This window comes from Bradyrhizobium sp. 25ACV (assembly GCF_054863005.1).
Genome location: NZ_JAVAYO010000015.1, coordinates 110948 through 164710, shown reverse-complemented (window position 1 = coordinate 164710; position 53763 = coordinate 110948). Strand labels below are relative to the sequence as shown.

Annotated in this window: 55 protein-coding genes, 2 pseudogenes and 1 riboswitch (1 of these 58 running past the window's edge); of the genes and pseudogenes, 25 read left to right on the top strand and 32 right to left on the bottom strand. The window is 64.8% G+C overall.

What is annotated here, in order from left to right; genetic code table 11:
- From flhB to RAD04_RS29695, 5 genes are all read left to right on the top strand, one after another.
- On the top strand, positions 1 to 150 hold the final stretch of the coding sequence (gene flhB / locus RAD04_RS29715; protein ID WP_461626643.1) for a flagellar biosynthesis protein FlhB. It extends 930 nt beyond the left edge of the window; only the last 150 of its 1080 coding nucleotides appear in the window; the start codon falls outside the window, past its left edge; the stop codon is at positions 148 to 150.
- A gap of 155 nt (positions 151 to 305) precedes the next feature.
- The gene (gene cckA / locus RAD04_RS29710; RefSeq protein WP_461620484.1) at positions 306 to 2885 is read left to right on the top strand and encodes a cell cycle histidine kinase CckA; all 2580 of its coding nucleotides are present in this window, start codon (positions 306 to 308) and stop codon (positions 2883 to 2885) included.
- A gap of 317 nt (positions 2886 to 3202) precedes the next feature.
- Positions 3203 to 4210 carry a Tim44 domain-containing protein gene (locus tag RAD04_RS29705; RefSeq protein WP_461626642.1) on the top strand — a complete coding sequence of 336 codons (1008 nt, stop codon included), beginning with the start codon at positions 3203 to 3205 and terminating at the stop codon, positions 4208 to 4210.
- A gap of 145 nt (positions 4211 to 4355) precedes the next feature.
- Positions 4356 to 5039 carry a lectin gene (locus RAD04_RS29700; RefSeq protein WP_461626641.1) on the top strand — a complete coding sequence of 228 codons (684 nt, stop codon included), beginning with the start codon at positions 4356 to 4358 and terminating at the stop codon, positions 5037 to 5039.
- 182 nt (positions 5040 to 5221) lie between these two features.
- Positions 5222 to 5929 carry a glutathione S-transferase gene (locus tag RAD04_RS29695; RefSeq protein WP_461626640.1) on the top strand — a complete coding sequence of 236 codons (708 nt, stop codon included), beginning with the start codon at positions 5222 to 5224 and terminating at the stop codon, positions 5927 to 5929.
- Positions 5930 to 6257: 328 nt separating this feature from the next.
- Here RAD04_RS29695 and RAD04_RS29690 read toward each other — a convergent pair whose 3' ends face one another.
- The 4 genes from RAD04_RS29690 to RAD04_RS29675 form a co-directional block, all read right to left on the bottom strand.
- Positions 6258 to 6932: a methyltransferase family protein gene (locus RAD04_RS29690; RefSeq protein ID WP_461626639.1), complete on the bottom strand. Its 675-nt coding sequence runs from the start codon at positions 6930 to 6932 to the stop codon at positions 6258 to 6260.
- 82 nt (positions 6933 to 7014) lie between these two features.
- Complete coding sequence (locus RAD04_RS29685) at positions 7015 to 8136, bottom strand: helix-turn-helix transcriptional regulator (RefSeq protein ID WP_461626638.1); 1122 nt, start codon at positions 8134 to 8136, stop codon at positions 7015 to 7017.
- A gap of 359 nt (positions 8137 to 8495) precedes the next feature.
- Complete coding sequence (locus RAD04_RS29680) at positions 8496 to 8669, bottom strand: hypothetical protein (protein ID WP_461626637.1); 174 nt, start codon at positions 8667 to 8669, stop codon at positions 8496 to 8498.
- A 339-nt stretch (positions 8670 to 9008) separates the two neighbouring features.
- A complete protein-coding gene (locus RAD04_RS29675) occupies positions 9009 to 9482 on the bottom strand; it encodes a hypothetical protein (RefSeq protein WP_461626636.1) in 474 nt (157 codons plus the stop codon).
- Positions 9483 to 9696: 214 nt separating this feature from the next.
- On the opposite strand from RAD04_RS29675, the gene RAD04_RS29670 reads away from it, so the two are divergent.
- Positions 9697 to 11352, top strand: coding sequence for a fumarate hydratase (locus RAD04_RS29670; protein WP_461626635.1), 1656 nt, complete (start codon positions 9697 to 9699; stop codon positions 11350 to 11352).
- Between the two features lie 57 nt (positions 11353 to 11409).
- On the opposite strand, the gene RAD04_RS29665 is transcribed toward RAD04_RS29670, so the two are convergent.
- From RAD04_RS29665 to RAD04_RS29635, 7 genes and pseudogenes are all read right to left on the bottom strand, one after another.
- Positions 11410 to 12384, bottom strand: a complete 975-nt coding sequence (locus RAD04_RS29665) for a DUF3616 domain-containing protein (RefSeq protein ID WP_461626634.1) — start codon at positions 12382 to 12384, stop codon at positions 11410 to 11412.
- A 158-nt stretch (positions 12385 to 12542) separates the two neighbouring features.
- Entirely contained in the window at positions 12543 to 13463 is a 921-nt protein-coding gene (locus RAD04_RS29660; protein WP_461626633.1) for an SH3 domain-containing protein, read from the bottom strand.
- A gap of 14 nt (positions 13464 to 13477) precedes the next feature.
- The gene (locus RAD04_RS29655; RefSeq protein WP_091965460.1) at positions 13478 to 13774 is read right to left on the bottom strand and encodes a hypothetical protein; all 297 of its coding nucleotides are present in this window, start codon (positions 13772 to 13774) and stop codon (positions 13478 to 13480) included.
- A 190-nt stretch (positions 13775 to 13964) separates the two neighbouring features.
- Positions 13965 to 14519 (bottom strand): inner membrane-spanning protein YciB, encoded by a 555-nt coding sequence (locus RAD04_RS29650; protein ID WP_461626632.1) that lies wholly within the window; start codon positions 14517 to 14519, stop codon positions 13965 to 13967.
- A gap of 12 nt (positions 14520 to 14531) precedes the next feature.
- Positions 14532 to 15108 (bottom strand): annotated as a pseudogene (locus RAD04_RS29645) (hypothetical protein).
- A 76-nt stretch (positions 15109 to 15184) separates the two neighbouring features.
- The gene (locus RAD04_RS29640) at positions 15185 to 15457 is read right to left on the bottom strand and encodes a hypothetical protein (RefSeq protein WP_461626631.1); all 273 of its coding nucleotides are present in this window, start codon (positions 15455 to 15457) and stop codon (positions 15185 to 15187) included.
- A gap of 81 nt (positions 15458 to 15538) precedes the next feature.
- A complete protein-coding gene (locus RAD04_RS29635; RefSeq protein WP_461626630.1) occupies positions 15539 to 16936 on the bottom strand; it encodes a carotenoid oxygenase family protein in 1398 nt (465 codons plus the stop codon).
- 106 nt (positions 16937 to 17042) lie between these two features.
- Between RAD04_RS29635 and RAD04_RS29630 the strand changes: the two genes are divergently transcribed.
- Positions 17043 to 17771 carry a TetR/AcrR family transcriptional regulator gene (locus tag RAD04_RS29630; protein WP_461626629.1) on the top strand — a complete coding sequence of 243 codons (729 nt, stop codon included), beginning with the start codon at positions 17043 to 17045 and terminating at the stop codon, positions 17769 to 17771.
- 22 nt (positions 17772 to 17793) lie between these two features.
- On the opposite strand, the gene RAD04_RS29625 is transcribed toward RAD04_RS29630, so the two are convergent.
- Complete coding sequence (locus RAD04_RS29625) at positions 17794 to 18399, bottom strand: hypothetical protein (RefSeq protein ID WP_461626667.1); 606 nt, start codon at positions 18397 to 18399, stop codon at positions 17794 to 17796.
- A 162-nt stretch (positions 18400 to 18561) separates the two neighbouring features.
- Here RAD04_RS29625 and RAD04_RS29620 point away from each other — a divergent pair, with 162 nt between their 5' ends.
- The gene (locus RAD04_RS29620) at positions 18562 to 19125 is read left to right on the top strand and encodes an SET domain-containing protein (protein ID WP_461626628.1); all 564 of its coding nucleotides are present in this window, start codon (positions 18562 to 18564) and stop codon (positions 19123 to 19125) included.
- A gap of 44 nt (positions 19126 to 19169) precedes the next feature.
- On the opposite strand, the gene RAD04_RS29615 is transcribed toward RAD04_RS29620, so the two are convergent.
- Both RAD04_RS29615 and RAD04_RS29610 read right to left on the bottom strand, forming a co-directional pair.
- Positions 19170 to 19568, bottom strand: a complete 399-nt coding sequence (locus tag RAD04_RS29615; RefSeq protein WP_461626627.1) for a hypothetical protein — start codon at positions 19566 to 19568, stop codon at positions 19170 to 19172.
- Positions 19569 to 19606: 38 nt separating this feature from the next.
- Positions 19607 to 19837: a hypothetical protein gene (locus RAD04_RS29610; RefSeq protein WP_461626626.1), complete on the bottom strand. Its 231-nt coding sequence runs from the start codon at positions 19835 to 19837 to the stop codon at positions 19607 to 19609.
- A gap of 101 nt (positions 19838 to 19938) precedes the next feature.
- On the opposite strand from RAD04_RS29610, the gene RAD04_RS29605 reads away from it, so the two are divergent.
- Positions 19939 to 20760: a helix-turn-helix domain-containing protein gene (locus RAD04_RS29605; protein WP_461620468.1), complete on the top strand. Its 822-nt coding sequence runs from the start codon at positions 19939 to 19941 to the stop codon at positions 20758 to 20760.
- Positions 20761 to 20800: 40 nt separating this feature from the next.
- Positions 20801 to 21625, top strand: a complete 825-nt coding sequence (locus RAD04_RS29600; protein WP_461626625.1) for a helix-turn-helix domain-containing protein — start codon at positions 20801 to 20803, stop codon at positions 21623 to 21625.
- On the opposite strand, the gene RAD04_RS29595 is transcribed toward RAD04_RS29600, so the two are convergent.
- Positions 21613 to 22413 carry a thioesterase family protein gene (locus RAD04_RS29595; RefSeq protein ID WP_461626624.1) on the bottom strand — a complete coding sequence of 267 codons (801 nt, stop codon included), beginning with the start codon at positions 22411 to 22413 and terminating at the stop codon, positions 21613 to 21615. The two genes, RAD04_RS29600 and RAD04_RS29595, sit on opposite strands and share 13 nt — an antisense overlap.
- A gap of 170 nt (positions 22414 to 22583) precedes the next feature.
- On the opposite strand from RAD04_RS29595, the gene RAD04_RS29590 reads away from it, so the two are divergent.
- Positions 22584 to 23249, top strand: a complete 666-nt coding sequence (locus tag RAD04_RS29590) for a DsbA family oxidoreductase (RefSeq protein WP_461626623.1) — start codon at positions 22584 to 22586, stop codon at positions 23247 to 23249.
- Positions 23250 to 23256: 7 nt separating this feature from the next.
- Here the strand turns inward: RAD04_RS29590 and RAD04_RS29585 are convergent, their stop codons facing one another.
- The 3 genes and pseudogenes from RAD04_RS29585 to RAD04_RS29575 all read right to left on the bottom strand — a co-directional run.
- A complete protein-coding gene (locus tag RAD04_RS29585) occupies positions 23257 to 24417 on the bottom strand; it encodes a GNAT family N-acetyltransferase (protein WP_461626622.1) in 1161 nt (386 codons plus the stop codon).
- Positions 24418 to 24567: 150 nt separating this feature from the next.
- A complete protein-coding gene (gene ccoG / locus RAD04_RS29580) occupies positions 24568 to 26007 on the bottom strand; it encodes a cytochrome c oxidase accessory protein CcoG (protein ID WP_461626621.1) in 1440 nt (479 codons plus the stop codon).
- A gap of 31 nt (positions 26008 to 26038) precedes the next feature.
- Positions 26039 to 26167, bottom strand: a pseudogene (locus RAD04_RS29575) (transcriptional regulator); the annotation flags it as partial.
- A 6-nt stretch (positions 26168 to 26173) separates the two neighbouring features.
- On the opposite strand from RAD04_RS29575, the gene RAD04_RS29570 reads away from it, so the two are divergent.
- Together RAD04_RS29570 and RAD04_RS29565 are read left to right on the top strand one after the other, a co-directional pair.
- Positions 26174 to 26602, top strand: coding sequence for a YeeE/YedE family protein (locus tag RAD04_RS29570; protein ID WP_461626620.1), 429 nt, complete (start codon positions 26174 to 26176; stop codon positions 26600 to 26602).
- Positions 26603 to 26607: 5 nt separating this feature from the next.
- A complete protein-coding gene (locus RAD04_RS29565) occupies positions 26608 to 27075 on the top strand; it encodes a DUF6691 family protein (RefSeq protein ID WP_461620460.1) in 468 nt (155 codons plus the stop codon).
- A 211-nt stretch (positions 27076 to 27286) separates the two neighbouring features.
- On the opposite strand, the gene RAD04_RS29560 is transcribed toward RAD04_RS29565, so the two are convergent.
- Both RAD04_RS29560 and RAD04_RS29555 read right to left on the bottom strand, forming a co-directional pair.
- Positions 27287 to 27613: a hypothetical protein gene (locus RAD04_RS29560; RefSeq protein ID WP_091965516.1), complete on the bottom strand. Its 327-nt coding sequence runs from the start codon at positions 27611 to 27613 to the stop codon at positions 27287 to 27289.
- 113 nt (positions 27614 to 27726) lie between these two features.
- Positions 27727 to 28131, bottom strand: a complete 405-nt coding sequence (locus tag RAD04_RS29555) for a hypothetical protein (protein ID WP_461626619.1) — start codon at positions 28129 to 28131, stop codon at positions 27727 to 27729.
- Between the two features lie 175 nt (positions 28132 to 28306).
- Here RAD04_RS29555 and RAD04_RS29550 point away from each other — a divergent pair, with 175 nt between their 5' ends.
- The gene (locus RAD04_RS29550) at positions 28307 to 28531 is read left to right on the top strand and encodes a hypothetical protein (protein ID WP_028142807.1); all 225 of its coding nucleotides are present in this window, start codon (positions 28307 to 28309) and stop codon (positions 28529 to 28531) included.
- Between the two features lie 13 nt (positions 28532 to 28544).
- Positions 28545 to 30584 carry a pyrroloquinoline quinone-dependent dehydrogenase gene (locus RAD04_RS29545; RefSeq protein ID WP_461626618.1) on the top strand — a complete coding sequence of 680 codons (2040 nt, stop codon included), beginning with the start codon at positions 28545 to 28547 and terminating at the stop codon, positions 30582 to 30584.
- A gap of 44 nt (positions 30585 to 30628) precedes the next feature.
- Here the strand turns inward: RAD04_RS29545 and RAD04_RS29540 are convergent, their stop codons facing one another.
- Positions 30629 to 30871, bottom strand: a complete 243-nt coding sequence (locus RAD04_RS29540; protein WP_177237215.1) for a PilZ domain-containing protein — start codon at positions 30869 to 30871, stop codon at positions 30629 to 30631.
- 182 nt (positions 30872 to 31053) lie between these two features.
- Between RAD04_RS29540 and RAD04_RS29535 the strand changes: the two genes are divergently transcribed.
- Positions 31054 to 31347: an HdeA family protein gene (locus RAD04_RS29535; protein WP_201759807.1), complete on the top strand. Its 294-nt coding sequence runs from the start codon at positions 31054 to 31056 to the stop codon at positions 31345 to 31347.
- A 133-nt stretch (positions 31348 to 31480) separates the two neighbouring features.
- Here the strand turns inward: RAD04_RS29535 and RAD04_RS29530 are convergent, their stop codons facing one another.
- A complete protein-coding gene (locus RAD04_RS29530; protein WP_461626617.1) occupies positions 31481 to 31945 on the bottom strand; it encodes a PaaI family thioesterase in 465 nt (154 codons plus the stop codon).
- Positions 31946 to 32321: 376 nt separating this feature from the next.
- On the opposite strand from RAD04_RS29530, the gene RAD04_RS29525 reads away from it, so the two are divergent.
- Positions 32322 to 32618 carry a hypothetical protein gene (locus RAD04_RS29525; RefSeq protein ID WP_091965475.1) on the top strand — a complete coding sequence of 99 codons (297 nt, stop codon included), beginning with the start codon at positions 32322 to 32324 and terminating at the stop codon, positions 32616 to 32618.
- 128 nt (positions 32619 to 32746) lie between these two features.
- Complete coding sequence (locus tag RAD04_RS29520) at positions 32747 to 33001, top strand: hypothetical protein (RefSeq protein ID WP_461626616.1); 255 nt, start codon at positions 32747 to 32749, stop codon at positions 32999 to 33001.
- A 9-nt stretch (positions 33002 to 33010) separates the two neighbouring features.
- Here RAD04_RS29520 and RAD04_RS29515 read toward each other — a convergent pair whose 3' ends face one another.
- Both RAD04_RS29515 and RAD04_RS29510 read right to left on the bottom strand, forming a co-directional pair.
- The gene (locus RAD04_RS29515) at positions 33011 to 33244 is read right to left on the bottom strand and encodes a DUF6894 family protein (RefSeq protein ID WP_028142812.1); all 234 of its coding nucleotides are present in this window, start codon (positions 33242 to 33244) and stop codon (positions 33011 to 33013) included.
- Positions 33245 to 33411: 167 nt separating this feature from the next.
- Entirely contained in the window at positions 33412 to 33609 is a 198-nt protein-coding gene (locus RAD04_RS29510) for a hypothetical protein (protein ID WP_461626615.1), read from the bottom strand.
- A 354-nt stretch (positions 33610 to 33963) separates the two neighbouring features.
- Here RAD04_RS29510 and RAD04_RS29505 point away from each other — a divergent pair, with 354 nt between their 5' ends.
- Positions 33964 to 34221, top strand: a complete 258-nt coding sequence (locus tag RAD04_RS29505) for a DUF2798 domain-containing protein (protein WP_461626614.1) — start codon at positions 33964 to 33966, stop codon at positions 34219 to 34221.
- A 671-nt stretch (positions 34222 to 34892) separates the two neighbouring features.
- Here the strand turns inward: RAD04_RS29505 and RAD04_RS29500 are convergent.
- Complete coding sequence (locus tag RAD04_RS29500; RefSeq protein WP_461626613.1) at positions 34893 to 35060, bottom strand: hypothetical protein; 168 nt, start codon at positions 35058 to 35060, stop codon at positions 34893 to 34895.
- A 155-nt stretch (positions 35061 to 35215) separates the two neighbouring features.
- A complete protein-coding gene (locus RAD04_RS29495; protein WP_461626612.1) occupies positions 35216 to 35416 on the bottom strand; it encodes a hypothetical protein in 201 nt (66 codons plus the stop codon).
- 299 nt (positions 35417 to 35715) lie between these two features.
- On the opposite strand from RAD04_RS29495, the gene recA reads away from it, so the two are divergent.
- Both recA and RAD04_RS29485 read left to right on the top strand, forming a co-directional pair.
- Positions 35716 to 36804, top strand: coding sequence for a recombinase RecA (gene recA / locus RAD04_RS29490; protein WP_461626611.1), 1089 nt, complete (start codon positions 35716 to 35718; stop codon positions 36802 to 36804).
- A gap of 113 nt (positions 36805 to 36917) precedes the next feature.
- Positions 36918 to 37904 carry a hypothetical protein gene (locus RAD04_RS29485; protein WP_461626610.1) on the top strand — a complete coding sequence of 329 codons (987 nt, stop codon included), beginning with the start codon at positions 36918 to 36920 and terminating at the stop codon, positions 37902 to 37904.
- 149 nt (positions 37905 to 38053) lie between these two features.
- Here the strand turns inward: RAD04_RS29485 and gcvP are convergent, their stop codons facing one another.
- Genes gcvP through gcvT form a run of 3 tightly spaced genes read right to left on the bottom strand, consistent with a single transcriptional unit; the run spans position 38054 to position 42466 of the window.
- Positions 38054 to 40921, bottom strand: a complete 2868-nt coding sequence (gene gcvP, locus RAD04_RS29480; protein WP_461626609.1) for an aminomethyl-transferring glycine dehydrogenase — start codon at positions 40919 to 40921, stop codon at positions 38054 to 38056.
- Between the two features lie 17 nt (positions 40922 to 40938).
- The gene (gene gcvH / locus RAD04_RS29475; protein WP_461626608.1) at positions 40939 to 41307 is read right to left on the bottom strand and encodes a glycine cleavage system protein GcvH; all 369 of its coding nucleotides are present in this window, start codon (positions 41305 to 41307) and stop codon (positions 40939 to 40941) included.
- Positions 41308 to 41317: 10 nt separating this feature from the next.
- Positions 41318 to 42466: a glycine cleavage system aminomethyltransferase GcvT gene (gene gcvT, locus RAD04_RS29470; protein ID WP_461626666.1), complete on the bottom strand. Its 1149-nt coding sequence runs from the start codon at positions 42464 to 42466 to the stop codon at positions 41318 to 41320.
- A 144-nt stretch (positions 42467 to 42610) separates the two neighbouring features.
- Positions 42611 to 42701, bottom strand: a riboswitch (glycine riboswitch).
- A gap of 235 nt (positions 42702 to 42936) precedes the next feature.
- Here gcvT and alaS point away from each other — a divergent pair.
- Complete coding sequence (alaS, locus tag RAD04_RS29465; protein ID WP_461626607.1) at positions 42937 to 45615, top strand: alanine--tRNA ligase; 2679 nt, start codon at positions 42937 to 42939, stop codon at positions 45613 to 45615.
- A 4-nt stretch (positions 45616 to 45619) separates the two neighbouring features.
- Positions 45620 to 46846 (top strand): cyclic nucleotide-gated ion channel, encoded by a 1227-nt coding sequence (locus tag RAD04_RS29460; RefSeq protein WP_461626606.1) that lies wholly within the window; start codon positions 45620 to 45622, stop codon positions 46844 to 46846.
- Positions 46847 to 46850: 4 nt separating this feature from the next.
- On the opposite strand, the gene RAD04_RS29455 is transcribed toward RAD04_RS29460, so the two are convergent.
- Together RAD04_RS29455 and RAD04_RS29450 are read right to left on the bottom strand one after the other, a co-directional pair.
- Complete coding sequence (locus RAD04_RS29455) at positions 46851 to 47351, bottom strand: DUF3455 domain-containing protein (protein ID WP_461626605.1); 501 nt, start codon at positions 47349 to 47351, stop codon at positions 46851 to 46853.
- Positions 47352 to 47447: 96 nt separating this feature from the next.
- Complete coding sequence (locus tag RAD04_RS29450) at positions 47448 to 48662, bottom strand: NADP-dependent isocitrate dehydrogenase (RefSeq protein WP_461626604.1); 1215 nt, start codon at positions 48660 to 48662, stop codon at positions 47448 to 47450.
- A gap of 336 nt (positions 48663 to 48998) precedes the next feature.
- Here RAD04_RS29450 and RAD04_RS29445 point away from each other — a divergent pair, with 336 nt between their 5' ends.
- Positions 48999 to 50198 (top strand): TrmJ/YjtD family RNA methyltransferase, encoded by a 1200-nt coding sequence (locus RAD04_RS29445; RefSeq protein ID WP_461626603.1) that lies wholly within the window; start codon positions 48999 to 49001, stop codon positions 50196 to 50198.
- 143 nt (positions 50199 to 50341) lie between these two features.
- On the opposite strand, the gene RAD04_RS29440 is transcribed toward RAD04_RS29445, so the two are convergent.
- Entirely contained in the window at positions 50342 to 52045 is a 1704-nt protein-coding gene (locus RAD04_RS29440; protein WP_461626602.1) for an amidohydrolase, read from the bottom strand.
- A 258-nt stretch (positions 52046 to 52303) separates the two neighbouring features.
- Here RAD04_RS29440 and RAD04_RS29435 point away from each other — a divergent pair, with 258 nt between their 5' ends.
- Complete coding sequence (locus RAD04_RS29435) at positions 52304 to 53743, top strand: DUF1254 domain-containing protein (RefSeq protein WP_461626601.1); 1440 nt, start codon at positions 52304 to 52306, stop codon at positions 53741 to 53743.
- Positions 53744 to 53763: the final 20 nt, after the last annotated feature.

The following is a 53763-nucleotide window of genomic DNA, read 5'->3' as shown; positions in this document are numbered from 1 at the left end:
CCGATCGTGGAGAACGTGCCGCTCGCCCGCGCGCTCTACGCCACCGTCGAGATCGACCAGGAAATCCCGACCGAGCACTACCATGCGGTCGCCGAAGTCATCGGCTACGTCATGCGGCTGAAGCGCGGATTCAGCGCCGGGCGAGGATAAAACACCCGAAAAGTACCGGAAATGGCCGTAATCTGGGAATCAGCGTACCTTTCGCCCCTGCTGCCCTTGCGCCTGCGGGTCCGATTCAGGCAGGGAGGACCCCACGCGCCCCGTAGCGCGTTGATTCTCTGCCGACAGGCTGCGCCAGCTCGAGAATGACCGCCGAGACCGACCACGACCTCACCCGCGAGCCCGTTGCGACGCACGAGCCGTCGCCGCGCTCGGGTAGCATTGCGCTAGTGCTGCTGGTGGCCGCCGGCCTCGTCGCCGTCGCTGTCGGGCTGATGACGCTCGGGCGCGCGCAGGCGCAGCCCTATATCCTCGGCATCCTGGCCGTGCTGGCCATGGTCGGCCTGTTCAACCTGTTCGCCTTCGCCGCCGGCATCATCCGCTTCGCCGACCGCAGTCTCGATGATCCGGTCGTGGGCCGCATCGCCGATCACGGGTTCGATGGCCTCGCCGTGACCGATCCGCGCGGCCACGTGGTCTATTCCAACGCCGCCTATCTGACGCTGACCGGCGCGACCGGTCCGCAGGACGTGCGCCCGGTCGAGCGTGTCTTCATCGGCAACCCCGACGTCTCCGAAGCCGTGTTCCGCCTGCTCAAGGCCGCGCGCGAAGGCAAGCGGCAGCAGGAAGAGGTCCGCATCTCCGGCCAGGACGGCAGCCAGGGCCGCTGGCTGCGCATGCGGGTGCGCCCGCTCGGCACCGGCAAGCGCGAGGCGAAATACGCGGTGTGGTCGATCGCCGACATCACCCGCGACCGCGAGCGCCAGGAGGACGTGTTCCAGGAGCTCCAGCACGCGATCGAATATCTCGACCACGCGCCATGCGGCTTCTTCTCGGTCAATCCCGCCGGCGAACTCGCTTATGTCAACGCGACGCTGGCGAACTGGCTCGACTACGACCTGGCCGAGATCGGCTCGGGCGGCCTGAAGCTGACCGACATCGTCTCCGGCGACGGCGCCTCGCTGCTCACCGCGATCGTGGCGGTGCCGGGCGAGGTGAAGACCGAGGTCTTCGACATCGACCTGCGGATGCGCACCGGCAAGACCATGCCGGTGCGGCTCTATCACAAGCTCGCCTTCGGCGCCGACGGCGCGCCGGGGCCGTCGCGCACGCTCGTCATCAGCCGCGCCCGCGACGAGCGCAGCGATCCCGACCGCGCCGCCGAAGTGCGCTTCATGCGCTTCTTCGACCATACGCCGATGGCGATCGCGACCGTCGATCGCGGCGGCAACGTGGTGCGCGCCAATGCGCGCTATGCCAAGCTCGGCCAGGCGCTCGGGCTCGACAGCGCCTCCAAGTCGATCTTCCGCGCGGTCAATTCGCGCGACCGTCATCTGCTTATCGCGGCCATCAACCAGGCCGCCGACGGCCAGGCCGACATCGCCCCGGTCGAGGTGGCGCTGGAAGGGACCAAGGAGCGCTGGGGCCAGTTCTTCGTCACGCCGGTCGATGCCGCCGAGAACGAGGCGGAAGCCGCCATCGTGCACATGCTCGAGACCACCGAGCGGCGCGCGCTGGAGAACCAGATCAACCAGTCGCAGAAGATGGAAACGGTCGGCCAGCTCGCCGGCGGCATCGCCCACGACTTCAACAACGTGCTCTCCGCCATCATGATGGCGAACGACTTCCTGCTGAACGCGCACAAGCCGACCGACCCGTCGTTCCAGGACATCATGCAGATCAAGCAGAACGCCACGCGGGCCGCGACACTGGTGCGGCAGCTGCTGGCGTTCTCGCGGCGGCAGACGCTGCGGCCGCAGGTGCTCGATCTCGGCGACGCGCTGTCCGATCTCGCCATGCTGCTGCGCCGCCTGATCGGCGAGAAGGTCAAGCACGAGACCATCCACGGCCGCGATCTCTGGCCGGTCAAGGTCGACGTCTCCCAGTTCGAGCAGGTGATCGTCAATCTCGCGGTGAACGCGCGCGATGCCATGCCCGACGGCGGCAAGCTGATCATCCGCACCGCCAACGTCACCGCGGATGAAGCGGCAAAGCTCGCCTACAAGGGCATGCCGGCCGCGGATTATGTCCGGATCGAGGTCGCCGACACCGGCACCGGCATTCCCGCCGACATCCGCGACAAGATTTTCGAGCCGTTCTTCTCGACCAAGGAAGTCGGCAAAGGCACTGGCCTTGGCCTTTCCACGGTCTACGGCATCGTCAAGCAGACCGGCGGCTTCATCTACGTCGATTCCGAGCCGGGCCAGGGCACCTCGTTCCACATCTTCCTGCCGCGTCACCATGCCGAGCCCGAAGCGCAGGTCGAGCAGCCCGCGGCTGTGGTGAGCGCGACCAGCGGCGCCGGAAAGGACGCCGCGGCGGCCGAGGCCAAGCCGCGCACCGATCTCACGGGGCAGGGCACCATCCTGCTGGTCGAGGACGAAGAGGGCCTGCGCGCGCTGAACGCACGCGGCCTGCGCTCGCGCGGCTACACTGTGGTCGAGGCCGAGAACGGCGTCGAGGCTATGGAAGTGCTGGAGGAGCAGAGCGGCGCGATCGATCTCGTCGTCTCAGACGTCGTCATGCCTGAGATGGACGGCCCGACGCTTTTGAAGGCGATGCGGGAGCAAAATCCTGACATCAAGTTCATCTTCGTCTCCGGCTATGCCGAGGACGCCTTCGAAAAGAGCCTGCCCGAAGGCCAGCAGTTCGACTTCCTGCCGAAGCCGTTCACGCTCAGCCAGCTCGTGGCGGCGGTCAAGGAGACGATGGCGAAGCAGGGATGAGGGTAGGCGGCGCACGCTGTTCGCCCCTCCGTCATTGCGAGGAGCCCGCGACAAATTGCGTAGCAATTTTGCGCAGGTGCGACGAAGCAATCCAGAGTCCTTCCGCGGAGGCAGTCTGGATTCGCAATGACGAGGAAAAACCGGAATTTACCCTCTAACGCCGCCGGCATCCTGCGACCACGGTTCCCCGGCGCGCCCGGCCAAGCCCCCGCCAAATATGGGCTTTTGCCACATCCCCGCGACTGAGGGCCGCAGCCATAGGTTCCGAAACCGGCTTCACTTTTCGGGAAGTCTGCCCATCTTAGGCGCACGTCCCCATGCCGGGGATTTGGGAAACGCACATGAATTTCTCGCTACGCTCCCGCAGTCTCTTCAAGACGATCGCTGTCGTGCTGGCGCTTGCGCTGCCGACTGCGCTGGCGATCTCGTCTGCCGACGCGCGTGTCGGCGGCGGCGGCTCGTCCGGTTCGCGCGGCTCGCGCACCTATTCGGCCCCGCCCTCGACCACGACGGCGCCGGGCTCGGCCTCGCAGTTCAACCGCACCTACACCCAGCCGGGTGCCGGCATGAATTCGGCAGCTAGCGCGCCGGCGCGCGGCGGCCTGTTCGGCCGCGCCGGTGGCTTCATGGGCGGCCTTGCGGCCGGCTTCCTCGGCGCCGGCCTGCTCGGCATGCTGTTCGGCGGCGGCCTGTTCGGCGGCCTCGGCGGCCTGTCCTCGATCCTGGGCCTGATCATCCAGATTGCGCTCGTGGTGCTGGTGGTGCGGCTGGCGATGTCCTGGTGGCAGCGCCGTCACACGCCGCAGGCGGCCTATGCCAATGCCGATGCGGGCGCAGGTTCCGGACCGCAGCCGAACCAGCGCGGCGGCCTTGGTGGTGGTCTTGGCGGCTTCGGCTTCGGCGCGAACGCCAATAACGCGCCGCTCGAGATCAAGCCGGACGATTACGAGGCGTTCGAGCGCCTGCTCGGCGATGTCCAGACCGCCTGGTCGAACGAGGACGTGGCCAAGCTGCACACGCTCGCGACGCCGGAGATGGTCTCCTATTTCGAGCAGGACCTCGCCCAGAACCGCGCGCGCAACGTCGTCAACAAGGTGACCGGCGTCAAGCTGCTGCAGGGCGACCTCGCGGAAGCCTGGCGCGAAGGCGAGACCGACTACGCCACGGTGGCTCTGCGCTTCGCGCTCACCGACAAGACGCTGGATCGCAACAGCGGCACGGTCGTCGCCGGCAGCGAGCAGCCGGGCGAAGTCACCGAAGTCTGGACCTTTGCCCGACGGCCCGGCAGCGGCTGGGAATTGTCGGCGATCCAGCAGACCAACTGATCGCAAAGCGATGGAGAACAAAGGGCGTCGTGCTCCGGCACGGCGCCCTTTTCTTTTGCGCCTCCTTTCACCGCGGCATCGGAATAAGTGGGGGCGCATCGGGTTGAAATCAGGCGGCCAACGACAAACACAACGGGAGGACAAGATGATCCGTATCAAGAGATCCGTGACGATTTCAGCGCTCGCTGCGGCCTCGCTTGCATTGCTTGCGGCACCAGCCGTGCAGGCGCAGTCGGCCGACATGACGTTCTTCGTGACGTCCAATGGCCCGGGCAAGGGCGCCGATCTCGGCGGCCTGGAGGGAGCCGATGCGCAGTGCGCGAGGCTCGCCCAGACCGCCGGCGTCGGTGCGAAGACCTGGCGCGCCTATCTCTCGACGCAGGCCGCCGATGGCAAGCCGGCCGTCAACGCGCGCGATCGCATCGGCAAGGGACCGTGGCAGAATGCCAAGGGCGCGGTCATTGCCAAGGATGTTGCCGAGTTGCACAGCCCCGCCAACAACCTCACCAAGCAGACCGCGCTCAGCGAGAAGGGCGAGGGGATCAACGGTATGGGTGACCAGCCGAACCGGCACGACGTCCTCACGGGATCGCAACCAGACGGCACCGCGTTTGCCGGTCCGGACGATCGCACGTGCAAGAACTGGACGTCGAGCACGCAAGGCACCGCGATGGTCGGCCATTTCGATCGCCGCGGCCTGCGCGACGACGAACCGTCAAAGTCCTGGAACAGCTCGCACCCCTCGCGCGGTCCCGATGGTGGCTGCTCGCAGGCCGATCTGAAGAGCACGGGCGGCGACGGCCTGCTGTATTGTTTCGCTGCGAATTGAGCGGGAGCTCTCTCGACTCGTCATTGCGAGCGTAGCGAAGCAATCCAGACTGTCTCCGCGGAAAGACTCTGGATTGCTTCGCTTACGCTCGCAATGACGTGGGGCCGGCGTTCCGCCTCACCACGACGGAACTTGCGCCGCATGCTAGGCTTGTACTGCCTGCGTCTCAAAGGACCTCTCCCATGAAATACGAGCTCTACTACTGGCCCGAGATCCAGGGCCGCGGCGAATATGTGCGGTTGGCGCTGGAGGAGGCGGGCGCCGCCTATGTCGACGTCGCGCGCGGGCCGCGCGGCACGGCTGCGATGATGAAGATGATGGAGGCCCATCAGGGCGCGCCGCCCTTTGCGCCGCCGTTCCTGAAAGCCGGCAAGCTCGTCATCGGCCAGACCGCCAATATCCTGCTCTATCTCGGCGCCCGCCATGCGCTCGCGCCGAAGACGGAGGCCGGGCAACTCTGGGTGCACCAGCTTCAGCTCACCATCACCGACCTCGTGGTCGAAATCCACGACACCCATCATCCGCTCGGACCTTCGCTCTATTACGAGGACCAGAAGCCGCCGGCGAAGAAACGCACGGCCGATTTCTGGGAGGAGCGGGTGCCGAAATATCTCGGCTATTTCGAGCAGCTTCTCACCGAGAATGGCGGCGCCTATGTCACTGGCCGGCGGCTGACCTATGTCGATCTCTCGCTGTTCCAGATCGTCGCGGGGCTGCGCTATGCCTTCCCCAGGCGCATGAAGGCGTTCGAGACAGACATTCCGGGCCTCATTGCCCTGCACGACCGCATCGCCGCGCGGCCGAACATCAAGGCCTATCTGGCGAGCGAGCGCCGCATTCCCTTCAACGAGCAGGGCATCTTCCGCCGCTATCGCGAACTGGATGGCTAGAGCGTTTTCGAGCGAAGTGGATACCGGTTCGCGTCAAAAGAAGAAACTTTAGCCGGTCCGGAGGGAGGCTGGCGGCAGCCCCCGTTCCGGACCGGCCGCTTCGGGCGCGATCAATCGCCCGAACGCGTCGTGGCCGGCGAGCGTCTGTAGACGCTGCGGCCCAGAGCGGACGTCTGAATTATCGGGCAGAGGCGAGAGGTCATGCTCGTCGGGGCAGGGCGGCTTGCAGAACATCGTCGCGTCTTTCGTTGCGTTGCGTGCCGCCACTGTCTAGCGAAGTCCGCATTCCCAGGCGTCAGCCGTTCGGAGGAGGCAGCGCGATGCGCGCTCACCAAACACCCGGCATCAGGCGATAGCGCACCCGCGCCGCATAATCGGCATAGCCCGGCAGGCCCTCGCGCAAGGTGCGTTCCTCGATTCCAATGCGGATCGCGAACAGGAGGACCAGGATCGGAACCATCGCAAGTCCCCACCACGAGCCCAGCAGGAGCGGCACGCCGCCGAAGAACAGGACCATTCCGCTATACATGGGATGACGCACATAAGCGTAGGGACCGGTCGAGATCACGCGCTGCGCGCGCTCAGCCTGCAGCTTCACCACCGGCGCAGCGAACGAGTTTTCGCGGAATACCCACATCGTGAACAATGTCGAGGCCAGGAACAGCGCGAGGCCGAACGCCTGAAGCGCGACCGGCATGTCGGACGATTGAAGGCGTCGGTCGATGCCGATCAGCACCAGCCAGGCCAGCATCGCGACGACGAAGACGCTCATGAACAATTTGTCGGCTGCGGGCTGATCCTTCTGCAGCACCGGCCGCAGCCGCTCGGCGAGCAGCGCCGGATCGATCCGGTAGAGCCACCAGCCGCAGAGCGGGCCGATCAGGGTGCATGTCGCGAGGAACACCCAGGCCGAGGGCCAGCGCAGCGTCCCTGCGGAGGCGAACAGCAGCGCGCCCATCGCGGCGGTGGTGATTGTGTTCTGCAGCAGCAGTCTGGCGATCATTGTCGATCTTGTTCTATTCCGCACGGCGCATGGATAGCTTTCTTTCCGGCAAACATGCGGCGCGATGCAACTGCGACCGGGTTCACACCTTGATGGGCGGTGTAAAGGCCGCGATGAGCCGAACCAGATCCGCCTGTCGTTTGGTTCCGGTCTTGGTGAAGATCCGGGCGAGATGGGTCTTGATCGTCGATTCGGCAATGCCCATGCTCCTGGCCACGTCGGGAACCCCGCCGATCTCGACAATGGACAGGAAGACGCGCAGCTCGGTCGGCGTCAGCTTGAAGAGCTTGCGGATGAGATCGGGCGCGACGACGGTATCGAGCGCTGCCTCGCTGACGAACAGGACGGCGCAGGCGTCGTAACTCGCTGCGAAGCTTTGCCGGCGCCCGGCGGTCAGCGGCAGGAGATGCGCGACAAAATGCGAGCCGTCGCGGGCCGCCAGATGCAACGAGATGCTTGCGCTCGTCATCGCGCGGTCTCCGACAACCGTGCCCGCCAGCGCCTGCCGCAGCACGCGATCGGCATTCGGGTCGGACGTCACCAGCCGGCCACGGACCGAACGAAGCACGTCGGCCTCGTCCAGAATGTCGCGCGCGCTGGCATTGGCGTGCGTGATGTGAGCCTCGGCATCGAGCAGCAGGACGGCGGTTCGCAGGGCGTCGAGCGTGCGGACCGAAATCGTCTCCAATGCGTTCTGCTGCTGCAGCTTCTGTCTGACGACCATGGCCCGTTGCACGTGCGGCGTGAGGTGGGAGATCACCTGATACATCCTGCGGTCGACGGGACCGCCGGCCTTCATGATCGAGAGGCGGGATATTCCCTCGGCAGATTTGTCGAGCAGGAGATTGGCGGCATCCTCGAGGGCCTGCGGCCGCGTCCATTCGTTGTAGAACATGGTGGTGCGGAATTCGTCGACGTCGATCCAGTCCCTGATGGTCTGGATCTGGCCGACCGGCGCGTGGAGCACGCTGCGCGACGGATCGAACGGTTCATAGGTTTCGATGTAGGACTGAACGTAGGCGGGCTCGACACCGACGGCATGCGCGATCACGGCCTCGCCGGCTGCTCCGATCCGGACCAGACCGCCGCTTTGGCCGCCCGCCAGGTCGACGATGCAACGAAGCGTCGCCGACCATCGGGAATCGTCGAGCGCTGCATCGTAGATGTCCGCCACCAGCGACAGCAGCTCTTCATTCAGTTCCATTGGTTTGTCCCATCGACGCATGCTCGTTCGGCCTCGCAGATGAGCACGCCGTATGCGGAAATTTGATGAGCCGGATCACACTTGAAGCCGCGCTCCGAGCCCGGAGGCGGCGGTGGTTTATGGCCCAATCGTGCGCGAAGGGGGGAAATGGCCGCGCTGGGGCAGGTGGGCCGGGCGCAACGTTCGCATGGACGCGAACGATCGCGCGCCCATGGCGGCAACGAGCGTGGTGTTAAGGAAGGGCCGTCGTGCGATCATGCGCAGGCCGCGCATGATGTTCCCGCTATCCGGCGAAGATGCGGCCGGACGCGAAACAGGCCGATCGACCGGATCGGGCGATTAGTCCGCGAGAGGATCGATCAGGCGAGCTGATCGATCCGCGTGCCCTGACCCGGCGGCAGCGGCGCGGGCGGCTGCGGCTTGTAGGTGGGGTCGGCGTCCTTGGTCCTGGTCTGGTCGTCCTGCTGCTTGGTCGTGTCGTAGCTCGGAACCACGATCGCGATCGGCGGCGGCGCAACGGTGGAAACCTTCATCCGCAAATCCTCACACATGGAAACAATTGACCCTGCGCTGCGAGGAGCGAAAATTCCTTCAAGGCAATCGTTAAAATGCGAGGGATTGGTGTGGTAGGAGGCGCTGTTCGTGCCCCGCATCGTGCCTTATGCGAGCGACGACTAAACCCTCCTCGTCATTGCGAGGAGCTCTTGCGACGAAGCAATCCAGACCGTCACCGCGGAAGGATTCTGGATTGCTTCCGCCTTCGCCAAGGCTTCGACGGACAAGTCGCTTCGCTCGCAATGACAGAGTACTTGGCGAGCTGCGTCGCGTCACAACTGCACCTTGTCCGCAGCAATGCGGAAGAGGGCCTCCGCCTATTCGTCCTTGCCGCGCGTGATCGCGATGGACGCGTCCTTTTTGGTGCGGGTGCATTCCATGTTGAGTCGCCGATAGCGCATGCTGATCTTGTCGCCGCGCAGCAGACCCATCCGCTTCAGGCAGCGTGTCGCGCCCGTCGTGGTGTCGTCCTTGGTCACGGTGAAGACGATCGCCGCCATCGATCCGACCAGCGCATAGAATTCCGGCGTCGGCTTGCGATCACCCTTGGCATAGAGCTCGATGGAATATTTGTCGCCGCGGCAACCCACGGACAGCTCCTTGGCCGCCGGGTGCGTCAGATAGACGGTGTTCGCAGCGCGAAAGTTCACCTTGAGGCGGTCGACCTGGTTCGCCAGCTCCTTGGCACTGTCGTCGCAGCGGTCGGCGCGTGCGGGCGAAATGAGGGTCACAAGGCCGGTGATGGCGGCGGCGACCAGGATCGCGCCGCGGACGTCCAGTTTCAATGTCATGATGAAAAGCCCCTTAGGGCGCGCATTCAAGCGTCGTCGGGCGCGAAGCGCAAGGGTGGGAACGGCCATTTCCACGTGCTGTGCCAGTGCCTTCCCGAGCCCCGGGCCGGCCTCCCCCATGCGCGCCGCTCCCTTTCTTTTCCGCTCAAAATGGGCTTAGAACGCTTCTATGCTGAGAGGCCCGCCAGGGCCCCAAAACCCCGAGATTTGCCCCATGAACGCTCCGACCGCCTTCCCCGACCCGTCAAAGCCCGTTCCGCCCTACAAGCACACCCCGCTATTCCCGCTGGGCAAGGACGAGACGCCCTACAAGAAGATCTCGGCCGAGGGCGTCAGGGTCGAGAAGGTCCTGGGCAAGGACATGCTGGTGGTGTCGCGCGAGGCGCTGCGGGCGCTGTCGGAGGCGGCTTTCGGCGACATCAACCATTACCTGCGCCCCGGCCATCTGAAGCAGCTCCGCGCAATCCTGGAGGACGGCGAGGCCAGCCCGAACGACAAGTTCGTCGCGCTGGACTTTTTGAAGAACGCCAACATCGCCGCCGGCGGCGTGCTGCCGATGTGCCAGGACACCGGCACCGCGATCATCATGGGCAAGAAGGGCTGCAACGTCATCACCGACGGCGACGACGAGGCGGCGCTGTCGGAAGGGGCGCGCGACGCGTACCTGCGCCGCAATCTGCGCTACTCGCAGGTCGCGCCGCTCTCGATGTACGAGGAGAAAAACACCGCCAACAACATGCCGGCGCAGTGCGAGATCTACGCCGAAGGCGATGACGCCTACAAGTTCATGTTCATGGCGAAGGGCGGCGGCAGCGCCAACAAGAGCTTTCTGTTCCAGGCGACGCCCTCGGTGCTGACCAAGGACCGGCTGCTCGCTTTCCTGAAGGAAAAGATCCTCACCCTCGGCACCGCTGCTTGCCCGCCCTATCACCTCGCGATCGTGATCGGCGGCACTTCGGCCGAGCTCTGCATGAAGACGGTGAAGCTCGCCTCAGCCCGCTATCTCGACGCGCTGCCGACCCAGGGCTCGCCCGACGGCAATGCCTTCCGCGACGTCGAGATGGAGAAGGAAATTCACAAGATGACGCAATCGCTCGGCGTCGGCGCGCAGTTCGGTGGCAAGTACTTCTGCCACGACGTCCGCGTCATCCGCATGCCGCGTCACGGCGCCTCTCTCCCCATTGGGCTTGGCGTGTCGTGCTCGGCCGATCGCCAGGTGCTCGGCAAGATCACCAGGGACGGCGTCTATCTCGAGGAGCTCGAGCACAATCCGGCGCAATATCTGCCTGAGGTCGAAGAGGCGCTCGGCGGCGAGGTCGTCAAGATCGATCTCAACCAGCCCATGAAGGACATTCTGGCGACGTTCTCGAAGCACCCGATCAAGACCCGGGTCTCGATGACCGGCACCATGATCGTCGCGCGCGATAGCGCCCACGCCAAGCTGCGCGAGCGGCTGGAGAAGGGCGAGCCGCTGCCGGATTACTTCAAGAACCATCCGGTCTACTACGCCGGCCCGGCCAAGACGCCCGAGGGCTACGCCTCCGGCGCGTTCGGTCCGACCACGGCGGGTCGCATGGATTCCTTCGTCGACCAGTTCCAGGCCGCCGGCGGCTCGATGGTGATGGTGGCCAAGGGCAACCGCGCCCCGGCGGTGCGCGAGGCCTGCAAGAAGTATGGCGGCTTCTATCTCGGCTCGATCGGCGGCGCCGCGGCGAACCTTGCCGAGCACTGCATCAAGAAGGTCGAGGTGCTCGAATATCCCGAGCTCGGCATGGAAGCGATCTGGCGCATCGAGGTCGTCGACTTCCCGGCGTTCATCATCGTCGATGACAAGGGCAACGACTTCTTCAAGGAATTGAACCTGGGCTAGTCCGATCTTGCGTCGTCCGCCGGTTTTCGGACCGGCGGACGATCTGCGTAGCGCGGCTCAGCGTTTTAGATTGAACGATATGGCGCCGCCATTTTCCGCGCTGTCGAACATCACGAGAGTGCGAATGCCGGCTGTGTCTTCCTCGAGGGGAAGCAGAATCTCAGCTTTGGCGCCCGCTGTGACCGTGCTGAGATCGAGCGTAGCCAAGGGCTTTGCCGTTTTGCTGCTGCCGTCCCACAGCCAGACCGTATAGGGGACCGTTTCGTCCCGTGTCGGGCCTGCGAGGATCAAGATGCCGTCGTTCACTACGGCAAGGTCCCGTATCCCGGTATTCTCTCCGAGTTCCAGCGGGGCCGAGTCCGGCTTGAGATCGTCGAGCTTGGTGAAGAGCGCTGCAGCATCGACGCTGAGCACGAAAGCCTGCCGCTCCAGCGACGGTCCTCGCAGTCCGAAGTACATGCGGCCGTTCCTTACCGCAATTCCTTCGATGTTGACGCCGCCCTCCGCAAGCGGCTTGTTGAATTTCGCTTTGACGAATTTGTCGTTTTCGATGACCTCACGCAGCCGCGGGGTCGACTCGACGCCTTCGACCTTCCTGGCGTTGGGTTCGGTCTTGGGAGCACCGGTTTGCGGATCCACGGCGATCCGAAACACGACATAGCTCGACAGATTCTCCTTGTCGCTCTTGCGGCTTCGGCCGTGCGAGCCCGTCACATAGAAGAAGCCCTTTTCATACGCGACGCCTTCGGCATCGGGGTCCTTGTCGTCATCCGAAAGCCGGATGAGCTTCCGGGGAACGAGGACGTTGCCTTCGATCGAGAAGAACTGTGCGTATTTCTTCTCATCATTGGCAATCAGGCACGAGGTGAACTTCGGCGTGGTCGGCACGCACGCCGCTCCGCTCAGATTCATGCGTGGCTGATCCTTGAACTTGTCGTCCTTGTCGTCTTTTTCGAAGATCGAGGCGGGCTTCCAGGCGGTTGCCTCCGGGGCAATCTTCGGCGGCAATTGTTCGCCGCGTCCGGTCGACATCGCTGCTCCCAGCAGAATGCAAACGAACGCGGCTGTCAGTGATCGATGAAATGCATGGGTGATGCTGTACGGCATTTTTCCCTCCCGGGTGCAATGCTCAAATACAATCCTGAATTGTTAAGAAGACAAGAGCGAGAATGTCGCGGAGCGCTCTCTTCTCAGCTGCAATTGGTGACCTGGTTCGAGCACAACGACCGCCACCAGCCGCGGACGCCGTCATGGCTCTCGACCAGACCCCAGAAGCCGCTGCAGGCGAAGAGGCGCTTCGGGCCGCCGTCACCATCGATCGGGCCGCCGAGCTCACGCTGCGCCGGCATCCATTTGGCGTCGACGAAGGGAGCCTGGAACAGCCCGCCCGCGCGCGTGTAGCCGTTGGCGAAGCTCGCGCCGACCTTGTTGGAGGCGACCCAGCCGCGCCCGGCATAGGGTTTGGGCGCGCTCCGCGGATATCTCTTCTCGTCCTCGTAGTCCTTGCCCGGCGGCTTCGCGCCTTCGATCAGAAACCAGCCGTTCTTGGAGCCGATGATGCGGAATTCGGTGAGCCAGCCGCCGTCGGGCGTGTTCTCAGCGCCGCCTAACTTCAAGCGGTAGGGCGGCGGCAGCGTGCCGAGCACACGCGCCGTCGTTGACGGTTCGGCGCGCACGTTGAGGCCAGCAGGGTCCTTGTCGATGGACCAGGCGCCGAGACTGCAGGGCTCGGTGCCCTCGGGCAGCTTTGCACGTCCGGCGGCGAGATCGGCGTGCAGCTTTGCGAAATCGGTCTCGTCATTGTCGGGATCGGGCTCCGCGCGCGGCTTCAGCTCGGCGGAAACTGCGCGTGTCGCATCCGGTGTCAGCGTGACCACGAGGGCCTGGCGCGCAGCGAACACGCTTGCCGGTGTTTTTGGATCGTTCGATGGCGCGGGATAGACGGCGAGATATCCCATCGAGCCATCGGTTCGATAAGCGACACCGGCGACATAGCCTGCCGGCACCATGGCGAGCGCGCTTGCGCGCCACGCCGGTTCGGTGTCATCCGCGCGCGCCGCTTGTGTCGCGACGCACAGCATGGTCGCCGCGATAAGACGAAGCACGCGCATGATGCTGCGCGGCCTTAGGCGCGGGCGCCCGTGAACGGGAAGCTGCCCATCGGGCCGATGCCCATTTCGCCGTTCATGCTGTCGCCGGAGACGGTGCCGGCGAATTCGAGCGTGAGCGGCATCGGATTGGTGATCGAGACCTTCCAGGAGACGTTGTCGCCAGAGACGGTGCCGTCGAAGATCTCGGCGGTATTACCTTCCGCACCTTGTGTGCCCGTGAGCGTGCCGCCGGCGGCCTTGAGGTTCAGCGTCGCCTGGCGCTCGCCCATCGGCGTCGTCATGGTCAGATTCCAGTTGCCGTCTACGGCCATTCCCGTCTCCCGAACAAATCCCGGCGGACCGCGACGATCCGCGGCCAGTCCCGGACGAGCCTATAGCCCAACTCGCAGCTCCTGCCTAACCCTGCCTTGGAGGCATAGCAGCATGATCCCGAAAAGTGCGTAGCGGTTTTCGGAAAAGATCATGCTCAGACAACAACCTGAAGCGCGATCACATCGCGCTTCAGGCGCGGGCTGCAGCGCGACGGCGACTGGTGACGATGAGCCGGAGCACGACATACTGCACGGCAAAGGCGAGGATCTTGGCGCCGCCGGCGACCACCGTGAGGTAGAACGCCCACAGCTTCAGATCGCCCGTGGAGGCGACGACGATCATGCCGACGCCGATCACGAACATCAGCGCCGCCCAGGCATAGCCTGCAGCCGTCACATATTCCGGAACGGTCTCGACGACGATCGGCGGCATGTAGCGCAGCATCCAGCCGCGCTTGAGCATGATCGCGCCGATGGCGAAATGCGCGATCGAAGGCTTTGCCATCATGAAGCGAGGATCATGGGTCAGCAGAGTGATCCCGCCCAGTCCGACGACGAGCGCGAGGCTCGCATAGGTCATGTAGTTGAGTTGCTGGCCCTTGATGCGGGCGTGGATCACCTGCGCGATCGCGCCGGCGATCGCCACCGACGTCGCCAGGATGACGTTGTCGGTGACGAGATAGATGACCAGGAAGAGGATGGCGGAGAAGAGATCGGAGCCGAGGCGGGCGAATACGTCCTTCATCGTCAATCCTGTTCAGCGGGCGTTGGGCAATGCGCGGGCAGGCGTACCGTACTTGATCTGGCGATACTCGGGATACCATTTTGTGAAGTAAATGGCGCTGTTGCGGGCGGCGAAGGCGACTGCAAGGCTCGACCAGAGCGGCAGGCCGGGGACGTAGAGCAGCACGAGATTGCCAGCCGCCATCAACAGCGCGGCCACCGTCCAGGCGCCGGTGATGACATAATTGGCAGTGAGAAAGCCGGGCATCGCCGCGGTCTCGGCCGGCACTGCTTCAAGCGCATATTGCAAGGGTGAAGGGACGGCGGGCCAGCAGCGAGCCGAGCGAGATGACGAAGATGCCGATATCGACCGACAGCTTGACGCCGAGCGTCCCGAGCTGCGGGTCGAGCAGCGCGAGGTAGAGGCCGATTGCGGCGAACACGATCGCCGCGCCTGCGGCCAGGGTCTTCACCGAGCGCCCGCGTACCATGTCGATTGCGATGGTGGCGAGACAGATCGCGGAGGCCACGAATACGCTGATCGCGGCCGACGTCACCAGCATCAGGAGGCTGTAAGCGCCGTAGGGCGCAAGGATCAGGAAAATCGCCATTGCCTACCTCGGTCAGGCCGATCTTTACGATGTAAAGATCAATATTTCAGAGGTGAGGTCGGGTCAAGTGAAATCTTTACAGTGTCAAAATAACGTAGGCAACCTCCAAAAGATGAAGGGCCGCAACGGCCTGGTCGGACACCTCGTCAACCAAATCCGCCCAGTTCAGGCGCGACAGAATGGGCAGCGTGCAGGCGATCGCGAGGCCGAGGGCGAGCAGGATGCCGCCGTTGAAGATGACGCCGTTGAAGATGACTTGGCCGCTCCGCCGCAAATGGATCACTTCGAGTGTGAGCGCGACGCAGACCAGGGCGAGGATGGCGAGGAAGTCTGCGGTGATTGAGGGCATCTGGATACGGGCCTCTTTGGTGACACGTCCGTGCTGTGGCTCCGGGCGCGCGCCAAGTGGCACGCCCCGGAAGGACGGGAGCTACCGCGCTTCCACCCAATTGCCGTGGAAACCATCCGGCACGCGGTGGCCGAGCTGCACCAGCGCGACGGGACCCGCTTCGACATCGGTGGCGTTGAACACGGCGAGGTCGCTGCGGTTCTCCCGCGCCCGCCAGACCACGGCGAGCAGCCAGCCATCGCCCTCAGTCGCATCCTTCGATCGCTCGACGAACACCGGCTCGGAGATGGTGTCGCCGGCGGGTAGCAGATAATGGCCGAGACGCCTTCCGTTGCCGTCGACATGGACGACGCCGGAGAGCGCGCCGAACATCGGCAGTTTCGGATTGGCGCAGGCGTACCAGCCGTGGCGATTTTTCAACCCGGCGTGGCGGTCATCGATGCGCGGGAATTCGCCGGTGAGATCGTCGAGATAGGTCTGCTGGAAGCGATCGGTATTGCCGGAGAGATCGAACGTCCAGCGGCAGTGCCGGGCGCGCGACTTCTCCGGATCGGTCGGCCGGCCGTCGGGATGCGGAAACAGCGGCGCTTCCTCGAACTGCATGACGTCGGCGATGATGCGGTTGTCGTCCTCCCACGCGTTCATGATGTGGAAGACGTAGCAGGCTTCACCGCGAAACCAGACGATGTCCTTTGCCGTGCCGCTCCGCTTCATCACGCCGACATAGGCGCCCTTGTCCGGCTCCCATGCATAGGGCGGCTGCCCGCGCATCGCGCGCTCCATGCTGCCGGTGATCGGCAGAATCGGAAACAGCACATGGTTCGCGGTGACGATGAAGTCGTGGACCATGCTGGCATAGGGCGCCTCGAACCGCTCGAAGCGCGTCGCCTTGCCGGCGGCGTCGATCGAGCCGTAGGAGAGGGCAGGCGTCAGCGGCCCCGCCGCGTTGTAGCCGAAGAACACCAGCTCGCCGGTCACGGGATCGATCTTCGGATGCGCGGTGAAACTGCCGGCGACGCGGCCGTGGTAGTTGTGATAGCCGCGCGTCGCCAGGGTGCCGGGCTCGATCTCGGTCGGCAGATGCGCTTCTTCCAGCGCCAGCAGCTTGCCGGCATGGAAAATGATGTTGGTGTTGGCGACGCCGCCGTCGGTGAGCTCAGCCGGGGCATCCGGCAGCTTGCGACCGAAGCCGCCGAACAAAGCGCGGCCGGCATCGTGCTCGGCGAGCCATTTCGGCGTGCGGACCCAGCGGTTGCGATAGCTGGCGCGGCCGTTTTCGAGATGGAAAGCGTGCAGCATGCCGTCGCCGACGAACCAATGCGCGCCGGGGGAATCGAACTGCGGATTGGGGCCGTTGCGATAGAGCGCGCCGTTCAGCTCGCGCGGCAATTCGCCAATGATCTTCAGGAATGGCGCGTCTGCTTCGAACGGGATCGGCGCGATATTGTTGCGGCGCTCGGCGACGGCGTCGTGCTGCACGGCGTATCCCTCCCTATCTTTACATCGTAAAGATGAATTAGCGCCGATCGTCGCGCCGGTCAAGCAAAATCTTTACACTGTCAATATTGCGTCATATAGCTTGCAAATGGCCAAGAGCGATACCAAGAGCGAAACGGCGCGAAGCGCGCGTGCCCCCAGAAAGACGATTTCGACTGCGGCATCGCGCCCAAGGCGCGGCGCGGCGAGCGCGAAGTCCGAGACGCCGTATCACCACGGTGCCTTGCGCGAGGCGTTGCTGCAGGCTGCCGAACGGGTGCTGGAACGCGACGGGCTCGCTGGCCTCACATTGCGCGCGGTGGCGCGCGAGGCGGGCGTCTCGCATGCCGCGCCCACCCACCATTTCGGCGATCTCACCGGCCTGCTCAGCGAACTCGCGGCCGTCGGCTTCCGCCAGTTCAACGCGGCGATGGCGTCGTCATGCAATGCCGCCACCACGCCGCTCGAAGCCGCGCTGGCGCGGCCCAAGGCCTATGTCGCCTATGCGCAGGCGCATCCCGGCATGTACGGCATCATGTTCCGCACCGAGCGGCTCGATTATTCCAGGCCCTCGCTGCACGAGGCGGCCGAAGCCTCCTTCGCCGGGCTTGCGAATGCGATCGGCATGATGCGGCAGGAGCAGATCAGCGAAGACGCGCTGACGCTGAGCCAGGGCGCCGCGATCGCACGTGCCTGGTCGATGGTGCATGGCTTCACCATGCTGCTGCTCGACGGGCGGCTCAAGGATATCTTGGGACGTCTGCCCGAGGGGACGACGGCCGAGCGGCTGCTCGAGGCGATGCTGACGGCGCCCATCACCACGAAACTCCCCGCATAGCGGCCGTTGGACCCGCCAAGGCCTAGCGCATCGTCGCCAGCTCGACGGCGTGGCCGCGCGTGCCGATGATCTTCACCTCGTCCTTGCCGCAAGCGAAGCCGCGGGCGAAATCGTCCGCGGCCTTGCGCGCAAGCTCGTTGGCGGTGGGGTTTGCGATCGCATCGACATAGGCGACGTGACAGACCGGTCCCGGCGGCAGCCGGGTCACGACCAGCATGGCCTTGGTGTTCGGCCGGCCCTGCTTGTCGGGATCGGCATTGTCGGCGATGTGCCAGCGCTGGATGATCGCGAACGGCTTTGCGCCCACGGCGCGCCATTCGATCGTGGTCTCCGACGAATTGAACGGCGCGAACCAGACCTTGGCTGCCGGTTCCTCGGCCGCTTGCTTGCGATTGCGGCCGACCGAGACGATTTCGCGAAGATCGTCCTCGGCAATCAGCACCAGGAGGCCGTCCTTGCCCGAACATGCCCGCGTGGTGCTGCCGTCGAGCTCGCTGGGCTTGCCGATCTGGCGGCAATCCTTGGGCGCGGTCGAGGTGTATGTGCTGCCCACGGATTGGGCGACGGCGCTGTTCAGGCCGATGCAGATCATCAAGACAGCCAGGCCTATGCAGGTGACGCGGTTCATCATGAGGCTTCGATCGTAGGGAACTCCGTACCATCAGACGTCTTCATTGTGGGCAAGGTTCAAACAGGGGTGGGATAGACCTGACAGCGGCGCGGAATCGTTCTAGAAGAGCGGCTTCGCTTGGGCTCTTCCAGCCTCGTTCGCGTCCTCCTTTACTTGATCATGCCAGCCATCTCCTCGCAAAAACCCTATCGCGTCGGCCGCTCCAAGACCGGGCTCGGCCTCTTCGCCACCAAGCCGATCAAGAAGGGCACCCGGATCATCCGCTATTTCGGACCGATCCTGGATTCGCGGATCCCCGAGCAGGACGACGTCGAGAACAAGTATCTGTTCGAGCTCAACGGCCGCTGGACCATCGACGGTTCGGTGCGCAAGAACCTGGCCCGCTACATCAACCATTCCTGCCGGCCCAACGCCGAGTCCGACGTCCGGCCGCGCGAGCGCAAGGTCTTCATCCGCGCCATCAGGAACATCGAGCCGGGTGACGAGATCAACTACGATTACGGCACCGACTATTTCAAAGCCTATCTGAAGCCGATCGGTTGCAAGTGCGAGTCTTGCGAGAAGAAGCGCAAGAAGCTGCGCGCCGAGGCGCGGGCGGAAGCCGCCAAGGTGAAGGCGCGCACGGAAGCCAAGGCCAAGAAGACGGGCCCGAAAAGCACGGCGAAAAAGAAGAAGCTGAACGGCAAGCACTTCGCCGGCAAGGTCGGCCGGGCGAGCGCGTAGCCGAGGGGCGATGGCCGCGAATGATGCGCGGCCAAGCCCGGGCCTCAAGCCGCCACCACGCTCGCACTTCTCCGCAATCCCACATATTGCAGTTCGGCGAACACACCGGTGGCGATCGCCTGCGCCACGACCATGAGCGCGCCGGCAAGATTCGGCGACACCGCGCCCGACAACAGCAGCGCAATGCTGCCGACCGTCCAGGCCGCATTGCCGATCACGACCAGCAGCACGGGCGCCTTCGCCACCGAGGCGCGTGACGCCAGCCAGCCGACCAGCGCGGCGTAGGCGATCAGGAACAGGCCGGTCTCACGCAGCAGCACTTCGGGCAGGTTGAACAGCGCAGCGAACGCGCTCGCGCCGAAAGTGAAGCCGAGGGCGGCGACGCCGCTGAAGATAGCGTCGGCGAGCAGCGCGCGGCGCAGGAAGGTGGAAGCGTCGATCATCAGAGGTCTCCATGGTCAGGGTGGGCTCGGGGTGAAACTCAGTGCCATGCGCGCCACCAGGCGCGGAGCAGGCGGGCGATGCGGAACGGACAAAGGCTCCTGCCGACGCCGTGCTCGAAGGCTGTGACCTGCGCGAGCACATAGTCGCCGGTCGAATGCACCAGCGGCTCCGGCATGTTGAGGCTGCGCGCCAGCATCCGCGTTGCGAAGGCCGTGGCCCAGGGAACAAGGTGGTCTGCGACGGTCCGGTAGAACAGCAGCGCGATCATGGTCATCTCCTGTTGCAACCGAAGATGCGCCGGCCCAGGGGCCAATTCGATTACCTCGTGGGTAATGGAAGGGCCGAAATCCGCATGATAGGTTTCTGGTCATGAACGCACATGCATCCACGGCACAGGCCGACCGCAGCCAGCCGGTTCACATCGGCGACCATTTGCGCGAATGGCGGCAGCGCCGCCGCATGAGCCAGCTCGATCTCGCGGGCGAAGCCGAAATCTCGGCGCGTCACTTAAGCTTCGTCGAGACCGGCCGCGCCGCGCCCTCGCGCGACATGGTGCTGCGGCTCGCCGAGCGTCTCGACGTGCCCTTGCGCGAACGCAACGTGCTGCTGGTCGCCGCCGGCTATGCGCCCGCATTCCAGCAGCGCCCGCTGGAGGATCCCGCCTTGAAATCAGCCCGCCAGGCGATCGACCTCGTGCTGAGGGCGCACGAGCCCAATCCCGCGCTCGCGGTGGACCGGCACTGGAACCTGGTGTCGGCCAACCGCATGGTGGCGCCGCTGCTCGACGGCATTCCGCAGCGGCTGCTCGGCCAGCCCTTCAACGTGCTGCGGCTCGCCTTTCATCCCGAGGCGCTGGCGCCGCGCACGGTCAATCTCGCGGAGTGGTGCGGCCATCTTCTGGAGCGTCTGCACCGGCAATGCGAGGTGACGGCCGATCCTGAGCTGATCAAGCTCTACAACGACCTCAAGAGCTATCCGATCCCGGCGCGGACGGGGCCGCTGTCGAGCGACAACGTCGCGATCCCGTTCAAGCTACGCCATGGCGGAGAAGTTCTGAGCTTCTTCTCCACCACGATGGTGTTCGGCACGCCTGTCGACATCACCCTGTCGGAGCTGGCGCTGGAGACCTTCTTCCCGGCGGACGAGCGCACCGCCGAACGGCTGAAGCAGATGGCGGCCGGGTTGTCATAGCGGCGTTTACAGGCAGCAGCGGTCCCCGCATAATCCGCCGATGGACACACGCTCGTTCCGGCGATCGCGGCCAGCCAATCCCGTCGGCGATCTCTTGCGCGCCTGGCGCATGCGCCGGGCGTTGAGCCAGGCGGAGCTGGCGTTCGAGGCCGGCATTTCGATCAAGCATCTGAGCTATGTCGAGACCGGCAAGGCGGCGGCAAGCCGGGAGATCCTGCTGCAGCTCGCATCCGCCCTCGATCTGTCGCTGCGCGACCGGAACGCGCTGCTCGAGGCCGGCGGCTTCGCCCGGCAATATGGCGAGCGCGACCTCGCCGCGCCCGAGCTTGCCGATGCACGCCGGGCCATCGATCTGCTGCTGCGGCGTCACGAGCCGTTTCCCGCGATCGTCACCGACCGGCGCTGGAACGTCATGCAGGCCAACCGTGCCGCCTCGCGCCTGATGACGATGCTGCTCGGCCCTGAGCGCATGCAGCGGCCGCTCAATCACATGCGCATGTTCCTGGCGCCGAACGAGCTCAAGCCGTTCGTCGAGAACTGGCCCGCGGTGGCCGCGGCTCTGCTGTCGCGTGCGCGCCATGAGGCAATGGCCGCGCCGCTCGACGAAGCCCTGCAATCGACCTGGCGCGAATTGATGCGGCTGCCGGAGCTGCCCACGCCTGCAATCGAGGACGACACCGTGCCGGGGCCGCTCTGCGAGGTGCGCCTGCGCAAGGGCGGTGCCGGCGTCTCACTGATCGGCGCGGTTCTGACTTTAGGCACGCCGCAGGATGTGACGTTGCAGGAGTTGCGCGTCGAGATGTTCATGCCGGCGGACGCGGCGTCCGAGGCGACCCTTGTCGCGCTTGCGGCTCAAGAGGCCTGAGCTTGCGCGGCCTCACGCCGCTCGAAGCTCATGGCCTGCATCACCTCGGCAAACGGACCCTTGAGATCGCTCAAGGTCGCCGTGGTGAGGCCGGCGCCATTGGCGCCGACGCGCGTGGCGGCGCGGATCAGGATCCATTCGCTCTCGGGCGGACGGAAGAAGTAGAGGCTGATCTCGGGATTGATGAAGGTCCAGTCGCGCATGTCGACGATCTGCGCGACGCCGCTGGCGAAATCCGCGGCCTGCACCGCCTGCAGGAGCGGCGTGTTCGGTTCGCCCTCGATCAGCGGCGCATCGAGGCGCATCCAGGCCGCCGCCGGGCCCGACTTCTCCAATGCGCCCTCGATCAGCCGCACCGACACGTTCTGGAAATAGCGGCTCCATTTCTGCGCGAAGGCCGGCGGCGGGCTGCCCGCCTCGGGCGCCTTGTCGACCACCATGGGCCTCGCAAAGGGATCGGCGGGAGATTCCCCGCTCGACGCGGTCAGCAGCGCCGTGCAGCGGCCGATCTCGGTCTCCCCGTCCATCAGCCGCACCTGCAGGGTCTTGGCCTTGCGGCCGTCGCGCAGCAATTCGCTGACGGTCCTGAAGGCGCGCAGGCCCGCCGGTCGCCACAGATCGAAGGTCAGGCGTCGCACCGCAAAGCCGGTTTCGGTGGCGAGACGCTCGACCTCGCGGGTCATCAGGGCGGTGGTGGCGCTTCCCTGCAGCATGTCCGGAGACCACGGACCGCCGGCATGCTCCGTGGCCCGGAACTGTTGGCCGTCCGGCCTGAAAATGGCGCTCATCGCGGTCTCCCCTCGGACTTGATTGTGGCCGCAAGTATCGGGGCGGGGTGCAGCGGTCACAATAACCGCAGAGGTGAAGTCGTGAGCCATGCAGGGCCGGCGGCTTGCGCCGCCCCCGGTTCGGCTTATCTTCCGGCGAACCCGTGACCCGCCCGAAGGAGGCGCCTGACATGAGCACGCTGAAACCGCTCCAGATCGATGTCGTTTCCGATGTGGTGTGCCCCTGGTGCTATATCGGCAAGCACCGGATCGAGAGTGCGCTGGCGCTCGTGCCGGACGTTCCGGTCAAGCTCAATTTCCGCCCGTTCTTCCTCAATCCGTGGGTGCCGCGCGAGGGCATCAGCCGTGAGGCCTATCTCACCCAGAAGTTCGGCTCGGTCGAAGCCTATAAAGGGATCGCGGGGCGCGTCGTTACGGCCGCAAGCGAGGAGGGCCTCGTCTACAAGCCCGAGCTGGTGGCGCGTCAGCCCAACACGACCGACTGCCATCGCCTCATCCTGTGGGCGGAAGCGATCGGCAAGGCGCCCGAGATGAAGCAGCGCCTGATGGAGCTGTATTTCCGCGACGGCGGCGATCTCACCGATGTGAACGTGCTGGTGCAGGCGGCCGCCGACATCGGCCTCGACGCCGAGGACGTGCGCCGGCGCCTTGCCACCGACGAAGACGTCGCGCGCGTCTCGGCCGACGCGCAGGAGGCCGCCGAGAAGGGAATCTCCGGCGTGCCGACCTACGTGTTCGCGCAGAAATACGCCGTCTCCGGTGCGCAGGACCCGAACCTGCTCGCGCGCGCCATCCGCCAGGTCTCGGAGGAGATCAACGCCCAGGCGGCGGAGTAGCTTTCGCTTATTTGCGGAGCCGGCGAACCACGCCTCGCGCAGCCTCATGCGCGGCGTAGAGGCCGACCAACGCTGCGTGAATGAGCGCCACGACCGGATCGTGCCGCCGCAGCGGGATCAGCACGTCGCCGACCGCAAAACGCCCGCGCCAGATCGGGTTGATCATGGGGTGATCGGCGCTCGCGGTGGAATCCGCGCTGGCGATGGCGGGATCGGCGCAAAGATGGCGGGTGAGCTCGAGGGTTAGCTGCACGCCCGGCGAATATTTCGCAAAGCGTTCGTCAATGCCGAGCTTGAAGAAGAAAGCACGGTCCTGGTGGCGCAGCACGATGCCCGCGGCGACCGGTGTCGCCCCGGCGCGAAGCGTGATGATTTCGCACTGCGCGGTCTCCGCCAGCGCCGGCACCGCGCGGCGAATGAAGGTCGCATCACCTGCGTGCTGAACCAGCGCGGTGCCGCGCTTGCCCTTCCAGCCGCTGGCTTCGAGCTGCAGGAATGTTTCGAGTGCGGGCCAGATCTCGTCAGGCCGGCGTGCGACGTCGAATGTAACAGGGCCGTGCTCTTCGAGCCGATGGCGCTGACGGCGCAGGTCCTTGAGCTTTTTGGTGCCGAGACCGTCGCGCAGCAGCGTTTCGTCATCCTGCGTCGCATCGAGGCTGGCGCGGATGTAGGAGGAAAGCACGCGCGGCTTCAGGCCGTCGCGGGTCAGGACCTGCCTGAGCGCAGTCATCGCAGCGCCGTCGAGCGCGACGTCGTTGAGCACGAGCGCATGCGCGCCGGCCCCGCGCGCCCGCTGCAACAGTTGCGTGGCCGCCTCGATCGGGGCGTCGCGGTCGATCAGCGGGCTACATAGGGTGCCGTAGGGATGCGCGCTCACCAGCGCGGGCAGGGGAATCTTCAGGGCGCGCCACAGCGGGATCACCGGCATCAGCCCGATCAGTCGCGACGACGCGCCGTCGAATGCGGGCAATGCCGAGGCCGAGGTGCGGCCGCGCGCGGTTGCGCTGACAGCGAGCTCCCAGGCGGGCAGGTAATATCCGTTCGGCTCGATCGCCCGCTGCGCGAGCGCGCGCCATTGGCCGGGATCGATCGCAATGAGCGGGACGCGCGCCGCCATGGCATCCCCGGATGCCGGATGGATCGCTGCCTGCTGCGCGATATCGACCACGTCCCCTCGTCCCATTCACGCGGGCAAATGCCGCGTCACGTGGCCATGCTTAGCGCAAAGATTGGAAAATACCGTTGGGACGCGGCTCCAATTCGAACGGTAATGTTAACGTCTCGTTGAGCATCCGGCGCCGGATGTCCAACGCAGACCTTATTTGTCGCCGGGCAGGAAGTGATCACGGGCGCTTGCCCTTCCACCGCTGGCGGTATCGGTGATCGTGACCTCGAGATCGCGCGAGGTCTTCGGCAGATCGGCGGGCCCGACTTGCACCGACAGTCTGACCTCGCGGGTCTGGTCCTGTCCGACCTCGACGACGGGCTTGCCATCGGGAGCGGCTTCGATGCCCGCAACCCGGATGCTCGCGCCGGGCAGCCCGGAGACCTCGATCGCAAACGATCGCTGTGCGCCCTTGTTGAGGATGCGCACGATGTAATCATTGCGCACGCCGCCGTCCGAGAGCTGAACGAACAGAGGATTGCGCTCGTGCAGCACGTTGACGTCCATGGTCGCGCGCGTGGCGAGGGTGTAGACCATGATGGTGCCGACGACGGCAATGGCTGCGGTATAGATCAGCGTGCGCGCGCGAACGATGCGATAGATCGGCGGCTTGCCGTCGCGCCGGCGCTGCATGTTGATGTCCGTGTCGTAGCCGATCAGGCCCTTGGGTCGGCCGATCTCGCGCATGACGTTGTCGCAGGCATCGATGCACAGGCCGCACTGGATGCAGCCGAGCTGGATGCCGTGGCGGATGTCGACGCCAGTCGGGCAGACGTTGATGCATTGGTGGCAGTCGACGCAATCGCCGGCGAAATCGCCATGGGCGCGGGCGGCTTCCGCCTTCTTCACCGACATGCGCGGCTCGCCGCGGTCGCGGCGATAGGTGACGTTGAGCGCCCATTCGTCGGTCAATGCCGCCTGAATGCGCGGCCACGGGCACATGTAGATGCACATCTGCTCGCGGGCGTGGCCGGCAAAGACATAGGTCGTCGCGGTCAGGATCCCGATCCAGAGATAGGCGATGAACGGGGCCTGGAAGGTAGCGAGCTCCTTCACCAGCGTCGGCGCGTCGTCGAAATACAGCACCCAGGCGCCGCCGGTCCACCAGGCGATCATGATCCAGAGGAAGTGTTTGAGCGCGACCTTTCGGATGTGGTCGAACGTCCAGTAGCGCTTGTCGCCCTGCATGCGCTCGCGCCGGTCACCTTCGACCCAGCGCTCCACGGCATAGAACAAATCGGTCCACACCGTCTGCGGGCACAAATAGCCGCACCACAGTCGCCCCGCGACTGCGTTCATCAGGAACAGTGCCATCGCCGCGATGATGAGCAGACCTGTGAAGTAATACACCTCCTGCGGCCACAGCTCGATGAAGAAGAAATAGAAGCGACGATGCGGCAGGTCGATCAGCACCGCCTGGTCGGGCAGGCCAGGGCCGCGGTTCCAGCGCACGAACGGCAAGAGATAATAGATCCCGAGCGTGACGCAGAGGATCGCCCATTTGATGCGGCGGAACGGCCCGTGGACCGATTGCGGATAGACCTTCCTGCGCTTCTCGTAGAGAGGCCCCTCAATGAAGGTGTCGTCGGTCATGCCGCGCTCCCGCGTTTGCGCCGGCGAAGTCCTAGGGTGCGCAGAAGAGGCGATACAGCGTCTCCAGCACCACGCGGACTTCCCGGCTCGCGATGCTGTAGTATATCGTCTGGCCGTCCCGCCTGGGTTTGATCAGGCTCAATGCGCGCATCTTGCGGAGGGTCGAATGATTGCGACGTCTTTCACGCCAATGGCTTCGCTTGTGGGCGGCGCACTGATCGGCCTGTCCGCCGTTCTGCTGATGTGGGCGAAAGGACGGGTCGCCGGCGTCAGCGGCATCGCGGCACGGCTGTTTCCGCCCTATGAAGACGACGAATTCGCCGGACGGCTGGCCTTCGTCGCCGGTCTTGTCGCCGCGCCCGTGCTGGTGCGGCTCGCCACGGGAAGCCTGCCGCCGCAGACGATCGAGGCGGGCACGGCAATCCTGGTTGTCGGCGGCCTGCTCACCGGCTTTGGCTCGGTGTGGGGTAGCGGCTGCACCTCGGGCCACGGCGTCTGCGGCCTGTCCCGGCTCTCCACGCGTTCGCTGGTCGCGACCGTGACCTTCATGGCAGCCGGCATGGCGACCGTCTTCGTGATGCGGCACTGGAGCTGACGCCGATGGCCATTCTCGTTCAATTCGTGATCGGCCTGATCTTCGGTCTCGGCCTGATCGTCTCCGGCATGTCCGACCCGGCGAAGGTTCTGAACTTCCTCGACGTCGGCGGCATTCCGGCCGGGACGTGGGATGCGAGCCTTGCCTTCGTGATGGCCGGCGCGGTGGCCGTGACCTTCATCGGCTTCAATCGCGTCCTGCGGCGCGCGCGTCCGTTCTTTGCCGAACGATTTTTCCTCCCGACGCGAAACGATATCGATCTCAGAATCGTCGCAGGTCCGGCGATCTTCGGTATCGGCTGGGGATTGGCCGGCTTCTGTCCGGGGCCGGCGCTGACCGCGCTCGGGTTCGGGTCTTCTTCCGCCTTTATCTTCGTCGCGGCGATGTGCGCCGGCATGGTGCTCGCACGCTTTGTCGCCCACTTGCCGTCACTGACGCGCTTCGTCGCGCCGGCCGATCCGCTCGAAACCTGAAGTCACTGCAGCAAGTAAAATTCATGGACAAGCTGGGGAACCATGAAGGGTTTTCCGCACTCGCCCGGGCCCGCCACGCCGCCGATGCAATCGCGGCCTACGAGCAGTTTCAGCAGCAATCGGTCGCCGCCTGACGCGGTGATCTGAGTCAAGCACGCGACGGGACCGGGCGAGCTGTCTCGCCCGGTCCCGTCCGTGCTCGATCTATCAACTACCAGCGGTCGCCGACACCGACGCCCACGCTGACGCCGGGTGTCCGGATGCCGACGCCGGCACGCGGACCATCGTCCCAGTCGCGATAGGTGCGTCGCTCATAATAGCGATCGCGCGGCATGGTCGCGTAGGAGTCGCGCACGATCACGCGCGAGCCGCCGCGGGTGCGGTAGCAATTGCCGGCGTCGTCACAGACAAGCCGGACTTCCTGAATGAGATCGGAGTTCGTGTATTCGCTGGTCGAATAGATGTCCGCCGCCTTGGCACCGGTTGCCGCGGCCAGCGCGCCGACACCCGCCAACAGCGCAATCGTAAATGTCTTCATCGTGTCCTCCACCGAAACTGCCCTCGGCGGTAACAAGAAGGGGAGGCGGCGATCGTTCCCGGCTGCGATGCTGGTTTTTCCCGGAACCGGAGCTTTGTTACGCGGATTCGCTGCTAGATCGGCTCGTAGGTTTCCGTTCCACAGATGTCCTCGGCTTCCGCCCGGCGGCGATCGACCACCTTTCCGCCCGATATCGTCACGATGTAGGTCTGGGCGCCGAGCGAGGTGCCGGTCGCGGAGGTGAGCTGGGCGCGGACGCAGGCGGTCCAGCCCGGCCCGCGCACCTCGCGATGGGGCGAAGCGACGTGCACCTCGCGTGGATAGGAGGTGGCGAGGAAGACGACGTCGATCTGCTCGCGCACCACGCGCTTGACGTCGGGGGCGGGTTCAGGCGGCGGCTGTTCGGTTTCCTTCATGCGCATGAATTCCGGCACCGGCGCGCGGCTGTCGGCAACGCCGCAGGCGCCGAGCGCGAGCGCGCCGGCGAGCAGCGCCGCATGAGCAATGATCCGCAACATCCGTGAAGGTCCCCTGCGGGCCAACAGATAGGCAGGAATGCGATCCGGCGAAGTCCCCGGCGATCAAGATTTGCTGAAGTCTTTATGGAAGCCTGATGGAAACCTTGGAACTCGCGGATTTCATATTCCGGAATTGCAGGCTAAGTTTGTACCCCAGACGAGGGGGATTGCACCAATGAGGATTTTGGTCATAGCGGCGGCGGTCATGGCGCTGACGGTTGCCTCGGCGCAGGCGCAGGGCCGGCGGCCACCCAATGACGGAGCTAAACCGGCGGACAACAAGCCCAAGGTCGACGAGAAAGCCTACAAGGCCGCGCTTGAGCGCATTCCCGAGCCCAAGGACAAGTACGACCCGTGGGGCGGGGCCCGTCCGAGTGAACCCGCCAAGAAGCCGAAATAGGGCGAGGCGAGCGTTGCGGACCGGCCTGCGATTTCCGATCGGGCTCGTTGCGCTGCTGCTGTTTCTCGCGCGGCCGAGCGCGGCCTGGGAGAGTTGGGGCGGCGATGCCGGCGGCTCGCGCTTCTCGCCACTGCAACAGATCACGCCCGACAATGTCGGCAATCTGGTTCGGGCCTTCGAATTCCGCACCGGCGATCTCACGGTGCGCCCGCCGGAGGTGATGCGGCGGACCAAATTCCAGGCAACGCCGCTGTTCGTCGAGGACAGCCTGATCTTCTGCTCGCCCTTCAACGAGGTGATTGCCCTCGATCCCGGCACGGGCGCGCAGAAATGGCGTTACGATCCGAAGATCGCGACCAATCAGCGTCCCGCCAATCGTTACGTCTGCCGCGGCGTCACCCACTGGACCGACGATGAGGCGCCCGCGAATGCCGCCTGTCGATCGCGCATCTTCATGGGCACCAACGACGTCCGCCTGATCGCGCTGGACGCGAAGACGGGAATTCCCTGTGCCGGTTTCGGCAATGCCGGCGAGGTGAAGCTCGATATCGGTATTGCCCTGGAATGGCCCGGCGAGTTCCAGATCACCTCGCCGCCGGCCGTTGGCCGGGATGTCGTCGTGGTCGGCTCCTCGATCTCCGACAACCGACGCGTCGATGCGCCGAGCGGCGTCGTACGTGCGTTCGACGCGCGGACCGGCCGGGCGCGCTGGAGCTTCGAGCCGCTCAAGCGTGACGGCATCGAAGCCGGGCACGCCAATGTCTGGGCGCCGATGTCGGTCGACGCGGCGCGCGGCCTGGTGTTCCTGCCGACGTCCTCGCCGTCGCCGGATTTCTGGGGCGGCAAGCGGCCGGGCAACAACGAGCATGCCAATTCGGTGGTCGCATTGCGCATCGAGACCGGTGAGCTCGCATGGGCATTCCAGACCGTGCATCACGACGTCTGGGATTACGATCTGGCGGCGCAGCCGACGCTCGCGCGCCTCGATGCCGGTGATGGCCAGCGCGACGTCGTGATCCAGCCGACCAAGCAAGGTTTTGTCTTCGTGCTCGACCGCGACAGTGGCAAGCCGGTCTGGCCGGTGGAAGAACGCGCGGTGCCGCAGGGCGGCGCGGAAGGGGAGACGTTGTCGCCGACGCAGCCGTTTCCGACGCATGTGCCGGCGCTGACATCACAGGCGATCTCGACCGACGACGCGCTCTCGCTGTTGCCGGAACTGCGCCCCTCGTCCTGCGAGCGCCTGTTCACGGAGGCGCGCAACGAGGGGCTGTTCACGCCGCCTTCCGTGCAGGGCACGCTGGAGTTTCCTTTCACCGGCGGCGGCGTGAACTGGGGCAGCGCGGCCTTCGATCCGGTCCGGCAGATTCTCTACGCCAACACCGGGCGCGCCGCTCATCTCATCAGGCTGATCCCGCGTACGGAGGCTGCCGGATTCAATCCGCCGCCGGGGCATGATTTCGGCCAGCAGCGCGGCGCGCCGTTTGCGATGTCGCGCGCGGTGGCGATGTCGCCGCTCGGTCTGCTCTGCAACAAGCCGCCCTGGGGCGAGATGGTTGCGGTCGATCTGAAGGCCGGCAAGATCCTCTGGCGTTCAACCGTCGGGACCACCGAAGACTTGGCACCACTCGGCACTCCGCTGCCCTGGGGCGCGCCTCTCGTCAACGGACTGGCGGTCACGGCGGGCGGTCTCGTCTTCAGCGGCGCGATGGATGCTTATCTGCGCGCCTTCGATGCGCAAAGCGGCAGGGAGCTGTGGCAGGGACGGCTGCCAGTGCCCGGCGTCGCCAATCCCATGACCTATCTGTGGAAGGGCGAGCAATATGTCGCGATCGGCGCCGGCGGCCACTCCGAAGTCGGCACCTCGATCGGCGATAGCGTGGTCGCGTTCCGCCTGGCGCGGCCGGGCGAGGCGCCGACATTGTGGTCGCGCACCATCGATCGTCCCGGCGGCCGATTTTTCGGGGCATCGGCGGCGATCGGAATCGCAATCGCCGCGCTCGTGATCGCAAGCCTGCGCTGGCGTCGCCGTCGTCGTCGTATCACGCGATCATAATCGTGTTGTGGATGCGATGCGAACGTTCGTTCACATCGCGCCCGCTATTGCACGAAGGCGAGGCCGACGCGCTTGTCACTGCGCCAAACTGTGCGACAATTGCGGACGAAATCGTCGCGCGCGATCGATAGCGTGAACGATTGCGGCAATGTGACGGGGGTATCGAGGTCGATCGCCGCGCCGCCCGCTGACATGTTTCGCACGGTGCAGGGGATGCCGCTGCTTTCGAAGGTGATCGTTCCACCCTTGAAAACACGGTGCCGCTGCGCTGCACGCTTCTCGATCATCCGCGTTGGTCCATCATGATGATTGTGAAGTAGTGCATAGAAATTACGTTGAACTAAACTCAATACTGGCGCTACTTGCACAGCTCTTCAGACTTCGTTTACGACGTTGACGCGGAGAATCTCTCCGCCGACTTTCCCCACACGCTCTTCTTTTATGGCGCTACGCGCCGATGGAGATACTGATGAAGACCACGCTTTCGATTTTGCTCGCCGCCGCGTTCTCGCTGTCGTCGATGCCCGCCCACGCCGTCAAGTGGGACCTCTCGACCATGAGCTGCAAGCAGTTTCTCGATAGCGGCGAAGACAACATCCAGGTCGTGCTGACCTGGATGGACGGCTGGTACAAGGGCGACGAGGACAACGCGATCATCGACACCGACGTGTTCATCGAGAACGCCAAGAAGTTCGGTGCCTATTGCGGAAAGAATCCGACCGCCAGCATCGTCACCGCGGCCGACGAAGTGCTCGGAAAATAATCTCGGCAAGTCATGAAGCGTGCGGACCGAAGCGAGGATGCGATCGCGCTTCGGTCTCTTGCTTCGACACGATCGTGATGGAGAGCCGCGGTGCGCTTTGCGCTCACGCGGCTTTCCTTTTTTGAGATGCTGCTCAGCCCGGCAGCATCGCGAACGCGCTCGATACCATTGCGATCGGTTTGTTGTCGGTCGCCGAGAGCAGCGTGACGCGGCCAAAGCTCATGGTGCGCCCGAGCCGCACCACGCGCGCGTCCGCCAGCACATCCGACGAGGACACCGCGCGCATGAAATGCGTGGTCTGGTCGACCGTGGTCATCGGGCGATAGCCGCGATTGGCAGCCAGGATCGCGATCACCATCGCGGTGTCGGCGAGCGCCATCAGAGCCTGGCCGCAGACCACGCCGCCGTTCCGGCACAGCCGCTCCGAGAACGGCATGCGCAGCAGCGCGCCCGGCTGCCAGTCCGGCACATCCGCCGGCTGTGTGTGCTCGAGGCGCTCGACGGCGAGGTTGAGATCCTGGACCCAGGGTGCAAAAACCTCGCCGAGGATGCGTCTGGCGTCGGGCAGGCCGAATTCGGCTTCTGGCTGGATTTGCATTGCTGGCGCGCTCTCCTGTATTGCCGGGTGTTTCGGCCCATTGTGCGCGCATCTGCGCGGCAAAGTCACCCGGTCTGGCGCCGGTCCCGTCGGCTTGAAAATGCCTGACTTGGCCCGATATGATGGCTTGCTCGGGGTATGGGTGGATGATGTTGAGTCGGTGTGTCCTCGTCTTTTGTATGGCCGCGCTCGGCCTCGCGCTGAGCGGGTGCACCAAATGCGGTCCGATCTGGGACGACTGGCTGCATGCGCCGAAATCGTGCAGATCGGATCGGCTCTAGCGGGCCCCGGACGGCCTCAGCGGTCGCGACCGGCCGCGACAAGGATGACCAGGCACGGGCGAACCGTGCCTCCATGGATGATCAAGGAGTAGACGATGAAGCTTTTCCGTTTGGCCGCGGTGCTGGCCGTGCTGGCGGGACCTGCCTATGCGCAAATGCCCAATCTGAATTTGCTGCAGGACGCCCCGAGCAAGACCCCCGAGGAAAAGGCCGCGGAAGCCGAGCGTGACAAGGCCTACAAGGAAACGCTGAAGAAGATCCCGGATTCCAAGACCTCCAACGATCCCTGGGGCGGCATGCGCGCCGATCCGCCGAAGCAGCCGGCGGCGCCGAAGGCCTCGGCTGCAACCAGCGCGCCGAAGAAGTCCAAGAGCGGCACGGCCGCCAACTGACGAGCGGCGCGGCCGCCAACTGACAGCAGCTCCATCCGGAGGCGGCACAACGCCTTCGGGAGGGGACTCCTCTTCGTCCGGCCCACGCCCTACATTTGGCTGGAGCGTAGCGCGTAGAGGAGGAGGACATGGCCGACCGTCCGCGGGATCTCGCCGAGCGGATGGCGCGCCGGCGCAAGATCGCCGGCAAGCCGGGCCAAACGGTCGGCGACGGCTATCTGCGCGAGACCTTCACGCTGCCGCGCGCGGCGGCGCGGGAAAGGGCGCAGGCCTTCTTCGCCCGCTACCCCAAGGCCGGCTATATGAGCGTTGTCGAGAGCTGGCGCGAGCTGCCCGGCGGCGACATCGAATTCACCATGCGGCGCCTGCCCAGCGCGGATTGAAGCTGCTTGCTAGTCGAGGGTTTCGGCAACGATGCGGATCCGGAACACGGGCTCCTTGGTCTCGTCCAGCAGCTCCATGTGCCATTCGGAATTTTCCTGGAGCTTGCGGGCAATGCCGGCCGTCATGTCGGCGCAGACATTGGTCATCTCTTTCCAAGCCGAATTGCGATCGGCAAATTCCGTCGCCTGATCGGCGCAGCCGGAGTAACTTCCATTCCGGATTCGAAAGAAATACAACGGCATAGCTGGCACCGATCGCGCGCGTGATGGCCTCGCCCCCAAGGCCATGGGCGCGCGCAGTCCAATCCCAAACCACCGTCAGATCAATTCCGGGCGGCTACGGATGATGTTTCCGCCGCCACCGCCAGCCGTGGTGCAGCGGCGCAGAAGGCGCCATCCGATGCCGACTTTCATCCGGCCGGTTCGGGCCGCCTGGCCGATCGCTTCAGCTCCCGGTCGATACGCAGCTGCACGCGCCGAATCGCCAACAGGTCGATTTTCGTCTCGGTCTTGCCGGTCTTGACCTGCTCGCCAATGCGGAACTGCCACTGCCAGATTCCGGGAATCGCCGTCTTGGCGACGGTGAACTCGACGCCCCTGTGATTCATGGCGACCTCCCACGATTCACTCTCCATGACTGCAAACATGTTGGGCGTCCCAATATTCCGGAGACAAGCAAATTTTGTCGGTAAGCCCCGGACAGTTCGGGGATATCTCGAAAGCGCGCCTGCCCCCGAAACAGGCGAAACCGGCTCTCGAAAGACGCCGGTCCGTGAGACAGTGAGGCTGTCGCATACCCGTGGTTCTCCGACCATGAACAAAGTTCCTGGGCTGCACCCGGCTGCGCCGGTGCGCCGAATCGGACGGGCCGCAGGGGCCCCGCGGAGGGTTACCGGTTTCCGTGCAAGCGGCGGCATATGCCTTGCTTGGTCTGGCGACGGCAAAAACAGCAAGGGCCCGTCATGCTCGGCATTCCCCGCCGCTACAGTCATTTCGTCTTCGGCATCATCCAGTCCGGACTGACCTCGCTGATCGCGGCGGGAATCGCCAGCTTGCCCGCAGGCAGCGCGATGAGCTTCGTCGGGCACTGGATGGTGTCGTGGCTGATCGCCTGGGCAGCGATGCTGCCGATCGTGCTGCTGGCTGCGCCCGCGATCCGCACCTTCTCGCTGCTCCTGACCCAGGAGGAGCGGGACCCGCGAACCGCCCGGAAGGCATGAAAAAGCCCCGCCTGGGGAGAGCCAGACGGGGCAAAAAGTTATTGGAGGCTGAGGTGCTGGGCTGCAACACCATAGCCTCATCATCCTAGCCGGCTCCGCTTACGGCAGCCTGACAGGCGGCAGATTTCCGAGCCCGACCACTGAGGCCGCAGACTGGCCCCGCACCCGTCCCAATTTCGACATCCGTTCGCACAACTGCGGACACACCCGTCGGCAAGATTCCACAGCGTTCGGCGCAGCCATGGGGGAAACGTGGCACGCCGACCACGGGGTGGCATCATGGATAACGTAGAGCGGTCATTCGCCGCCGCGACAGCGGCTGGCTTCGTGGTGCTGGTGATCGGCCTCGTGCTGCTGGCGCTGCTTTAGGACAGGCGCAGGCGCAGCCTTCCCCTGGATGATGGGTACGGGGTTGCCGCATTCTCAAAAACTGGAAAACAACCCCATGCACAGTAGGCCGCATGGAAATTCAGTTGTCTTTTCAATGGATTAAGTTTGGTGTTTAGATGCCGTCATGGCGCTCTGTGGGCCGGTCAAATCGGCCCGACCTGGGCCTCCCGACAGATTGCGGTGATAAGGCGACCGCCTCCCGCCGCCACCCAAGGTCTTAAGAAGGGCCGCCACCGTATCGTCGGCGCGCGTTTGTCAGCTTCGGAAGCCCCCGGCCGGATCTAGTGGATCTTGATTTCGTTCAGGGGAAGGTGGAGCTCGGCGGCGCGCTCTTGGCGGTCCTTCTTGCGGAACTCGTTTTCCGCGCGCTCGAACTTTATCAGCTCCTCCTGTGCCGCCTTCAGCAGGGGATTGCGCCTGATCGTATCGCGGTTGGTGTTGTCCGTCATGACTGAGGTCCCCAGAGTTGCGGTCCCATCCTGGAGAAGGCCCGAGACCGCGAAAAGGTTCGTTGCCGCAGGATTACGGAATTCTGACGGCGGCCGGGCCATGCGTCTTTGATGCGCGTCAGCCTCGGCCGGGGAATCACGTTGCGGCAGCCCTGCTATTTCGGCGGCTGCAGTCCGGGGGATATGACCCAGTCGTGCAGGTGATTGGCGACGTCGGCCTGGCGGGCCTTCGTGAGCAGGGCGTCCCGCTCGGGCCCGGGCGGAAGCCTGGAGGCCTGTTCCTCGACCTGCTTCACCCATGCGGAGAGTCGGTCTTGAAGCGTCAGCTGCTGCTTGAAACGTCGCCGCCTGGACATGGCGCGCTCCTTTCCGTGCGAGGAAGGCGGGAGCGCAATCGGCGTTCTCATCACCGATAGTGGCCTCGCTTCGTGCGGTGATGGCCCATTAAGGACAATTAACGGGAGCCGCGTCTGTCCAGTTGTGTGCACAACGCGAATAGGGAGGGGGACGTGGAGATGCTCACGGACAAACCCCCAAATCCGCAAAAGAACATATTGCGAACCTAGAACAAATAGGGTACGTTGCTTTTATCGCCGAGCCGCCTCGCCAATCGTTTGTCCCTCACGCGAATCCTCGCCATAAGGAGCACGACCCAATGTCCGCCACTGCCCTGCGTATCGTCGAAGGATCTTCCATGGACAAGAGTAAAGCTCTGGCCGCCGCGCTCTCTCAGATCGAGCGCCAGTTCGGCAAGGGCTCGGTGATGAAGCTCGGCAAGAACGACCGGTCCATGGACATCGAGGCGGTGTCGTCAGGCTCGCTCGGGCTCGATATCGCGCTCGGCATCGGCGGCTTGCCCAAGGGACGCATCGTCGAGATCTACGGGCCGGAATCGTCGGGCAAGACCACGCTGGCGCTGCACACGGTGGCGGAAGCGCAGAAGAAGGGCGGCATCTGCGCCTTCATCGACGCTGAGCACGCGCTCGACCCGGTCTATGCCCGCAAGCTCGGCGTCAACATCGACGAGCTCCTGATCTCGCAGCCCGACACCGGCGAGCAGGCGCTGGAAATCTGCGACACGCTGGTGCGCTCGGGTGCGGTCGACGTCATGGTGATCGATTCGGTCGCCGCGCTGGTGCCGAAGGCCGAGCTCGAGGGCGAGATGGGTGATGCGCTGCCGGGTCTGCAGGCGCGTCTGATGAGCCAGGCGTTGCGCAAGCTGACGGCCTCCATCAACAAGTCCAACACCATGGTGATCTTCATCAACCAGATCCGCATGAAGATCGGTGTGATGTACGGCTCGCCGGAAACCACGACCGGCGGCAACGCGCTGAAGTTCTACGCCTCCGTCCGCCTCGACATCCGCCGCATCGGCGCGATCAAGGAGCGCGACGAAGTGGTCGGCAACACCACGCGCGTGAAGGTGGTGAAGAACAAGCTGGCGCCGCCCTTCAAGCAGGTCGAGTTTGACATCATGTACGGCGAGGGCGTCTCGAAGATGGGTGAGATCCTCGATCTCGGCGTCAAGGCCGGCATCGTCGAGAAGTCAGGCGCCTGGTTCTCCTATGACAGCCAGCGCCTCGGCCAGGGCCGCGAGAACTCGAAAGCGTTCCTGAAGGCCAACCCCGACATCACCGCCAAGATCGAGACCTCGATCCGCCAGAACTCCGGCCTGATCTCCGAGCAGATTTTGGCCGGCACGCCGGAGAGCGACGCCGACGGCGAGGAGCCGACGGAGGAGTAAAATCTAACGCGAAGAGTTTTCGCGAGGAGCGGGCGCTGAAGACGTTGAGTTGCCGACGTCGTCAGTGCCCGTTTCGTTTTGCGTGAGGGTGGGGCGCGCCGACGATGAAACGGATGATTCTGACCAGTTCGTCCGGCGCTGGCCTCACCTATGCCGATCGCGCTGACATGGTCGTCCCGTTGATCTTTCGATTCGTATCTGGGCCCCTGCCTACGTCGCACCACCTTGAGACCTACCTCACGGGTGTCTCGCACCGCAGCGATCCGGAAGTGCGGTGGTCCGATCTTGTTGCCCGATCTCCCGAGGCCGGCCTCGCGCACAAGCAGCTCCCGCTAGATTGGTTCTGCAAGGCCTACGGCTTCGATCTCATCGAACTGTGGTTTGATCCCCGTCCGAACGATCAATTGCAGCTGGTCTGGATTCTCGATTACCTGCGCTCACAATCCTACATGGCCGAGCGACTTAAATTGCGGCTCGTCGATTTCGATCTGCTCGAAGCAGACGCTGTGAGGCTGCGCGATCGTGCCGTGCGGGTGTTCGACGTAACGGAGCCCGACTTCGAGGCCGCTCGCATGGCCTGGGAAGCTTATCGGGCCCCCACGCCGGAGCTCTGTTTTGGGCTGCTGGGGCGTGAGTTTCCCACGCTGCCCTTCCTGAATCCGGCGATGGAGCAATTGCTGGCTGAACTGCCGTCAACGACGACTGGACTGGGCGCGACGGAATCACGGCTTCTCGATCTGATTGCGGCGGGCTGCAGCCGGACAAAGGAGCTGTTTCAGCCGGGCGGGCTGCTCGAAACGCGCGTGTTTGACCAGTGGGAGCTTGGGCCGTTGCTCGAAGGGCTTGCGTCCGGCCCGATGCCGGCGGTCGCAGGTCTCGATCCGAAACTCGAGACGCTTCCCCGGCACGATGCGCGAGGTCGAAACGCCGCCTTTCGCCGGAGCCGGCTGTCGCTGACGGAGTTTGGCAAAGCGGTTCTGGAAGGTCGGGAGGATTTTCGCCGTCATAACCCGATTCGGCGCTGGTGGGGCGGTACGTTGCTGACCAACGATCGACTGTGGCGGTGGCGGGAGGAGAGTCGCTCGTTGATCGCGCCTTAGGTCAGGAGCCGTAGGGTGGGCAAAGGCGCGTAAGCGCCGTGCCCACGATCTTTCACGTCATGCAGAGGCGGTGGGCACGCTTCCGCCTTCGCTTTTCGAGCTACGGCGGACAAGTCGCTTTGCCCACCCTACGAGACCTCCGTCGTGGCCTACTCCGCAGCTTCCGCGTAATCGCTCACCGGCGGGCAGGAGCACACCAGGTTGCGATCGCCATAGACGTTGTCGACGCGGCCCACGGGGCACCAATATTTGTCGGCCCGCGAAGTGCCGGCGGGGAAGCAGCCCTCAGCGCGGGTGTAGGCGCGCTTCCAATCATCGTCCGCGATGTCGTGCACGGTGTGCGGAGCGTGGCGCAGCGGTGAGGCCTCGATCTTGAAACGGCCGGCCTCGACCTCGGCGATTTCTTTTCGGATCGCGATCATGGCATCACAAAAACGATCCAGCTCCGCCTTGGATTCCGATTCGGTCGGCTCGATCATCAGCGTGCCCGGCACCGGGAAGCTCATGGTCGGCGCGTGGAAGCCGTAATCGATCAGGCGCTTGGCGATGTCGTCGACCGTGACGCCGCTCGTATTCTTCAGCGGACGGGGATCGACGATGCATTCATGGGCGACGCGGCCCTTGGCGTTCTTGTAGAGCACCGGGAAATGCGGATCGAGGCGCGCGGCGATGTAATTGGCGTTGAGGATCGCGATCTCGGTGGCGCGCTTCAGGCCTTCACCGCCCATCATCAGGATGTAGATGTAGGAGATGGTGAGGATCGAGGCCGAACCGAACGGCGCGGCCGAGACCGGGCCGACCGGTGCGTCGCCTTGGGTCGCGGGGTGACCGGGAAGGAACGGCGCCAGATGCGCCTTCACGCCGATCGGGCCCATGCCGGGGCCGCCGCCGCCATGCGGGATGCAGAAGGTCTTGTGCAGATTGAGATGGCTGACATCGGCGCCGTAATCGCCGGGCCTGCTAAGGCCGACCTGCGCGTTGAGGTTGGCGCCGTCGAGATACACCTGGCCGCCATGGCCGTGCACGATGTCGCAGATCTCGCGGATGTGCTCCTCGAACACGCCGTGCGTCGAGGGATAGGTGATCATGACCGCGGCGAGGTCATTGGAATGCTTCTCGGCCTTGGCGCGGAGATCATTGACGTCGACGTCGCCGTTCTTCTCGCAGGCGACCACCACCACGTCCATGCCGACCATCGCGGCCGAGGCCGGATTGGTGCCGTGGGCGGAGGAGGGGATCAGGCAGATCTTGCGATGCGTCTCGCCACGCGCGGCATGGTAGCCACGGATCGCGAGCAAGCCGGCATATTCGCCCTGCGCGCCCGAGTTCGGCTGCAGCGAGATCGCATCATAGCCGGTGATGTCGCACAGCCATTTTTCCAGGCGCGCGAACAGCGCTTGATAGCCCTTGGCCTGCTCCCGCGGGACGAACGGATGCAGCGAGCCGAACTCCGGCCAGGTCAGCGGCATCATCTCGGTGGTCGCGTTCAGCTTCATGGTGCAGGATCCCAGCGGGATCATCGCACGGTCGAGCGCGAGGTCGCGGTCGCTGAGCTTGCGCATGTAACGCAGCATCTCGGTCTCCGAGCGATGCGCGTGGAAGACGGGATGGGTGAGGAAGGAGGTCGCGCGCTTCAGCGCCTCCGGCAGCGCCTCGCGTGTGGTCGCCTCTAACTCGGCATAGGCGAGCTTGCCGCCGAAGGCGCGCCAGACCGCTTCGATCGTCGCAGCCGTGGTGGCCTCGTCGAGCGCGATGCGCAAGCTGGTGGCGCCGACGCCGAGATTGATCTTCTCGGCCGCAGCGCGTGCGACGATTTCGGCGCGCTTGGCGCCGGCATCGACGCTGATCGTGTCGAAGAAATTTTCGCTATCAGGCGCGAAGCCGAGCTTGCGCAGGCCGCTGGCGAGCACGGCGGCGCGGCGATGCACATTGCGGGCGATCTGCGTCAGGCCTTCGGGGCCATGATAGACCGCGTACATCGAGGCGATCACGGCCAGCAGCACCTGCGCGGTGCAGATGTTCGAGGTCGCCTTCTCGCGGCGGATGTGCTGCTCGCGGGTCTGCAGCGCGAGCCGGTAGGCGGGCGCGCCGCGCGAATCCACGGAGAGGCCGACGATGCGGCCGGGCAGCGAACGCTTCAATGCATCGCGCACCGCCATATAGGCCGCGTGCGGTCCGCCATAACCCATCGGCACGCCAAAACGCTGCGCGGAGCCGATCGCGATGTCGGCGCCGAGCTCGCCGGGCGAGGCGAGCAGCGTCAGGGCCAGGAGATCGGCGGCAACGATCGCGAGCGCGCCCTTGGCCTTCAATGTTGCGATCGCGGGCCGGAGGTCGCGCACCGCGCCGGAAGAGCCCGGATATTGCAGCAGCGCGCCGAGCACGTCACTCCCAGCGAGATCGGTGAGGGGATCGCCGACGATCAGGGTCCAGCCCAGCGGCTCGGCGCGGGTGCGCATCACAGCGAGCGTCTGCGGATGCACGTCCTTGTCGACGAAGAAGGCCTGCGCCTTCACCTGCGAATGCCGTTCCGCGAGCGCCATCGCTTCGGCCGCGGCGGTGGCCTCGTCGAGCAGCGAGGCGTTGGCGACGTCGAGCCCGGTGAGGTCGCAGATCATAGTCTGGAAGTTGAGCAGCGCCTCCAGCCGCCCTTGGCTGATCTCGGGCTGGTAGGGCGTGTAGGCCGTGTACCAGGCCGGACTCTCAAGGATGTTGCGCTGGATCACCGCGGGCAAAATCGTGCCGGAATAGCCTTGGCCGATCAGCGAGGTGAAGACCTGGTTCTGGGCTGCGAGCTCGCCCATATGCGCGATCGCCTCGGTCTCGCTGAGCGGCTTGCCGAGATCGAGCGGGGCGGCCTGCCGGATCGAGGCCGGCAGCGTCTCCGCCATCAGGGCGTCGACGCTTCTAGCGCTGACGGTTTCGAGCATGGCGGTGACGTCACGCACTGAGGGGCCGATATGGCGGCGAACGAAACTGGCGGCGGCGTCGCCGTTGGTTTTGCGGTGCGCGGTCATCGCTTGCTCCATCGTCCTTAAGCCGTATGTGCCTTGTAGGCGGCTTCATCCATGAGGCCGCCGAGTTCGCCCTTGTCGGCCATCTTGATCTTGAAGAACCACGCCTTGCCTTGCGCATCCGAGTTCACCAGCGCCGGCTCGGCCGCGAGCTCGGCGTTGGTCTCGAGCACTTCGCCGGTCACGGGCGCGTACACGTCCGAGGCCGCCTTGACGGACTCAACCACGGCGGCGGCTTCCGCCTTCTTCAGGGTGCGGCCGACCTTGGGCAATTCGACGAACACGACGTCGCCGAGCTGCTGCTGGGCGTAGTCGGTAATGCCGACGGTGGCGACGTCGCCCTCGATGGCGAGCCATTCATGGTCGGAGGTGTACAGCGTCGTGGTCATTCTCGAATCCTCAGCGTTTGTAGGTGTTCTTGACGAAGGGCATCGCGGCGACCTGCACGGCTAAGCGCTGGCCCCGCACCTCGGCGAAGAGTTGTGTGCCGAGCGCGCTTTGGCTCGTGGGCACGTAGCCCATCGCGACCGGCGCATTCAGGCTTGGGCCGAAACCGCCCGACGTGACTTGTCCGATCGGCTCGCCGCCGGCGCTGTCAGCAAACAGCAGCGCGCCTTCGCGCACCGGTGCGCGTCCCTGGGCCAGCAGGCCGACCCGGCGGCGGGCCGCGCCGTTGTCGAAATGGGCGAGGATTTTTTCGGCACCGGGAAAGCCGCCGGCGCGCGCGCCGCCACTGCGGCGGGATTTCTGCACCGACCATTCCAGCGCGGCCTCGACCGGCGTCGTCATGGTGTCGATGTCGTGGCCGTACAGGCAGAGCCCGGCTTCCAGCCGCAGGCTGTCGCGGGCGCCCAGGCCGATCGGCAGCACATCGGTGTTTTCGAGCAGCGTTTTGGCGAGACGTTCGGCATCGGCTGCGGGAACCGAAATTTCAAAACCATCCTCGCCGGTGTAGCCGGAGCGTGAGACGAAACAGCCGAGGCCGGCCACCTTGCGGGGGCCGGAATCCATGAACTTCATGGCGGGCGCCTCTGCACACAATTTCGCCAGCACGGCCTCTGCCTTCGGCCCCTGCAGCGCAATCAGCGCGCGATCTGCGAGGGAATCGATGACGCAGTCTTCAGAGAGATTCGCGCGCAGATGCGCCTCGTCGGCGTCCTTGCAGGCGGCGTTGACGACCAGGAAGAGGTGATCGCCGAAATTAGCGACCATCAGGTCGTCCAGAATTCCGCCATCGGCGTTGGTGAACTGGGCGTAGCGCTGCCGTCCCGGCGCGATCGCCACGATGTCCTGCGGCACCAGCCGTTCCAGCGCGCGGGCGGCGTCCTCGACCCTGCCGGATTTCGGCCTGAGCGCGATCTGGCCCATATGGGAGACGTCGAACAGGCCGGCGGAGGTCCGGGTATGGAGGTGCTCCTTCAGCACGCCCGCGGGGTATTGCACGGGCATGTCATAGCCCGCGAACGGCACCATCTTGCCGCCCAGGGAGACATGAAGCCCATGAAGGGGCGTACGTTTCAGGGAATCTTGGTCGTCGTGCGCTAGCATCACAGGGGCCCTCGGCGGTTCCCCTGGGACGATTCCCTGAGGACACCGGTCGAAGCCCCATCTGTCGCTGTGCCTGAGAGTATTATCCCGTCGGCGGGTGCCATCCGGGTCTAAACCCGTCGGCGCCTCTTTCCAGATGCTGTCAAAGCCACGCGGTCCTTTTGCCTGAGAGTTTCCGGGGCGGTTGCTCCTTCGGCGCCGGCTGCCTAAAGCCGGTCTCTCCCGACGTGGCCGTACGATACAGATGGGTACAGACCACAGGGCGGCCAAGCCTGTCAACGCGTCCGCTTGCCCTATCAACGGGATTGCAAAGGGGATTGAGCGGCTGCGGCAACCCTCTGATCTCCTTGCACAGTTTCTGGACAGCGAAGCTGGCCTTGTCTAAAAGCGCTGTGGCCCGCAGATATCAGCCTTAACGTTTCGGTTTGGATGGCGAGAAAGCGGGTCCAAGCACACCCGATTGGATGAACATGAGCGGCGTCAACGAGATCAGGTCGACCTTTCTGAACTTCTTTGCCGAGAACGGCCACGAGATCGTGTCGTCCTCGCCATTGGTGCCGCGCAACGATCCGACGTTGATGTTCACCAATGCCGGCATGGTGCAGTTCAAGAACGTCTTCACCGGCGTCGAGAAGCGGCCGTATCAGCGCGCCACCACGTCGCAGAAATGCGTGCGCGCCGGCGGCAAGCACAACGACCTCGACAATGTCGGCTACACCGCGCGCCATCTCACCTTCTTCGAGATGCTCGGCAACTTCTCCTTCGGCGACTATTTCAAGGAGCGCGCGATCGAGCTCGCCTGGACGCTGATCACCAAGGATTTCGGGCTCAACAAGGACAAGCTGCTCGTCACGGTCTACCACACCGACGACGAGGCGCACGGGCTCTGGAAGAAGATCGCCGGCTTCTCCGACGACCGCATCATCCGCATCCCGACCTCGGACAATTTCTGGGCGATGGGCGACACCGGTCCGTGCGGCCCGTGCTCGGAGATCTTCATCGACCGCGGCGATCACATCTGGGGCGGCCCTCCGGGCTCGCCGGAAGAGGATGGCGATCGCTTCCTCGAATTCTGGAATCTCGTGTTCATGCAGTATGAGCAGGTGACGAAGGAGGAGCGCGTGGATCTGCCGCGTCCCTCGATCGACACCGGCATGGGCCTTGAGCGCATGGCCTGCATCATGCAGGGCGTCGACAGCGTGTTCGAGACCGATCTGTTCCGCCATTTGATCGATGCGGCCTCGTCCGCGCTCGGCAGCGGGCCGAACGAGCAGACCGTCGCCTCGTTCCGCGTCATCGCCGACCATCTGCGTTCCTCGGCCTTCCTGGTCGCGGACGGCGTGCTGCCCTCGAACGAGGGCCGCGGCTATGTGCTGCGCCGGATCATGCGCCGCGCGATGCGCCATGCGCAGCTGCTCGGCGCGAAAGAGCCGCTGATGCATCGGCTGGTCTGGGCGCTGGTCCGCGAGATGGGCCAAGCCTATCCCGACCTGATGCGTGCGGAAAATCTGATCGAGGAAACGCTACGGCTGGAAGAGACCCGCTTCCGCAAGACGCTGACCCGCGGCCTTGCCATCCTCGACGAGAAGAGCGCGTCCTTGAAAAAGGGCGACATGTTCGACGGCGACGTCGCCTTCACGCTGTATGACACCTACGGCTTCCCGCTCGACCTGACGCAAGACGCCCTGAAGTCGCGCGGCATCAGCGTCGACCAGGCTTCCTTCTCCGATGCGATGGAGCGGCAGAAGGCCAAGGCGCGCGAGTCCTGGAAGGGGTCCGGGGAAGCTGCGTCCGAGGCGATCTGGTTCCCGCTGCGCGAAAAGCTCGGGGCCACCGAATTCCTGGGCTACGAGACTGAGAGCGCTGAAGGCGTGGTGTCCGCGCTGGTGAAGGACGGTGCGGAGGTCGCCAGCCTGAAGGCCGGCGAGACCGGTGCGATCGTGCTGAACCAGACGCCGTTCTACGCGGAGTCGGGCGGCCAGGTCGGCGACATCGGCGTGCTCACGGGCGAGGGCGGCATCAAGTTCCGCGTCACCGACACGCAGAAGAAGCTCGGCGATTTCTTCGTGCATGTCGGCACGGTGGAGAGCGGCGAGCTGAAGCTCGGCACTGCGCTGCAGCTCGAGGTCGATCATTCCAGGCGCTCCTCGATCCGGGCTCATCATTCGGCGACGCATCTCATCCACGAGGCGCTGCGCCAGGTGCTCGGCGACCACATCGCTCAGCGCGGCTCGATGGTCGCGCCGGATCGCCTGCGCTTCGACTTCGTGCATCCGAAGCCGATCACGGCGGAGGAGCTGGCCCGCGTCGAGGACATCGCCAACGACGTGGTGCTGGAGAATGACGAGGTCACCACCCGCGTGATGGGCGTGGATGAAGCCCGCGAAGCCGGAGCGCGTGCGCTGTTCGGCGAGAAATACGGCGACGAGGTCCGCGTCGTCTCCATGGGCAGGACCGCGCGCGAGCGCGGCGCCAACGCGCTCGGCTGGTCGGTCGAGCTTTGCGGCGGCACCCATGTGCGGCGCACCGGCGACATCGGCCTGATCACGCTCACCGGCGAGAGCGCGGTTGCTTCGGGCGTGCGCCGTATCGAGGCGCTGACCGGCAATTATGCGCGCAGGCACGCCAACGAGACCATGGCGCTGGCCAAGACCGCGGCGAACGAGCTGCGCACGTCGCTCGACGACGTCCCGGCGCGCATCACCGCGCTGATGGAGGAGCGCAAGAAGCTCGAGCGCGAGCTCTCCGAGGCCCGCAAGAAGCTGGCGATGGGCGGCGGCGCTGCGGCCAGCAATGGCGCAGCCAGCGGCGTGCGCGAGGTCGGCAACGTCAAGCTGATGGCGCGCGCGGTCGAGGGCATCGAGATGAAGGATCTCAAGAGCCTCGCCGACGACGGCAAGAAGCAGATCGGCTCCGGCGTCGTCGCCATCGTCGGCGTCACCGAGGACGGCAAGGCCGGCATCGTGGTCGGCGTCACCGCGGACCTCACCTCGCGCTTCAACGCGGTCAACCTCGTGCGTGTCGCCTCCGAGGCGCTCGGCGGCAAGGGCGGCGGTGGCCGGCCGGACATGGCGCAGGCCGGCGGCCCTGATGGCGCCAAGGCGACCGAGGCGCTGAGCGCGATCGAAAAAGCGATGGCGGGCGCGTGAGGCCGTGCGCCCCGTTCCGCGAGGACGTGGCTCAGCCGATCCGAACTTGAGGGATCGCCTCTACGAACTGCTGGAGCACGATCCGCTGGCTTATTCAGCCGGGTCGCGCTTCATCCAGATCATCATCGGCGTCATCGTGCTCAATGTGGCCGCGATGATCCTCGCCTCGGTGCCGGAGCTGGACGCGCAGTTCGGCACGGTGTTCTCGGCCATCACCATCCTGTCCGTGATCGTGTTCGCGCTGGAATATGCCGCACGTCTCTGGACCGTGGCGGGCCACACCCAGCGCAAGGGCTCCTCGCTGTCCGACCGGCTCGGCTACGCCTTCTCGGCGCTCGGCATCATCGACCTCATGGCGTTCCTGCCCGCGGCAATCGTGCTCGCCGCCGGCCGGCACGCGACACTGGCGGCGCTCGGCGTGCTGCCGTTCTTCAAGCTGATACGGTACTCGCCGGCGATGCGCTCGCTGCTCGCGGCTGTCCATGCCGAGCGGCGGGCGCTGATCGGCTGCGTCGTCATCCTGATCGGCGCGGTCTTGACGTTCGCCTCGCTGCTCTACGCCATCGAGCGCGACGTGCAGCCCAGCAAGCTCGGCACCATTCCGGATGCGATGTGGTGGGCGATCGTGACGCTCGGCACCGTCGGCTATGGCGACGTCGTGCCGGTGACGCCGCTCGGCAAGCTGGTCTCCACCTTCGCCATCATCAGCGGCTTCGCCATGATCGCGCTGCCGGTCGCGATCATCTCCACCGCCTTTGCCGAAGAGGTGAAGCGGCGCGATTTCGTCGTCACCTGGGGCATGCTGGCGCGGGTGCCGCTGTTCTCGCATCTGTCGGCCGCGGAGATCGCCGACATCATGCGGCTGTTGCGGGCGCGCACCATCGAGCAGGGCGAGATCCTGGTGCGGCGGGGCGATGTGGCCTCGTCGATGTATTTCATCACCGCGGGCGAGGTCGAGATCGCGCTGCCGAGCCAGCATGTGCACCTCACGGACGGCACCTTCTTCGGCGAGATCGCGCTGCTGCACAAAACAAAACGCAGCGGCACGGTGATGGCGACGCGCAAGACGCGCCTTTTGGTGCTCGATGCCCAGGATTTTCACGCCTTGATCGCGCGCATGCCGACGCTCGCCGACCACGTCCACACCACCGCCAAGGCGAGACTCGCCGACACCGGCGACCTCGCCGTTGCCGAGCTCGCACAGGCGGAGAAGGACGACCCCGACCGCTGAGCGGTCAACCTTTCTTCAGGAAGACGTAGACGGCCGAGTAGGGCACGCTCCTGAATTCGCCGGCTTTCTCGCAGGCACCGTCCAGCTTGCCACCCTGGGTGCTCACGCGCTGCACGGTGGTAACGGGCGTCAGCACGCCGCTGCCGCGGCGGGCCGTAACTTCCAGCTTCAGCCAGGGGATATCGGCCGCGGTGGTGCCCGGCGCGTTTCCGATCGCCTTACCGACGACGGCGCTGCCGTCGGCGTGCTCCCAGTTCGGTCCGGCATAGTGCCGGCCGATCGTCTTGCCGTCCGAGAGAAGCGTCGCGATCGGCTCGCGGAAGCTCCAGGCGAGCTTGCCCTCAGCGCCGGCCTTGCACTCATAGACCTGCGCACCCTCGGCGTGGACGCTGAGCACGACGCTCTCGCCTGATACGGCGATGGCCTCGGGAAGCGGCTCGGCAGCTCCGGCCGGTCCGATCAGGGCTGCGAGCAGCATGGTGGGGCCGGCAAGCTTGATGAACATGGTGGCATCTCCGCGCAAGGTCTCAAAAAGAAACGGGCCGCGCTGTTGCGCGGCCCGTGATGATGTCTGGCCCAGTCGGGCGAAATTGCGGTCGGCTCAGGCCGCCAGCTCCTTGGTGAGGTTTTCCGCGACCTTGTCGAGGAAGCCGGTGGTCGAGAGCCAGCGCTGGTCGGCGCCGACCAGCAGCGCGAGGTCCTTGGTCATGTAGCCGGCCTCGACGGTGTCGACGCAGACCTTCTCCAGCGTGTTGGCGAACTTGGCGAGCTCGGCATTGTTGTCGAGCTTGGCGCGGTGCGACAGGCCGCGGGTCCAGGCGAAGATCGAGGCGATCGAGTTGGTCGAGGTCTCCTTGCCCTTCTGGTGCTCGCGATAGTGGCGGGTCACGGTGCCGTGGGCGGCTTCGGCTTCCACGGTCTTGCCGTCGGGGGTGAGCAGCACCGAGGTCATGAGGCCGAGCGAGCCGTAGCCCTGTGCGACCGTGTCGGACTGCACGTCGCCGTCGTAGTTCTTACAGGCCCAGACATAGCCGCCGGACCATTTCAGCGCCGAGGCCACCATGTCGTCGATCAGGCGGTGCTCGTAGGTCAGGCCCTTGGCCTCGAATTCCTTCTTGAACTCGCGGTCGTAGATGTCCTGGAAGATGTCCTTGAAGCGACCGTCGTAGACCTTCAGAATCGTGTTCTTGGTCGAGAGATAGACCGGATAGTTGCGCAGCAGGCCGTAATTGAGCGAGGCGCGGGCGAAGTCGATGATGGAGTCGTCGAGATTGTACATTCCCATCGCGACGCCGGCGTCGGGAGACTTGAACACTTCCTTCTCGATGACGGTGCCGTCCTCGCCGACGAACTTCATCGACAGGGTGCCCTTGCCGGGGAACTTGAAGTCGGTGGCGCGGTACTGGTCGCCATAGGCATGGCGGCCGATGATGATCGGCTTGGTCCAGCCGGGAACCAGGCGGGGCACGTTCTTGCAGATGATCGGCTCGCGGAAGATCACGCCGCCGAGGATGTTGCGGATGGTGCCGTTCGGCGACTTCCACATCTGCTTGAGGTTGAACTCCTTCACCCGGGCCTCGTCAGGGGTGATGGTGGCGCACTTGACGCCGACGCCGACCTTCTTGATGGCTTCGGCGGCGTCGATGGTGACCTGATCGTTGGTGTGGTCGCGGTATTCCATGCCCAGGTCGAAATACATCAGTTCGACATCCAGGAACGGGTTGATCAGCTTGTCCTTGATGTACTGCCAGATGATCCGGGTCATCTCGTCGCCATCGAGCTCGACGACGGGATTGGATACCTTGATTTTTGCCATGATCGGGGAAGCCTCTTGGGAACGGCGCTTTTGGCGCGCCACGGGAATATCCGCCGCCTCTTAGCACCGCCGCGCGGCGGGCGAAAGCCAAGGGATTATGCACTTTTAGCCGATCCAGCTTGCCCGGATGGGGGGCGGGCGACGGCCCCCGGCGGGGCGGCCTGAGGCTTCAGAAGAGATTCAAAAGTCGATTCTAACCCCGTTATTTTCCTTGAGAATTCTGTCAGGACAGGCAAACGACAGGCGGCAGGGCGGCGCCGACCGGCGGCCGGTTTGAATCAATTCCTGAAGAGCGCCCTGGCAAGGCCTTGAGAACCAGAGTGAAAGCGAAACGAAATGTCGGGGACTGACAAGAGCAAGGCGGGTTTGTCCCTCGACGGTCCCATCGTCATCCTGGTCGAGCCGCAGCTGGGCGAAAACATCGGCATGGCCGCGCGCGCCATGGGGAATTTTGCCCTTGGCGCCTTGCGCATCGTCAACCCCAGGGACGGCTGGCCCAACATCGCCGCCCAGCGCGCCGCCGCCGGCGCCGACCATATTCTGGAAAAGGTCGAATTGTTCGGCACGGTCGAAGACGCCGTCGCCGATCTCGATCTGCTGTTCGCCACCACCGCGCGCCCCCACGACCAGGCCAAGCCGGTGGTCGGGCCGGAGGAAGCTGCCAGCGAGATCGCGGGTCACGTCGCGACCGGCGGCAGGTGCGGTATCCTGTTCGGCCGCGAGCGCTGGGGGCTGACCAACGAGGAGGTCGGGCTCTCCAACCGCATCATCACCTTCCCGGTCAATCCGGGCTTCGCCTCGCTCAACCTCGCCCAGGCCGTGCTGCTGGTCGGCTATGAATGGTTCAAGCGAGCGACCTCGGGCGAGCTGCCGCACGCCATGCCGGAGCGCTCCGAGCGCGCCTCGCAGCACCAGATGCAGGCGTTCTTCGACAACCTCATCCGCGAGCTCGACAAGGTGGAATTTTTGCGCCCGGCCGAGAAGCGCGACACCATGCTGGTGAACCTGCGCAACATCTTTAGCCGCATGGAGCCGACCAAGCAGGACATGCACACCCTGCACGGGGTGATCATGGCGATCGCCGAGGGACGCAAGGGCCCGGCCAAGGGCGGCGTGCTCGATGGCGAGCAGGCGACGCGCCTGCGCGCGCTTTTGGCCGAGCACGGGCAAGGCGGCGGCGTGCCCGACAGCGGCTCGACCGTGCGGGGCCTTGCCCGTCTGCTCCGCCGCAACCCGACCGATGCCGAGCGTCTGCTCTGGCAGGCGCTGACCCGTGATCGCCGCTTCGCAGGTGGGTTCAAGCGCCAGACCCCGGTCGGCCGCCACATCCCGGACTTCGTCTCGTTCCCGCATCGGATCGCGATCGAACTGGTCAATCCCGGCGAGGGCGAGGCGATTGCGGCGGACCGCGCGTCGCGGCGGAGCTGGCTCGAGGCGCGGGATTATCGGGTGCTCGACATTCGTGCCGCGGATGTGGAGCGGGATCTCGAGGCGGAGCTGGCGCGGCTGCAGGGGATGATCGAGCAAGCGATGTAGGTGCCGTAAGGCATAGCTCTCGTAGGGTGGGCAAAGCGAAGCGTGCCCACCATCTCTCGCTGATCATCAAGAGAAGGTGGGCACGGCGCCTACGCGCCTTTGCCCACCCTACGGCACTTCCTGCTGGTCGGCAGCGGATGACGTCAGCGCTGAAACACGACCTTGCCGCCCACGAGCGTCAGGTCCACCTTGATGTCCTTGATCTGCTCCTCCGGCACGACCGTGTAGTCAGCGGAGAGCACCACGATGTCCGCAAGCTTTCCGGGCTCAATAGTCCCTTTGCGCGCTTCATCGAACGTGTAGCGCGAGGCTGCGCTGCTGTAGAGTCGCAGGGCCTGCTCGCGCGTAATGGCTTCTGCCGCGCCGTAGACGTTTCCGTTGGGGTCCTTCCTGGTCACCATGATGTACATGTTGAGGAAGGGGTTGATCGGGTTGACGGGAAAGTCCGTCCCGGCGCCGAGACTATTGAGCCCCATTTTTTCGATTAACGTCCTGGTCGGTACGGCGCGATCAGCGGTCGCTTTCCCGAGAAATCGTTCGACGGTCGCTGCCTTATCCCACATGAAAGCGTTCTGGAAATCGACACGGGCCCCCAGCTTTTGCGCACGCTCCATCTGTTCTGGCCGGATCAGGCTGGCGTGAATGAGGACGAAGCGACGGTCTCGGATCGATTTCTCCATATCCGCTGCCTCGAACGCATCGAGCACCTGGTCGATACCAAGGTCACCCACCACGTGGACACCGACCCGCCAGTCATATCGGTGGCAGATGGAGATGAGTTGCTTCAATCGCTCAGGTGTCTGCTGCGCAACGCCATGATAGTTGTCGTGTGAATCGGGATACACCTCGCGCATGAGCGCTGTCTTCAGCGTCATGCCGCCGTCGTAGAAGATCTTGATTCCCGCGAACTTCAGCCAATCGTCGCCAAAGCCTGAAGAGGCCCCATTGCCTGCCATGATCGCTTCCCACGCGGTCAGATCGGCCGGAGGCTCTGGTCGAAACATCACGCCGGTGCGCAATGTGGCTTTCCCGGATGCGACATGCTTCTGCAGCATGCGAATATCGCGCGCCTCTGTCGCGCCTTCGACCACGCTCGTGATACCGAAGCTGTTCAGCACACCTTCGGCAATCGTGAATTGCCGCATCTCATCGTCTTCTGTCCAGGGCGGCACCGCCTTCTCGACCCGATCGATCGCCGTCTCCACCAGCACGCCGGTCAATTCACCGGCCGCGTCGCGCTCAAACTTTCCCCCGCTCGGATCCGCGGTGGTCTTGTCGATTCCGACCCGCTGTAGAGCCATGCTGTTCGCCATCGAGAAATGCCCGACGGTGCGAAGATAGACCGGGTTGTCTGGAGCAACGCTATCGATCTCCTGCCTGGTCAGATATCGCTTCTCGGCCAATTGTGAAGGCGGATGCCATGCGCCACCTACGATCCACTCGCCCGGCTTCTTCTTCGCCGCGAATGCCTTGATGGCCTCGAGCGCTTCCGCGACCGTCTTGGCTCGGCCCATGATGACGACATAGTCGCCAAGACCAGCGGCCTTGAAGTGAGCGTGCGTATCGATCAATCCGGGGATGACGGTCTTCCCAGCCACATCGAGCACGCGGGTCCGAGCACCGGCGAGCGACCTCATCGAAGCACTGGTGCCGGTTGCGATGATCTTTCCATCCGCGACGGCCACGGCCTCCGTGATCGTCGATCGCTCATCCAGCGTCAGAACCTTTCCGTTGATGAGGACCAGGTCAGGCCCGTTGAGCTCCGGCTGCTGCGCCTCAACATTTGCGACGCCAGCGAACCACGTGCCCGCGGCAACGATTGCAAATGCCATCAACTTGCGAACCATCACGTCCCCCTGGATCTTGTTTTTTCTGGACGAAGATCTTCAAGGGTATCTTTGATCAAACACGGGTTCAACGCTTCTCAAGGCCTGCAGCGTCCACATGTTGGGCAAAGCGAAGCGTGCCCACGACGTCGATCAACTACGCCGCAGCAGACACGGTGGGCACGGCGCTGCGCGCCTTTGCCACCCGCGCCATTGATGCATGTCAAAGAACGTGGAACCCCGCCCGTTACGCTTTTGAGGCAACAGAGAGGGTTCGATATGTCAATCAGCCGTCGCCAAGCACTTGCCGCCTTCAGCGCCGCCGTGTCGGCGCTTGCGATTTCCCGAGCCGCCCGCGCCGATTTTGATGGTCTTGTTGTCAGGGCCGTGGAGGGCGGCGAAGATTTCTGGCTCGCCCAGGACGCCTATATCTACGGATACCCGCTTGTGACGATGGAGATGACCCGCCGAGTCATGACGAACGTTGCGGCAGTGGAGGGCACGCATGGGCCGATGGGGCAGTTCGTCAAGTTGCGCAAGTACCCTGATGCCAGCTTCAGGGATGTCACGGCACCGAATGCCGACACGCTCTACACGACGGCCTGGATCGACGTGGGAGATGAGCCCTGGGTCCTGAGTATGCCTGATATGAAGGACCGCTATTTCCTGTTTCCGATGCTGGACGGCTGGACCAATGTCTTCCAGGTGCCCGGCAAGCGCACCACCGGCACCAGGGCGCAGACCTATGCGATCACCGGCCCGGGCTGGAAGGGAACGCTTCCCGCCGGCGTCAAGGAATACAAATCACCCACGAGCATGGTGTGGATTCTGGGCCGCATCTACTGCACCGGCACACCGGAGGATTATGCGGCCGTGCACGCCGCGCAGGACGAGTTCAAGATCGTCCCTCTCAGCGCATATGGCAAGTCGTACACGCCTCCAGCGGGAAAGGTCGATGCGTCGATCGACACGAAGACGGCGGTGCGCGACCAGGTCAACCGCCTGGACGCCGCGGCCTATTTCACCCTTCTCGCGCAGTTGATGAAGCGCAATCCGCCGGCCGCCGCCGACGCGGCCGAGGTCGCCAAATTCGCGAAGATCGGTCTTGTCCCCGGCAAGGATTTTGACGCGAGCAAATTCGATGCTGCCTTCGCCAAGCGGGTCCCCCAGGTGGCATTCGACCGCATCATGCTCCAGTTCAAGGTCAACAAGGCGATCAAGAACGTCAACGGCTGGGCCTTCGACAGCGAAGCCGGCATCTACGGCACCAATTATCTCAACCGTGCGCTTGTCACGGCCATCGGCCTTGGCGCCAACCGGATCCAGGATGCGTGCTATCCGACATCCCAGAAGGACGCCGACGGCAAGGAGTACGTCGGCAGCAACAAATACGTCATGCGTTTTCCGAAGGGGCAGCTTCCCCCGGTCGGAGGCTTCTGGTCGCTCACGATGTATGATGAGAACTACTTCTTCGTCGCCAATCCGATCAACCGCCAGTCGATCAGCGCCCGCCAGAATCTCAAAGCCAATCCCGACGGTTCGGTCGACCTCTACATTCAGAAGGACAACCCGGGCCCCGACAAGGAGAGCAATTGGCTTCCCGCGCCCGCGGGCAAGTTCGTCCTGATGTTGCGCATGTACTGGCCGAACGAGAAGCCGCCCTCGATCATCAACGGGACCTGGAAGCCGCCCCCGGTTCGGCAAGTGACGAGCAGCTAGGGAGCACGGCGCTTCGCGCC

Excerpts from the sequence above, each read along its gene's own strand:
- RAD04_RS29515 (WP_028142812.1), bottom strand. The coding sequence starts at position 33,244 with ATGCCGTTGTATTTCTTTCGAATCCGGAATGGAAGTTACTCCGGCTGC.
- RAD04_RS29595 (WP_461626624.1), bottom strand. The coding sequence starts at position 22,413 with ATGAGCGCCATTTTCAGGCCGGACGGCCAACAGTTCCGGGCCACGGAG.
- RAD04_RS29520 (WP_461626616.1), top strand. The coding sequence starts at position 32,747 with ATGGCCGACCGTCCGCGGGATCTCGCCGAGCGGATGGCGCGCCGGCGC.
- gcvH (WP_461626608.1), bottom strand. The coding sequence starts at position 41,307 with ATGACCACGACGCTGTACACCTCCGACCATGAATGGCTCGCCATCGAG.
- RAD04_RS29680 (WP_461626637.1), bottom strand. The coding sequence starts at position 8,669 with ATGAAGGTTTCCACCGTTGCGCCGCCGCCGATCGCGATCGTGGTTCCG.
- RAD04_RS29535 (WP_201759807.1), top strand. The coding sequence starts at position 31,054 with ATGAAGACCACGCTTTCGATTTTGCTCGCCGCCGCGTTCTCGCTGTCG.
- RAD04_RS29705 (WP_461626642.1), top strand. The coding sequence starts at position 3,203 with ATGCCGGGGATTTGGGAAACGCACATGAATTTCTCGCTACGCTCCCGC.
- RAD04_RS29530 (WP_461626617.1), bottom strand. The coding sequence starts at position 31,945 with ATGCAAATCCAGCCAGAAGCCGAATTCGGCCTGCCCGACGCCAGACGC.
- RAD04_RS29685 (WP_461626638.1), bottom strand. The coding sequence starts at position 8,136 with ATGGAACTGAATGAAGAGCTGCTGTCGCTGGTGGCGGACATCTACGAT.
- RAD04_RS29505 (WP_461626614.1), top strand. The coding sequence starts at position 33,964 with ATGCTCGGCATTCCCCGCCGCTACAGTCATTTCGTCTTCGGCATCATC.
- RAD04_RS29485 (WP_461626610.1), top strand. The coding sequence starts at position 36,918 with ATGATTCTGACCAGTTCGTCCGGCGCTGGCCTCACCTATGCCGATCGC.
- RAD04_RS29600 (WP_461626625.1), top strand. The coding sequence starts at position 20,801 with ATGGACACACGCTCGTTCCGGCGATCGCGGCCAGCCAATCCCGTCGGC.
- RAD04_RS29500 (WP_461626613.1), bottom strand. The coding sequence starts at position 35,060 with ATGACGGACAACACCAACCGCGATACGATCAGGCGCAATCCCCTGCTG.
- RAD04_RS29620 (WP_461626628.1), top strand. The coding sequence starts at position 18,562 with ATGCCAGCCATCTCCTCGCAAAAACCCTATCGCGTCGGCCGCTCCAAG.
- RAD04_RS29525 (WP_091965475.1), top strand. The coding sequence starts at position 32,322 with ATGAAGCTTTTCCGTTTGGCCGCGGTGCTGGCCGTGCTGGCGGGACCT.
- ccoG (WP_461626621.1), bottom strand. The coding sequence starts at position 26,007 with ATGACCGACGACACCTTCATTGAGGGGCCTCTCTACGAGAAGCGCAGG.
- RAD04_RS29510 (WP_461626615.1), bottom strand. The coding sequence starts at position 33,609 with ATGAATCACAGGGGCGTCGAGTTCACCGTCGCCAAGACGGCGATTCCC.
- RAD04_RS29605 (WP_461620468.1), top strand. The coding sequence starts at position 19,939 with ATGAACGCACATGCATCCACGGCACAGGCCGACCGCAGCCAGCCGGTT.
- RAD04_RS29570 (WP_461626620.1), top strand. The coding sequence starts at position 26,174 with ATGATTGCGACGTCTTTCACGCCAATGGCTTCGCTTGTGGGCGGCGCA.
- RAD04_RS29670 (WP_461626635.1), top strand. The coding sequence starts at position 9,697 with ATGAACGCTCCGACCGCCTTCCCCGACCCGTCAAAGCCCGTTCCGCCC.
- gcvP (WP_461626609.1), bottom strand. The coding sequence starts at position 40,921 with ATGACCGCGCACCGCAAAACCAACGGCGACGCCGCCGCCAGTTTCGTT.
- cckA (WP_461620484.1), top strand. The coding sequence starts at position 306 with ATGACCGCCGAGACCGACCACGACCTCACCCGCGAGCCCGTTGCGACG.
- RAD04_RS29445 (WP_461626603.1), top strand. The coding sequence starts at position 48,999 with ATGTCGGGGACTGACAAGAGCAAGGCGGGTTTGTCCCTCGACGGTCCC.
- RAD04_RS29560 (WP_091965516.1), bottom strand. The coding sequence starts at position 27,613 with ATGAAGACATTTACGATTGCGCTGTTGGCGGGTGTCGGCGCGCTGGCC.
- RAD04_RS29650 (WP_461626632.1), bottom strand. The coding sequence starts at position 14,519 with ATGAAGGACGTATTCGCCCGCCTCGGCTCCGATCTCTTCTCCGCCATC.
- RAD04_RS29660 (WP_461626633.1), bottom strand. The coding sequence starts at position 13,463 with ATGCGCGTGCTTCGTCTTATCGCGGCGACCATGCTGTGCGTCGCGACA.
- RAD04_RS29640 (WP_461626631.1), bottom strand. The coding sequence starts at position 15,457 with ATGCCCTCAATCACCGCAGACTTCCTCGCCATCCTCGCCCTGGTCTGC.
- recA (WP_461626611.1), top strand. The coding sequence starts at position 35,716 with ATGTCCGCCACTGCCCTGCGTATCGTCGAAGGATCTTCCATGGACAAG.
- RAD04_RS29695 (WP_461626640.1), top strand. The coding sequence starts at position 5,222 with ATGAAATACGAGCTCTACTACTGGCCCGAGATCCAGGGCCGCGGCGAA.
- RAD04_RS29700 (WP_461626641.1), top strand. The coding sequence starts at position 4,356 with ATGATCCGTATCAAGAGATCCGTGACGATTTCAGCGCTCGCTGCGGCC.
- RAD04_RS29590 (WP_461626623.1), top strand. The coding sequence starts at position 22,584 with ATGAGCACGCTGAAACCGCTCCAGATCGATGTCGTTTCCGATGTGGTG.
- RAD04_RS29610 (WP_461626626.1), bottom strand. The coding sequence starts at position 19,837 with ATGATCGCGCTGCTGTTCTACCGGACCGTCGCAGACCACCTTGTTCCC.
- alaS (WP_461626607.1), top strand. The coding sequence starts at position 42,937 with ATGAGCGGCGTCAACGAGATCAGGTCGACCTTTCTGAACTTCTTTGCC.
- RAD04_RS29495 (WP_461626612.1), bottom strand. The coding sequence starts at position 35,416 with ATGTCCAGGCGGCGACGTTTCAAGCAGCAGCTGACGCTTCAAGACCGA.
- RAD04_RS29690 (WP_461626639.1), bottom strand. The coding sequence starts at position 6,932 with ATGATCGCCAGACTGCTGCTGCAGAACACAATCACCACCGCCGCGATG.
- RAD04_RS29540 (WP_177237215.1), bottom strand. The coding sequence starts at position 30,871 with ATGATCGAGAAGCGTGCAGCGCAGCGGCACCGTGTTTTCAAGGGTGGA.
- RAD04_RS29625 (WP_461626667.1), bottom strand. The coding sequence starts at position 18,399 with ATGAACCGCGTCACCTGCATAGGCCTGGCTGTCTTGATGATCTGCATC.
- gcvT (WP_461626666.1), bottom strand. The coding sequence starts at position 42,466 with ATGCTAGCGCACGACGACCAAGATTCCCTGAAACGTACGCCCCTTCAT.
- RAD04_RS29440 (WP_461626602.1), bottom strand. The coding sequence starts at position 52,045 with ATGGTTCGCAAGTTGATGGCATTTGCAATCGTTGCCGCGGGCACGTGG.
- RAD04_RS29565 (WP_461620460.1), top strand. The coding sequence starts at position 26,608 with ATGGCCATTCTCGTTCAATTCGTGATCGGCCTGATCTTCGGTCTCGGC.
- RAD04_RS29615 (WP_461626627.1), bottom strand. The coding sequence starts at position 19,568 with ATGATCGACGCTTCCACCTTCCTGCGCCGCGCGCTGCTCGCCGACGCT.
- RAD04_RS29455 (WP_461626605.1), bottom strand. The coding sequence starts at position 47,351 with ATGTTCATCAAGCTTGCCGGCCCCACCATGCTGCTCGCAGCCCTGATC.
- RAD04_RS29675 (WP_461626636.1), bottom strand. The coding sequence starts at position 9,482 with ATGACATTGAAACTGGACGTCCGCGGCGCGATCCTGGTCGCCGCCGCC.
- RAD04_RS29665 (WP_461626634.1), bottom strand. The coding sequence starts at position 12,384 with ATGTCGACCGGACGCGGCGAACAATTGCCGCCGAAGATTGCCCCGGAG.
- RAD04_RS29550 (WP_028142807.1), top strand. The coding sequence starts at position 28,307 with ATGAGGATTTTGGTCATAGCGGCGGCGGTCATGGCGCTGACGGTTGCC.
- RAD04_RS29435 (WP_461626601.1), top strand. The coding sequence starts at position 52,304 with ATGTCAATCAGCCGTCGCCAAGCACTTGCCGCCTTCAGCGCCGCCGTG.
- RAD04_RS29555 (WP_461626619.1), bottom strand. The coding sequence starts at position 28,131 with ATGTTGCGGATCATTGCTCATGCGGCGCTGCTCGCCGGCGCGCTCGCG.
- RAD04_RS29450 (WP_461626604.1), bottom strand. The coding sequence starts at position 48,662 with ATGGCAAAAATCAAGGTATCCAATCCCGTCGTCGAGCTCGATGGCGAC.
- RAD04_RS29630 (WP_461626629.1), top strand. The coding sequence starts at position 17,043 with ATGGCCAAGAGCGATACCAAGAGCGAAACGGCGCGAAGCGCGCGTGCC.
- RAD04_RS29655 (WP_091965460.1), bottom strand. The coding sequence starts at position 13,774 with ATGGCCGTAGACGGCAACTGGAATCTGACCATGACGACGCCGATGGGC.